General features: G+C 54.9%; 44 protein-coding genes. 32 read left to right on the top strand and 12 right to left on the bottom strand.

All coding sequences use genetic code 11. The features are described from left to right. Nucleotides 1-91: 91 nt before the first annotated feature. The gene (gene rpmB / locus QZ305_RS06680; protein WP_067556841.1) at nucleotides 92-283 is read right to left on the bottom strand and encodes a 50S ribosomal protein L28; all 192 of its coding nucleotides are present in this window, start codon (nucleotides 281-283) and stop codon (nucleotides 92-94) included. A 124-nt stretch (nucleotides 284-407) separates the two neighbouring features. On the opposite strand from rpmB, the gene mraY reads away from it, so the two are divergent. The 4 genes from mraY (at nucleotide 408) to QZ305_RS06660 (ending at nucleotide 4,067) form a co-directional block, all read left to right on the top strand. Continuing rightward, on the top strand, nucleotides 408-1,391 hold the full coding sequence (gene mraY / locus QZ305_RS06675) for a phospho-N-acetylmuramoyl-pentapeptide-transferase (protein WP_294730964.1): 984 nt from the start codon (nucleotides 408-410) through the stop codon (nucleotides 1,389-1,391). A gap of 10 nt (nucleotides 1,392-1,401) precedes the next feature. Continuing rightward, complete coding sequence (gene murD / locus QZ305_RS06670) at nucleotides 1,402-2,706, top strand: UDP-N-acetylmuramoyl-L-alanine--D-glutamate ligase (protein WP_294730965.1); 1,305 nt, start codon at nucleotides 1,402-1,404, stop codon at nucleotides 2,704-2,706. Further along, the gene (locus QZ305_RS06665) at nucleotides 2,694-3,422 is read left to right on the top strand and encodes an undecaprenyl-diphosphate phosphatase (RefSeq protein ID WP_294730963.1); all 729 of its coding nucleotides are present in this window, start codon (nucleotides 2,694-2,696) and stop codon (nucleotides 3,420-3,422) included. The genes murD and QZ305_RS06665 overlap by 13 nt, the downstream gene beginning before the upstream one ends. Before the next feature lie 123 nt (nucleotides 3,423-3,545). Continuing rightward, nucleotides 3,546-4,067 (top strand): DUF1643 domain-containing protein, encoded by a 522-nt coding sequence (locus tag QZ305_RS06660; protein ID WP_294730962.1) that lies wholly within the window; start codon nucleotides 3,546-3,548, stop codon nucleotides 4,065-4,067. Between the two features lie 54 nt (nucleotides 4,068-4,121). On the opposite strand, the gene trpS is transcribed toward QZ305_RS06660, so the two are convergent. Continuing rightward, nucleotides 4,122-5,105: a tryptophan--tRNA ligase gene (gene trpS / locus QZ305_RS06655; RefSeq protein WP_294730961.1), complete on the bottom strand. Its 984-nt coding sequence runs from the start codon at nucleotides 5,103-5,105 to the stop codon at nucleotides 4,122-4,124. A gap of 171 nt (nucleotides 5,106-5,276) precedes the next feature. Here trpS and QZ305_RS06650 point away from each other — a divergent pair, with 171 nt between their 5' ends. The 4 genes from QZ305_RS06650 to QZ305_RS06635 all read left to right on the top strand — a co-directional run bounded on the left by QZ305_RS06650 (nucleotide 5,277) and on the right by QZ305_RS06635 (nucleotide 10,087). Beyond that, nucleotides 5,277-5,732, top strand: a complete 456-nt coding sequence (locus tag QZ305_RS06650; protein ID WP_294730960.1) for a Spx/MgsR family RNA polymerase-binding regulatory protein — start codon at nucleotides 5,277-5,279, stop codon at nucleotides 5,730-5,732. A gap of 208 nt (nucleotides 5,733-5,940) precedes the next feature. Further along, entirely contained in the window at nucleotides 5,941-8,574 is a 2,634-nt protein-coding gene (gene ppdK / locus QZ305_RS06645) for a pyruvate, phosphate dikinase (protein WP_294730959.1), read from the top strand. 74 nt (nucleotides 8,575-8,648) lie between these two features. Further along, complete coding sequence (locus tag QZ305_RS06640) at nucleotides 8,649-9,530, top strand: LysR family transcriptional regulator (protein WP_294730958.1); 882 nt, start codon at nucleotides 8,649-8,651, stop codon at nucleotides 9,528-9,530. After that, a complete protein-coding gene (locus QZ305_RS06635; protein ID WP_294730957.1) occupies nucleotides 9,527-10,087 on the top strand; it encodes a manganese efflux pump in 561 nt (186 codons plus the stop codon). Before QZ305_RS06640 ends, QZ305_RS06635 begins: the two co-directional genes overlap by 4 nt. A gap of 145 nt (nucleotides 10,088-10,232) precedes the next feature. Here QZ305_RS06635 and QZ305_RS06630 read toward each other — a convergent pair whose 3' ends face one another. From QZ305_RS06630 to QZ305_RS06615, 4 genes are all read right to left on the bottom strand, one after another. After that, a complete protein-coding gene (locus QZ305_RS06630) occupies nucleotides 10,233-11,681 on the bottom strand; it encodes a glutamate synthase subunit beta (RefSeq protein ID WP_294730956.1) in 1,449 nt (482 codons plus the stop codon). Next, nucleotides 11,681-16,195 (bottom strand): glutamate synthase large subunit, encoded by a 4,515-nt coding sequence (gene gltB / locus QZ305_RS06625; protein WP_294730955.1) that lies wholly within the window; start codon nucleotides 16,193-16,195, stop codon nucleotides 11,681-11,683. The genes QZ305_RS06630 and gltB overlap by 1 nt, the downstream gene beginning before the upstream one ends. 73 nt (nucleotides 16,196-16,268) lie before the next feature. Continuing rightward, on the bottom strand, nucleotides 16,269-17,849 hold the full coding sequence (gene asnB, locus QZ305_RS06620; RefSeq protein WP_294730954.1) for an asparagine synthase B: 1,581 nt from the start codon (nucleotides 17,847-17,849) through the stop codon (nucleotides 16,269-16,271). A gap of 64 nt (nucleotides 17,850-17,913) precedes the next feature. Next, a complete protein-coding gene (locus tag QZ305_RS06615; protein ID WP_294730953.1) occupies nucleotides 17,914-20,007 on the bottom strand; it encodes a glutamine synthetase III in 2,094 nt (697 codons plus the stop codon). A gap of 340 nt (nucleotides 20,008-20,347) precedes the next feature. On the opposite strand from QZ305_RS06615, the gene QZ305_RS06610 reads away from it, so the two are divergent. Genes QZ305_RS06610 through QZ305_RS06595 form a run of 4 tightly spaced genes read left to right on the top strand, consistent with a single transcriptional unit; the run spans nucleotide 20,348 to nucleotide 23,991 of the window. Further along, entirely contained in the window at nucleotides 20,348-21,568 is a 1,221-nt protein-coding gene (locus QZ305_RS06610; protein WP_294730952.1) for a glutamine synthetase family protein, read from the top strand. Further along, a complete protein-coding gene (locus QZ305_RS06605; RefSeq protein ID WP_294730951.1) occupies nucleotides 21,565-22,143 on the top strand; it encodes an ANTAR domain-containing response regulator in 579 nt (192 codons plus the stop codon). The genes QZ305_RS06610 and QZ305_RS06605 overlap by 4 nt, the downstream gene beginning before the upstream one ends. A gap of 46 nt (nucleotides 22,144-22,189) precedes the next feature. After that, nucleotides 22,190-22,675: a Cys-tRNA(Pro) deacylase gene (ybaK, locus tag QZ305_RS06600; RefSeq protein ID WP_294730950.1), complete on the top strand. Its 486-nt coding sequence runs from the start codon at nucleotides 22,190-22,192 to the stop codon at nucleotides 22,673-22,675. Nucleotides 22,676-22,677: 2 nt separating this feature from the next. Next, nucleotides 22,678-23,991 carry an alpha-amylase family glycosyl hydrolase gene (locus tag QZ305_RS06595; protein ID WP_294730949.1) on the top strand — a complete coding sequence of 438 codons (1,314 nt, stop codon included), beginning with the start codon at nucleotides 22,678-22,680 and terminating at the stop codon, nucleotides 23,989-23,991. Between the two features lie 120 nt (nucleotides 23,992-24,111). Here QZ305_RS06595 and QZ305_RS06590 read toward each other — a convergent pair whose 3' ends face one another. Next, nucleotides 24,112-24,873: a hypothetical protein gene (locus QZ305_RS06590; protein WP_294730948.1), complete on the bottom strand. Its 762-nt coding sequence runs from the start codon at nucleotides 24,871-24,873 to the stop codon at nucleotides 24,112-24,114. 137 nt (nucleotides 24,874-25,010) lie between these two features. Here QZ305_RS06590 and QZ305_RS06585 point away from each other — a divergent pair, with 137 nt between their 5' ends. Further along, complete coding sequence (locus QZ305_RS06585; protein ID WP_294730947.1) at nucleotides 25,011-25,646, top strand: hypothetical protein; 636 nt, start codon at nucleotides 25,011-25,013, stop codon at nucleotides 25,644-25,646. 94 nt (nucleotides 25,647-25,740) lie between these two features. Further along, complete coding sequence (locus QZ305_RS06580; RefSeq protein ID WP_294730946.1) at nucleotides 25,741-26,055, top strand: hypothetical protein; 315 nt, start codon at nucleotides 25,741-25,743, stop codon at nucleotides 26,053-26,055. Nucleotides 26,056-26,202: 147 nt separating this feature from the next. Here the strand turns inward: QZ305_RS06580 and QZ305_RS06575 are convergent, their stop codons facing one another. From QZ305_RS06575 to QZ305_RS06565, 3 genes are all read right to left on the bottom strand, one after another. Continuing rightward, nucleotides 26,203-26,685 (bottom strand): hypothetical protein, encoded by a 483-nt coding sequence (locus tag QZ305_RS06575; RefSeq protein ID WP_294730945.1) that lies wholly within the window; start codon nucleotides 26,683-26,685, stop codon nucleotides 26,203-26,205. 141 nt (nucleotides 26,686-26,826) lie between these two features. Next, nucleotides 26,827-27,288, bottom strand: coding sequence for a hypothetical protein (locus QZ305_RS06570; protein ID WP_294730944.1), 462 nt, complete (start codon nucleotides 27,286-27,288; stop codon nucleotides 26,827-26,829). 95 nt (nucleotides 27,289-27,383) lie between these two features. Next, entirely contained in the window at nucleotides 27,384-29,006 is a 1,623-nt protein-coding gene (locus tag QZ305_RS06565; protein ID WP_294730943.1) for a CTP synthase, read from the bottom strand. 278 nt (nucleotides 29,007-29,284) lie between these two features. Here QZ305_RS06565 and QZ305_RS06560 point away from each other — a divergent pair, with 278 nt between their 5' ends. The 16 genes from QZ305_RS06560 to QZ305_RS06485 all read left to right on the top strand — a co-directional run bounded on the left by QZ305_RS06560 (nucleotide 29,285) and on the right by QZ305_RS06485 (nucleotide 44,627). Then, nucleotides 29,285-30,484: an AI-2E family transporter gene (locus tag QZ305_RS06560; RefSeq protein WP_294730942.1), complete on the top strand. Its 1,200-nt coding sequence runs from the start codon at nucleotides 29,285-29,287 to the stop codon at nucleotides 30,482-30,484. Next, entirely contained in the window at nucleotides 30,477-31,448 is a 972-nt protein-coding gene (locus QZ305_RS06555; protein WP_294730941.1) for a YafY family protein, read from the top strand. The genes QZ305_RS06560 and QZ305_RS06555 overlap by 8 nt, the downstream gene beginning before the upstream one ends. Before the next feature lie 26 nt (nucleotides 31,449-31,474). After that, nucleotides 31,475-32,902: a DUF2779 domain-containing protein gene (locus QZ305_RS06550; RefSeq protein ID WP_294730940.1), complete on the top strand. Its 1,428-nt coding sequence runs from the start codon at nucleotides 31,475-31,477 to the stop codon at nucleotides 32,900-32,902. 3 nt (nucleotides 32,903-32,905) lie between these two features. Beyond that, nucleotides 32,906-33,883: a zinc dependent phospholipase C family protein gene (locus QZ305_RS06545; RefSeq protein WP_294730939.1), complete on the top strand. Its 978-nt coding sequence runs from the start codon at nucleotides 32,906-32,908 to the stop codon at nucleotides 33,881-33,883. A gap of 63 nt (nucleotides 33,884-33,946) precedes the next feature. Further along, complete coding sequence (locus QZ305_RS06540) at nucleotides 33,947-34,783, top strand: sulfide/dihydroorotate dehydrogenase-like FAD/NAD-binding protein (RefSeq protein ID WP_294730938.1); 837 nt, start codon at nucleotides 33,947-33,949, stop codon at nucleotides 34,781-34,783. A 2-nt stretch (nucleotides 34,784-34,785) separates the two neighbouring features. Further along, nucleotides 34,786-36,174 (top strand): NADPH-dependent glutamate synthase, encoded by a 1,389-nt coding sequence (gltA, locus tag QZ305_RS06535; protein ID WP_294730937.1) that lies wholly within the window; start codon nucleotides 34,786-34,788, stop codon nucleotides 36,172-36,174. Nucleotides 36,175-36,541: 367 nt separating this feature from the next. Further along, the gene (efp, locus tag QZ305_RS06530) at nucleotides 36,542-37,102 is read left to right on the top strand and encodes an elongation factor P (protein ID WP_067556728.1); all 561 of its coding nucleotides are present in this window, start codon (nucleotides 36,542-36,544) and stop codon (nucleotides 37,100-37,102) included. Between the two features lie 150 nt (nucleotides 37,103-37,252). Then, nucleotides 37,253-38,161 carry a hypothetical protein gene (locus QZ305_RS06525; protein WP_294730936.1) on the top strand — a complete coding sequence of 303 codons (909 nt, stop codon included), beginning with the start codon at nucleotides 37,253-37,255 and terminating at the stop codon, nucleotides 38,159-38,161. Beyond that, entirely contained in the window at nucleotides 38,161-38,820 is a 660-nt protein-coding gene (gene cmk / locus QZ305_RS06520; protein WP_294730935.1) for a (d)CMP kinase, read from the top strand. Before QZ305_RS06525 ends, cmk begins: the two co-directional genes overlap by 1 nt. Nucleotides 38,821-38,829: 9 nt before the next feature. Then, nucleotides 38,830-40,137: a ribosome biogenesis GTPase Der gene (gene der / locus QZ305_RS06515; RefSeq protein ID WP_294730934.1), complete on the top strand. Its 1,308-nt coding sequence runs from the start codon at nucleotides 38,830-38,832 to the stop codon at nucleotides 40,135-40,137. Between the two features lie 28 nt (nucleotides 40,138-40,165). Continuing rightward, nucleotides 40,166-41,170, top strand: a complete 1,005-nt coding sequence (locus QZ305_RS06510; RefSeq protein WP_294730933.1) for an NAD(P)H-dependent glycerol-3-phosphate dehydrogenase — start codon at nucleotides 40,166-40,168, stop codon at nucleotides 41,168-41,170. Further along, a complete protein-coding gene (locus QZ305_RS06505; protein ID WP_294730932.1) occupies nucleotides 41,163-41,471 on the top strand; it encodes an HU family DNA-binding protein in 309 nt (102 codons plus the stop codon). The genes QZ305_RS06510 and QZ305_RS06505 overlap by 8 nt, the downstream gene beginning before the upstream one ends. Further along, complete coding sequence (gene msrA, locus QZ305_RS06500; RefSeq protein WP_294730931.1) at nucleotides 41,468-42,007, top strand: peptide-methionine (S)-S-oxide reductase MsrA; 540 nt, start codon at nucleotides 41,468-41,470, stop codon at nucleotides 42,005-42,007. Before QZ305_RS06505 ends, msrA begins: the two co-directional genes overlap by 4 nt. Beyond that, nucleotides 42,004-42,801, top strand: a complete 798-nt coding sequence (locus QZ305_RS06495) for a M15 family metallopeptidase (RefSeq protein WP_294730930.1) — start codon at nucleotides 42,004-42,006, stop codon at nucleotides 42,799-42,801. Before msrA ends, QZ305_RS06495 begins: the two co-directional genes overlap by 4 nt. Before the next feature lie 96 nt (nucleotides 42,802-42,897). Further along, a complete protein-coding gene (locus tag QZ305_RS06490) occupies nucleotides 42,898-44,130 on the top strand; it encodes an alkyl sulfatase dimerization domain-containing protein (protein WP_294730929.1) in 1,233 nt (410 codons plus the stop codon). A 248-nt stretch (nucleotides 44,131-44,378) separates the two neighbouring features. Beyond that, nucleotides 44,379-44,627, top strand: a complete 249-nt coding sequence (locus QZ305_RS06485) for a hypothetical protein (RefSeq protein ID WP_294730928.1) — start codon at nucleotides 44,379-44,381, stop codon at nucleotides 44,625-44,627. Between the two features lie 2 nt (nucleotides 44,628-44,629). Here the strand turns inward: QZ305_RS06485 and epsC are convergent, their stop codons facing one another. Next, nucleotides 44,630-45,310 (bottom strand): serine O-acetyltransferase EpsC, encoded by a 681-nt coding sequence (epsC, locus tag QZ305_RS06480; protein ID WP_294730927.1) that lies wholly within the window; start codon nucleotides 45,308-45,310, stop codon nucleotides 44,630-44,632. Between the two features lie 170 nt (nucleotides 45,311-45,480). Between epsC and QZ305_RS06475 the strand changes: the two genes are divergently transcribed. Both QZ305_RS06475 and QZ305_RS06470 read left to right on the top strand, forming a co-directional pair. Continuing rightward, complete coding sequence (locus tag QZ305_RS06475; RefSeq protein WP_294730926.1) at nucleotides 45,481-45,825, top strand: single-stranded DNA-binding protein; 345 nt, start codon at nucleotides 45,481-45,483, stop codon at nucleotides 45,823-45,825. Further along, nucleotides 45,818-46,858: a tyrosine-type recombinase/integrase gene (locus QZ305_RS06470; protein WP_294730925.1), complete on the top strand. Its 1,041-nt coding sequence runs from the start codon at nucleotides 45,818-45,820 to the stop codon at nucleotides 46,856-46,858. The genes QZ305_RS06475 and QZ305_RS06470 overlap by 8 nt, the downstream gene beginning before the upstream one ends. A gap of 258 nt (nucleotides 46,859-47,116) precedes the next feature. On the opposite strand, the gene QZ305_RS06465 is transcribed toward QZ305_RS06470, so the two are convergent. Continuing rightward, on the bottom strand, nucleotides 47,117-47,578 hold the full coding sequence (locus tag QZ305_RS06465) for a hypothetical protein (protein WP_294730924.1): 462 nt from the start codon (nucleotides 47,576-47,578) through the stop codon (nucleotides 47,117-47,119). Nucleotides 47,579-47,758: the final 180 nt, after the last annotated feature.

Below are 47,758 nucleotides of genomic sequence, written 5' to 3'. Positions count from 1 at the left end.
TCATCCAAGTGTACAGGATGTGAGAGTCGGAACCTCACCAAAGTTTAGAGCGCCATAAAAAAAAGGACCGTGGGTCCCTTCCATATGGCAATCAGGCAGCGTTCTGTTTCTTCAGAGTTCTCAGAGCGCGTGCGCTGATGCGAACCTGCTGCGGCTTGCCGTCAACCATGATGGTAGCCTTCTGAAGGTTCACGTTCCATTTCCGGCGGCTCGCACGCATAGAGTGAGACCGTTTGTTTCCGGATAAAGGACCCTTGCCTGATACTTGGCATTTTCTCGACATCTGCTGTCCCTCCCTTGCCTGAGTCTTTACGCAATCGCTCATTTATCTTATCACCCTGAGTTCCGAATATCAAGCCGATTGTGATTTGAAACATGGTATAATAGGCGCGAAATGGAGTGATAACATGGTTTATTCCGCCTGGATGACTGCCATCCTTGCCGGTGTGATCTGTCTGGTGATCATGCTCATGATCATGCCCGGACTGATCCGGTACCTGCATAAAATCAAATTCGGCCAGACAGAACGGGAAGAAGGGCTGGAGTCTCATAAAAAGAAGAACGGAACCCCCACCATGGGCGGACTTGCCTTCATACTGGTTCCCACCATTATTTATATAGCCGGTTCGTTCATTCTGCCGGATATGAGATTCAGTCAGAACATTCTGATTATCCTGCTGGCTTACGTCGGTTATGGCCTGATCGGTTTCCTGGATGATTATATCATTGTGGTCAAAAAGGACAACGAGGGCCTGAAACCCGGCGCCAAGTTTCTGCTGCAGGCAGTGCTGGCCATCATTTTCTTCATGATCTACCGTTCAGGTTCAAGCACGGAGATATGGATCCCGCTGGCTGATATCTATATCGATCTGGGCTGGGCATATTTCCTTCTGGTGGTCCTGATGTTCACTGCTGAAACCAACGCGGTCAATCTCACCGATGGAATCGACGGTTTGTGTGCCGGACTGATGGTCATCGCCCTGGTGCCCTTTGCGGTGTTTGCCTCCGTGCAGCATCAGTATCCTGTGCTGGTTCTGATCATCATGGTCATCGCTTCGCTGATCGGCTATCTGCGCTTCAATCTGCATCCGGCAAAAATCTTCATGGGGGACACCGGTTCCCTGGCCCTGGGGGGATTCATTGCTGCAGTGGCCATGGTCCTGAAACAGGAACTCCTTCTGGTCATCATCGGGTTTGTGTTTGTCGCGGAGGTTCTCTCGGTCATCATCCAGGTCACACACTTCAAACGCACCGGAAAGCGGATCTTCCGCATGGCACCGCTGCATCATCATTTTGAAAAAGGCGGCATGACAGAAACCGCTGTTGTCCACCGGTTCTGGGCTGCTGGAATCCTTCTGGCAGCGCTGGGGCTGCTGCTGTATTTCCTGTAGGAGGAGGTCAATCATGGAAACTGTACTTGTGATCGGGGCTGCCCGCAGCGGCACCGCAGCTGCCAGACTGCTGAAACAGCAGGGATATGATGTGATCCTGACCGACTCGGGGCCTGTTCAGGACCGGACAGGTCTGGAGGGAATTCAGGTTGTGGACAATGGACATCCGGACTGGCTTTTTGAGAAAACCTATGCCTTTGCCGTCAAGAATCCGGGGATTCCATACCGGGTGCCTGTCATCCGCCGGCTGCAGGAAATGGGCGTGCCGGTCTACACGGAAATCGAAACCGCCTACCGGGCAGCTGACGGACTGCGGTACGCGGCCATTACAGGCACCGATGGCAAAACAACAGTCACCACACTGCTGTATGAAATGCTGCGGCGCAAAAATCCCGCTGCCAGATACGCCGGCAACATCGGTGTTCCATTGTCGGAAGTGGTGCTGGAAACAGCGGGAGAGGAAGCGGACATCGCTCTGGAACTCTCCAATTTCCAGCTTCTGGGAACGGAAACCTTTCGGCCGGAAGTGAGCGTGGTCACCAATCTTGCCCCGGACCATCTGGACTACATGGATTCCCTGGACAGTTACTATGCATCAAAAATGAAGATTTATGCGAACTGCCGGGAAGGGGACTGGTTCATCCGGAATACAGATGATCCGGAAATCATGAAATATGCCGTCAGCATTCCCTGCCGCATCGTGGATTTCTCCCTGACACATCCGGCAGATCTCTGCCGCCATGACGGAAGTGCCTGGCTGTTCGGCGAGGAACTGTTCCGGGAAGAGGATCTGAAAATTGTGGGAGATTTCAATCTGGGCAATGCGATGATGGCGGCAGCCATGGCGTTCAAGCTGGGTGTGAGTCTTGAGGACATCCGGGATGTGATCTGTACATTCCCGGGCGTGGAACACCGCATCGAGTTTGTGGCTGAACACAACGGCATCCGGATCTACAATGATACAAAAGCCACCAACACCCACGCTGCCTGTGCGGCACTGTCCGCTTTTGATGACAATGTCATCCTTCTGGCCGGCGGCAAAGACAAGCACATATCCTTTGAGGATCTGAGGCAGTACGATCCGATTGTCCGGCATTGTTTCTCCTTCGGACAGACCCGGGACAAATTCAAAGACATCTTCAGCCATCAGACTTCGGTGGAGACCATGGAGCAGGCTCTGGAAGAGGCCCTGCGCATTGCCAGGCCCGGTGATACAATTCTGCTTTCACCTGCCTGTTCCAGTTTTGATCAGTTTTCCAATTACGAGGAGCGGGGAAGAATCTTCAAGGAACTCGTCCGCCAGTGCCTGCAGTGACGCTGCAGCTGGCAGCTGCCCTGCTGCTTTCCATGCTGACCTTCTGGATGCCGGTGGGCGCCAGGATTCACATTGAACTGATTCAGGCCATGATCCGCAGTCCCTGGTATCTTCCGCTGACAGGCGCGGCACAGCTGGGCATGGCTCTGTCCTGCCTGCTTCTGTTCCGGAAACACCTGATGGCCAACCGGGTCCGGATCGTTCCGGCTGTGCTGCTGATCCTGCTGACAGGGCTGATCCTGCCGCAGGGGGAAGTGCCTCCTTTCATCAGCGGACTGCTCACCATCACCATCGGGATTCTGTTTCTCATCCAGTCCCTCATGAAACCGGAAGCCCTTGCCGGTCATGGTCTTGCTTCCGTGATCCTGTGGCTGGCGGTAACCTGCTGCGGTGTGATTCCCGGGACCGGGGTGTTGTCCATGGCCATTCTGGCAGGACTTGTCACAGGTCTGGAGTATGAACCGGCTTTTGGTCTGGCCTGCATGACATCCATGTGGACGCTGGGAGCCGGCGGACTGGCACACCTGGTCTCTCTGCCTGCTGTTACCTGGCAAAGCATCCTGCTGTGTCTGGTGACAGCGGCTGTGGCCTTTGTTCTGGGACCGGTCGTGATCCGGGGTATGAAAACATGGTTTTCCAGGCATACACTGCTGGTATTCGGGATATGGCGGATCTGTTTCGGTGCTGTTTTCCTTCTGGTGTTCTGTGTAATGTAGCCGGCTGCATCCGGAAACAGGACAGATACAGTCCATACCTGGACCGGGGACTCTGCTGTCTCCGGTCCTTTTCGTCGTCCGGCGATGAGTCAGCGGCTATACTGGAACTGAAACGGAGGCAGCATGACGTATCTGTATCAGAACACACCTGACAACCGGGCCCGTTTCGTCCTGGGAACAGAAGGAACGAAACCGCTGATTGTCATGAGCATCAATCCCTCGGTGGGATCTCCCACTGTCAAAAGCCCCACTGTGACCACAGTCCGGCACATTGCAGAGGATTACGGGTATGATTCCTGGATCATACTCTGTCTGTATCCTCAACGGGCAACCCATCTGGATGAACTGGACCAGGTTCCGGATCCGGAACTGGTTGCCGAAAACATGAAAGTCATAGACTCTGTCCTCAGCCGGTACCCGGAGACAAGAATCTGGGCAGCCTGGGGCACGCACTACAAAGACCGGTTCTACTTTCCGCAGATGCTGCAGCAGGTTCTGACCATTGCCGGCAGATACCACGACAGCTGGATGCATTACGGCCCGCTGGATGAAGGTGGCATTCCGCAGTACTGTCTGTATCTGGACAAGGGAGAAGGATGGTATCCCTTCAACGCTGAACAGTTTCTGGAAAACACTCCTGTCTGATGGCGCGCAAAAAATCCCGGGAACAGTTTCTGCTGTTTCCGGGTTTTCTGCTGTCTAAATGGTGAAACCGACTTTTCTGTAGACTTTGCTGATCTTTTTGTCGGCAATCCGTCTGGCTTTTTCTGCACCGTCTGCCAGAACTTTGTCTACGATTTTTTCATCCAGGATTTTCCGGTACCGGGCCTGCAGCTCTGTCAGGAAACTGTACACCGTATCTCCCACTTCCTGTTTCAGATCGCCGTAGCCTTTTCCTTCGTACCTGGTCACGATGTCCTCTACCGGTTCTCCGGAAAGAACGGACTGAATCGTCAGCAGATTGGAGACACCCGGCTGATTTTCCGGATCATACCGGACAACGCCCAGGGAATCGGTCACCGCACTGCGGATCTTGTTTCGGGCCTGCGCCGGATCATCCAGCAGATCAATGGTGCCTTTTGGATTGGACTCGGATTTCGACATCTTCTTTGTGGGATCCGTCAGCGAGAATACCTTCTGTCCCACTGTCTGAGAAAGAGGTTCCGGAATTTTGAAGGTATCGCTGTACCGGTGGTTGAAACGCTCTGCCAGGTTTCTGGTCAGTTCCACATGCTGCTTCTGGTCGACGCCCACAGGTACATAATCCGGATCATAGAGAAGGATATCCCCCGCCATCAGGGCCGGGTAGGTGAACAGGCCGGCTGTCACGCCTTTTTCTCCCTTGGCGGTTTTGTCCTTGTACTGTGTCATTCTCTGCATCTCGCCCATATAGGCCATGCAGGTCATGACCCAGCCGAGTTTTGCATGGGCATCCACATCACTCTGCAGAAACAGCGTGACCTTTTCCGGATCCAGTCCGCAGGCAAGATACAGTGCGATCAGATCCTTTGTGTTCTTCCGCAGGTCCTTTGCCTCGATGGGGATCGTGATGGCATGTTCGTTGGCGATGAAAATGAACAGTTCATATTCATCCTGATATTTTGTAAACTGAGAAATCGCACCGATGTAGTTGCCCAGATGCAGGCGGCCGGTCGGTTTGATTCCGCTGAGCATTCGTTTCATAAAAAACCTCCGTCTGGACTATTCTATCACAGAGAAAGGCCCGGAATTTCCCGGGCACATCAGTTGACATTTCAAATTCGTTATAACTGTAGTTGAAATTTCAACTTATTCGAAATTTCTGTTTCCATTTCCGACAAGGATGGTATAATTTGGGTGACAGGAGGTACGTATATGGTCATCATCTACACATCTCCTGGGTGCGCGAGCTGCCGTAAGGCGAAACAGTGGCTCAAAGATAACCACATTGAATTTGTCGAGAAGAATATTTTTTCAAGTGTTTTAAAAGAAAGTGAAATCAAGTATTTGTTATCGAGATGTGAGAACGGCACCGAAGATATCATTTCTGTTCGGTCGAAAGCTTTTCATTCTTTAAAGAAAGGGATTGATGATTATTCGACGAAGGAACTGGTTACTTTGATTCAGAAGAATCCGTCCATTTTGAAACGGCCCATCCTTCTGAGTGAAAACAGTCTTGTTGTCGGCTATGACGATGACGAGATCACCACTATGACGCCTGTGGCCATGCGGAAATCTGCCGAAGAGACCGCATACCCGGGAACGATCACGGACATTCCGTCCAGCAGAGAAGACAGCAGCCAGCCTTCTCTTCAATTCCATTCTTTCTGAACGCTGCGGGGCTTTGAGCTCCGCCGTTTTTTTCTGTCTTCATTGTACTATCATTGCCGCCAGGTCCATTCTGTCAGGCACCTGGGAACCTCCTGATTGTGACAGTTTTGTCATTGGGAACAAAGGTAGGCATAGTGCTTGCAATGTGCTATAATCTCAGAGATGTAACCGATTACATGGTTGCGAAGAAAGTTCAGGAGGAAACTTGATGGACAAGAAATATGTGTATCTGTTCAATGAAGGCAACGCCGACATGCGGGAGCTGCTTGGCGGGAAAGGTGCGAACCTGGCTGAAATGAGCAGTCTGGGCATGCCTGTGCCCAATGGCTTTACCATTACCACGGAAGCCTGCAACAAATACTACGAAGACGGGGAAACAATCAGCGACGATATCCGGTCGCAGATCTACGAGTACCTGGAAATGCTGGAAAAGGAAACCGGCAAGAAATTCGGGGACAGGGAAAACCCGCTGCTGGTATCCGTGCGCTCCGGCGCCCGTGCCTCCATGCCCGGCATGATGGACACCATTCTGAATCTGGGCATCAACGATGTGGTGGCTGCGACCATCGCAGAGAAAACCGGCAACGAGCGGTTTGCCTATGACAGCTACCGCCGCTTCATTCAGATGTTCGCGGATGTGGTTAAGGGACTGTCCAAAAAACGCTTTGAAGAAATCATCGATGAAGTGAAAGCCGAAAAAGGCAAGAAGGACGACCTGGAGCTGGATGCCGAAGACATGAAGGAGCTGGTTGCCCGGTTCAAGGACTTCTACCGTTCCGAACTTGGGGAAGATTTCCCGACAGATCCGCGTACACAGATGATGGAAGCCATCGAAGCGGTATTCCGTTCCTGGAACAACGAGCGGGCCATCTACTACCGCCGCCAGAATGACATTCCTTCCGACTGGGGTACAGCGGTCAACGTTCAGATGATGGTCTTCGGCAACATGGGAGAAGACTGCGGAACCGGCGTGGCCTTTACCCGCAACCCGGCCACCGGTGAAAACAAACTGTATGGCGAATTCCTGATGAATGCTCAGGGAGAAGACGTTGTGGCAGGCGTGCGCACACCACAGAAAATCGATCAGCTGAAGGAAGTGTCTCCCACAGCCTACGACCAGTTTGTGGACATCTGCTCCAGACTGGAAAACCATTATAAAAACATGCAGGACATGGAGTTCACCATTGAAAACGGCAAACTCTTCATGCTCCAGACCCGAAACGGAAAGCGTACCGCACAGGCTGCCCTGAAGGTTGCCTGCGACATGGTGGATGAAGGCCTGATCAACACAGATGAAGCCATCATGATGGTGGAACCCCAGCAGCTGGATTCTCTGCTGCACCCCATGTTTGATGCAGCCCAGCTGAAAGCCGCCACTCCCATCACCACGGCTCTGCCGGCCTCTCCTGGTGCAGCTACCGGTACCGTGGTCTTCTCTGCAGAAGAAGCCATCGAAGAAGCCGCCAAAGGCAAACAGGTGATTCTTGTCCGTCTGGAAACATCTCCGGAAGATATCCAGGGCATGGCAGCCGCACAGGGCATTCTGACAGTCCGGGGCGGCATGACCAGCCACGCAGCTGTTGTAGCCCGTGGCATGGGTGCCTGCTGTGTATCCGGTGCCGGAGACATCACCATCGATGAGGAAGCCGGCACCTTCACCGTGAACGGCAAAACCTTCGGCAGGGAAGACTGGATTTCCCTGGACGGCTCCACCGGCAACGTGTATGGAGAACGAATCAAAACCGTACCGGCAGAAATCACCGGTGACTTTGAACGGTTCATGGAATGGGCAGATGCCAGACGCCGCCTGAAAATCAGGACCAATGCGGATACCCCCCGGGATGCAGCACAGGCTGTTGACTTCGGTGCAGAGGGCATCGGTCTGGTCCGTACAGAACACATGTTCTTTGACGGAGACAAGATCAAAGCCATCCGTGAGATGATTGTGGCCAAAACAGACGAGCAGATGGAAGCGGCGCTGGCCAAGCTGGAACCCCTGCAGCAGGAAGACTTCGAGGGCATCTATGAAGCCATGGAAGGCCGTCCTGTGACCATCCGTTATCTGGATCCCCCTCTGCACGAATTCGTACCTCACACACCGGAGGAAATCGCTGAACTGGCAGCCGAAATGAACATTCCCGCAGAGGAACTGCAGGCTGTTGTAGATTCCCTGCACGAAGTGAACCCGATGATGGGTCACCGCGGATCCCGTCTGGATGTCTCCAACCCCGGCATCGCCAGAATGCAGACAGAAGCCGTGATCCGGGCAGCCATCAACGTGAACAGAAAGCACCCCGACTGGAATGTGGTTCCCGAAATCATGCTGCCGCTGATCGGCGACCTGAAGGAACTGAAATATGTCAAGAAACTGGTAACAGATACTGCTGACCGGATTCTGGAAGAGGAAGGTGTGGACATGGACTACCGCGTAGGAACCATGGTGGAAGTGCCCAGAGCCGCTCTGAAAGCCGGTGAACTGGCCGAGGAAGCCGAGTTCTTCTCCTTCGGTACCAATGACCTGACACAGCTGACCTTCGGCTTCTCCCGTGATGATGCCGGCAAGTTCCTGCCGCAGTACTACAGCGCCAAAATCTACGAAAACGATCCCTTCGCACGCCTTGACCAGACAGGTGTAGGCGAACTGGTTTCCATCGCAGCCGAACGCGGCAGAAAGACCCGTCCGGAAATCAAACTGGGCATCTGCGGCGAGCACGGCGGTGATCCTGCTTCCATCGAATTTGTGGATGGCCTTGGACTCAACTATGTATCCTGCTCTCCCTATCGTGTGCCCATTGCACGACTGGCTGCAGCCCAGGCAACCATCAAAAACGAAAAGAAATAAGAAACAGGCCGGTTTTCCGGCCTTTTCATGCTTTACACCCTTACAAATCATACTTTCTATGCTTTAATACCCCTATGGAACTGAGAATTTTACGCTATTTCCTGGCTGTAGCCAGCGAGGAAAACATATCCCGGGCTGCCCGTATGCTGCACATCACGCAGCCGACACTCTCCAGGCAGCTGCATGATCTGGAAACCGAGCTTGGTGTACAGCTGTTTGAACGGGGCTCCCGCCACATCACTCTGACCCCCCAGGGGCTGCTGTTCCGGCGTCGGGCCAGAGAAATCATCGAGCTGTCAGACAAAGCCAGACAGGAACTGATCTGCGGCTGCGATGAAATCAAGGGGACAGTGGTGATCGGTGCGGGAGAGCTGCAGAGTGTCCGGAAGCTGGGTCTCTACATCAAAGAATTCAGGGACATGCATCCGCAGGTGTCCTTTGAACTCATCACCTCCACAGCGGATCAGATCCGCTCTCAGCTGGATCAGGGACTGCTGGATCTGGAGCTGATGGTGGAACCACTGCCGGGTCAGAATTATGAAATGATTCGTTTTCTTGAAACGGAATCCTATGCAGCCGTCATGCCGGCAGATCATCCCCTGACCAGACAAATCTGCATCCGGCCTGAAGACCTGGCTGGTGTGCCGCTTATTCTGCCTGGCAGGGAAGAGGTCCGCAAAACCATCATTTCCTGGATGCAGGGCTACTATGAAGATTCTCAGACTGTCCTGATTTCCAATCTGGCTTTCAATGGCATTCAGATGGTCACAGCAGGGCTTGGCGTGTTTGTGGGCATTCCGGGTGTGGGACTGGATCTGCTGTCCGGAGAACTGGAAACCCGCAGTCTGCAGCCGGCTCTGTCCAGCTTTTCGGATATCGTCTGGAAGCCGGATGTCCCCCTGAGCACAGCGGCTGAGGCTTTCATCCGCTTCCTGAAGGAGAAGGGAGACTTATGACCGGTCTTGTCATCACCAGCATTCTGCTGGGAACCGGGCTAGCCATGGATGCCTTTTCCGTTTCCCTGGCGGATGGCCTGAATGAACCACGGATGAAGTCAGCCAGGATGTGCTTCATTTCCGGTCTTTTCGGCTTTTTCCAGTTTGCCATGCCCCTGGCTGGCTGGTTCTGTGTGCATTCCATCGCCCAGCTGTTTGCGGGATTCAAGCCGTTCATTCCCTGGATTTCCCTGATCCTGCTTCTGTGGATCGGCATTGACATGATCCGGGAAGCCGGCAACAGACAGAAACCCGCTGTATCCTTTGCGGCACTGGTGCTGCAGGGAATTGCCACCAGCATTGACGCCCTGTCTGTGGGCTTCACAATTTCCCGTTACCAGTGGCACGAAGCGCTGATCTCCTGCCTGATCATTGGCATTGTTACCTGGATCATATGTCTGGCAGGGCTCTGGATTGGCAAGCGCTTCGGTATGCGGTTTGCCAGACAGGCAGGACTTGCCGGGGGAACGATCCTGATCCTGATCGGCCTGGAAATCTTCATCAAAAGCTTTTTCTGAATCCTGCCGGAATCTGCACGCACCCGGTATCGGACAATACCAGATACGCAAAAAAAAAACAGCCGTTTCCTTTTCCAGGTCACGGCTGTTTTCGCATGCTGACACCAGCCCGGGCTGAATCGGCGGTTCTCTGTCAGCATTCAAATCATTCTATATTGGTGTAGCCCATGAGATATTCGTCAATCTGTCTGGCAGCCCTGGTGCCTTCCCGGATAGCCCACACCACCAGAGACTGTCCCCGGCGGCAGTCGCCTGCGGCGAAAACCTGCGGATCCTGTGTCTGATAGTTCTTCGTCACGATCACGTTCCGGCTGGTGGTTTCCAGGTCGAAGCTGTCTTTCAGACTGGGTTCAATGCCTGTAAAACCGGCAGCAATCAGCAGCAGGTCACAGGGAATCACCTGTTCAGACCCTTCCAGAATCTGCATTTTTCCATCCTGAAATGCCACTTTGGCAATCCGGACAGCCTGCAGCTGGCCGTCCTGTCCAATGGCTTCCGTCACCGTTGTTTCAAACAGCCGGGGATCCCGCCCGAACTGGGCAATGGCTTCCTGCTGGCCGTAATCGGTTTTGGAGACATTGGGCCACTGAGGCCAGGGATTGTCCGCCTGGCGTTCTTCCGGCAGGCGGGGCATCATCTCGATGGCTGTGACAGAACGGACTCCCTGCCGCACGGCTGTGCCGATACAGTCATTCCCAGTATCCCCGCCGCCAACTACAACCACATCCCGGTTCCAGGCATCGATCCAGGGGGTGCCATCCAGCACCTGTCTGGTGGCCCGTTCCAGATAGTCCACCGCGAAGTGGATTCCAGACAGCTCCCTGCCGGGAATCTGCAGGTCTCGTGCCTGCCGGGAGCCGCAGCTGAGCAGAATGGCATCATATTCCTGTTTCAGTTCTTCCCGGGAGACATCCACCCCGGCTTCCACATTGAACACAAACCGGATACCCTCGGCTTCCATCTTCCGGATCCGCCGCTCAACGACGGATTTGTCCAGCTTCATGTTCGGAATGCCGTACATCAGCAGACCGCCAGCCCGGTCCTTGCGTTCAAACACCGTCACGGAATGCCCCCGCTGATTCAGAATCTGCGCGGCTGCCAGGCCAGCGGGACCGGCGCCGATCACTGCCACAGACTTGCCGGAGCGTACAGGCGGGATCTGCGGCTGCATCCAGCCGTTCTCCCAGGCTGTCTCGATGATGAACAGCTCATTATCATGAATCGTCACCGGCTGACCATCCACTCCGTTCAGACAGGCTTTCTCACACAGGGCAGGGCAGACCCGGCCGGTGAATTCCGGAAAGGGGTTGGTTTTCAGAAGCCGGCTCAGGGCATGGTGATCATGGCGGCTGCAGATCTCATCATTCCATTCGGGAATGAGATTGTGCAGCGGACAGCCTGTCACCCGGCCTTTCAGTTCAATGGCAGACTGACAGAAGGGCACGCCGCAGTTCATGCATCTGGCAGCCTGCTCGCGGCGGGTCTGTTCATCCAGCGCCATTTTGAATTCCTGGAAGTCCAGGATGCGCTCCTGGCTGGGACGCCAGGGATTGTCCTTGCGCTGGTATTCGAGAAATCCGTTTGGTTTGCCCATCAGTGTTTCTCCTTTCCGTTTCCGGCATGGATCGCGTCAAAGGCCATCAGCTCCGCTTCTTCCGGTGAATAGCCCTTGTCTTCGTATTCCTTCATGACCGTTTTGATTTTCTTGTAGTCATTGGGGATGATCTTCTTGAAATTCTTCAGATTTCCTTCGAAATCTGCCAGGATCCCGGCAGCCAGTTCACTGCCAGTGGCCTGGACATGCTGTGTCAGCAGCCGCTGCAGCAGTTCCCGGTCCGTCTTGGATTCCACTTCTTCCATGGAAACAAGCTCCTGGTTCAGCCGTCTGTAGAGTGTGTGTGACCGGTCGAGAACAAAGGCGATGCCACCGGACATACCTGCTGCAAAATTTTTGCCGGTTTTGCCCAGAATCACCACAGTGCCGCCGGTCATGTACTCCAGACCATGATCGCCGCAGCCTTCTGCCACAGCCTCTGCACCGGAGTTGCGGACACAGAACCGTTCGCCGGCCTTGCCCCGGATAAACGCCTGTCCCGATGTGGCACCATACAGAGCCACATTGCCAATGATGACATTGTCTTCCGGCACCAGTGTGCTTTCCGCCTCCGGTGCCACGATCAGCCGTCCGCCGGAGAGTCCCTTGCCGAAATAGTCGTTGGCATCTCCGGACAGCCGGAGTGTCAGCCCTCTGGGAATGAAAGCGCCGAAGGACTGTCCGGCACCGCCCAGGCAGTTCACCACGAAGGTATCATCCTTCAGTGACTGCCGGTACTTTCTGGTGATTTCCGAGCCCAGGATCGTTCCCACCGTCCGGTCGGTGCTGGTCACCTGTACCGTGGCTTCGTGGAAGACCGGTTTTTTCTTCATATACGGTTTGAATTCCGGCAGCAGCACATCCACATCCACCGTGGAATCCAGTTCGAAATCAAACGCATCCGACTCCAGCGCATGCTGCCAGCAGGGCTGACCGATGATCTTGTCCAGCTGCAGCCCGTGGTCATCTCCGGCACGCACCTGCAGGCACTCGCTGTGACCGACCATTTCCTCCACTGTCCGGAAACCAAGCTGCGCCATGATCTCCCGGAGATTCTCTGCCATGAACAGCATGAAGTTCATGACGTATTCCGGCTTGCCACGGAACCGTTTGCGCAGTTCCTGGTTCTGGGTGGCGATGCCAAAGGGACATGTATCCAGATTGCACACCCGCATCATCCGGCAGCCCATCGTTACCAGCGGTGCGGTGGCAAACCCGAATTCTTCAGCACCCAGCAGTGCGGCAATTGCGATATCCCGTCCGCTCATGAGTTTTCCATCGGTTTCCAGAATCACCCGCGACCGCAGGCCATTTTCCGCCAGGGTGTGGTGTGTTTCCGCCAGTCCCAGTTCCCAGGGCAGTCCGGCGTTGTGAATGGAACTCTGGGGAGCCGCACCGGTTCCGCCATCATGTCCGGAAATCAGAATGACTTTGGCACCGGCTTTGGCCACACCGCTGGCAATGGTGCCCACACCGTTTTCGGAAACAAGCTTCACGGAAATCCGTGCCTGCCGGTTGGCGTTCTTCAGATCATAGATCAGCTGTGCCAGATCTTCAATGGAGTAGATATCGTGGTGGGGCGGGGGAGAGATCAGGGTCACTCCCGGTGTGGAATATCTCGTTTTTGCGATCCAGGGATACACCTTTTTCCCCGGCAGGTGACCACCTTCACCGGGCTTGGCGCCCTGGGCCATCTTGATCTGGATCTCTCTGGCGGACACCAGATATTCACTGGTGACACCGAAGCGGCCGGAAGCCACCTGCTTGATGGCGGAATTGCGCTCGGTTCCATAGCGCTCGGGCATTTCACCGCCTTCACCGGAGTTGGATTTGCCGCCCAGCCGGTTCATGGCAATGGCCATGCATTCATGGGCTTCCTGAGAGATTGAGCCATAGGACATGGCGCCGGTCTTGAACCGCTTCACGATTTCGGAAGCCGGTTCCACCTCGGCCAGATCCACAGGTTCCCGGTCGGAAACAAACTCCAAACGGGAACGGAGGTTGTGGGGTCTTGCAGGATCGTTGACCCGCTTCGTGTATTCCTGGAAGAGATCATAATCTCCCTTCTGCGTGGCTTCCTGCAGCAGGACGATGGTTTTCGGATCGTAGAGATGATCTTCCTTGCCCTCGCCGTTGCGCAGTTTGTGAATGCCCACAGAATCCAGAGATGTATCCAGCCCAAGCCCCAGGGGATCAAAGGCATGATCATGATGGCAGGTGAGATCCTCTTCGATTTCCTCCAGACCGATGCCGCCGATCCGGCTGACAGTGTTGGTGAAATACTGGTCGATCACATCCTGCCGGATGCCCGCCGCTTCAAAGATCTGCGCCCCCTGGTAGGACTGCAGCGTGCTGATGCCCATCTTGGCGGCGATCTTCACGATTCCGTGCAGGATGGCATCGTTGTAATCCGCAATGGCCTTGGAAGGTTCCTTGTCCAGGATATCCAGATCAATGAGCTCTTCGATGCATTCATGTGCCAGATAGGGATAGACCGCCGTGGCACCAAAGCCCAGCAGGCAGGCAAATTCGTGCACTGTTCTGGGTTCTCCCGACTCCACAATGATGGAAACATCCGTCTTCTTCTTTGTCCGCACCAGATGCTGTTCCAGAGCGGAAACCGCCAGCAGGGAAGGGATTGCCATGCGGGACTCGTCAATGCCTCTGTCAGACAGGATCAGCACATTGGCTCCGTTGCGGTAAGCCCGGTCGCACTGCAGATACAGCTGATCAATGGCATCCTTCAGGGGCATCCCCCGGTAGAACAGCAGAGAAATGGTTTCCGCATGGAATCCGGGGCGCTCCAGACATCGGATCTTGTCCATGTCCCGGCCATCCAGAATCGGATTGCTTACCTCCAGCACCGTGCAGTTGGAGCCGGTTTCCTGCAGCAGATTGCCATCGGAGCCGATGTAGACCGTGGTATCCGTCACCACGCTCTCCCGCAGAGAGTCAATGGGCGGATTGGTGACCTGGGCAAAGAGCTGCTTGAAGTAGCGAAACAGGGAAGGGTGAAGCCGGGAGAGCACCGCCAGGGGCACATCCGTTCCCATGGAGGCTGTGGGCTCCGCTCCGGTCCTGGCCATGGGCAGAATCTGATCCTGCATGTCTTCCTGGGTATATCCGAACACTTTGTACAGCTTGTCCCGCTGCTCCTGGGTATGCATCCGGGGCTTGCGGTCCGGTGCCGGCAGATCCTGCAGATGCACCAGATTCAGGTTCAGCCACTCGCCATAAGGATTGCGCCCGGCATATTCCGACTTGAGTTCCTCATCCGGCACAATGCGCTGCTGCTTTGTGTCAATGACCAGCATCTTTCCAGGCTCCAGCCGGGACTTCTTGACGATTTTCGCCGGATCCAGGTCCAGCACACCCACCTCGGAGGAGAGAATGAACGTACCGTCCTCCATGATGTAGTAGCGGGCCGGACGCAGTCCGTTGCGGTCCAGCACCGCGCCGGCAATGTCTCCATCGGAAAACAGGATTGCTGCGGGACCATCCCAGGGTTCCATCATCGTGGCGTAGTAATGATAGAAATCCTTCCGGGATTCTTCCATCTGCACCTGTTTCCAGGGCTCCGGAATGGTGATCATCACGGCTTTGGCCAGATCCATGCCGTTCATCATCAGAAATTCCAGGGTGTTGTCCAGCATGGCGGAATCCGATCCGTCAATGGAGATCACCGGCAGGATCTTGGAATACTCTTCTTCCATCAGCGGGGAGTTCATGCTCTCTTCCCGGGCCAGCATGCGGTTGGCGTTGCCCCGGATCGTGTTGATCTCGCCATTGTGGCAGATGATCCGGTTGGGATGAGCCCGCTGCCAGGAAGGGGTGGTGTTGGTGGAAAACCGGCTGTGCACCAGTGCAATGGCCGAGGCATAGTCTTCATCCTGCAGATCCGGATAGAACCGCCGCAGCTGATCCACCAGGAACATTCCCTTGTAGACAATGGTCCGGCTGGACAGAGACACCACGTAAGTGCCCGGGCAGCTCTTCTCGAACTCCCGCCGGATCACGTACAGCTTTCTGTCGAATTCCGATCCAGCAGCCAGGCCGTCGGGCTTTGCCACAAATCCCTGCCAGATCGCCGGCATGCAGGTTCTGGCAGCCTGTCCCAGGATTTCCGGCTGCATGGGCACCTGCCGCCAGCCAAGGAACCGGCAGCCTTCCTTGGCGCAGATCGTTTCAAACAGCTTCATCGCCTGATTGCGCTGCAGTTCATCCTGCGGGAAAAAGAACTGGCCGATGCCATATTCTTTTTCTCCGCCCAGTTCAATGCCCTGCCGGCGGCAGGCTTTTTCGAAGAAAGGGTGGCTGATCTGCACCAGGATCCCGACACCGTCTCCCACCTCGCCGGTGGCATCCTTGCCCGCCCGGTGTTCCAGCTTTTCCACGATGTGCAGTGCCTGATCCACCACCTGGTGGGTTGCCTGACCGTCTATGCGCACCACAGCACCGATTCCGCAGGCGTCTTTTTCCATATTGCTGAAATTCAGTCTGTTGTCATTTGTCATGCCTGTTGCTCTCCTGTCTAGTCTTCTGTATTCCTGAAAGCTCTGCGAGCTTCTGTGTCTGTTCTGCTGTCCGCTACTGACCGCTTGCTCCGTAGTTGGACAGGTACCGGGCGCTGGGGTCGTTGACCTGGCAGCCTTCCCAGTCCCGGTTGGGCATCCAGAAATCCGTCACCATCTGCGACTGTCCGGGATAGTATTTCTCGAAGATCTCCCGGTACAGCAGCGATTCCTTCGTGAAGGGACGGGCGTGGGTGTATTTCTGCCGCCGCTGTTCGAATTCTTCATCCGTGTAGGTTTCCTCTGCCAGCTGGTGGAGATCATCCGCCATGGAATGACCCACCGCATCGGAGAAAGCGGCTTTTTCCCGCATGAGCAGATCCTGCGGCAGATACTCCGTACCCATGAAAGCCCTGCGCAGCAGATACTTGCCCTTTCCGTAGACATTCATCTTGATTGCCGGATCCAGGTGCATCACATAGTCTGCAAAATCCAGATCTCCGAAGGGAACCCGGGCCTCCATGGAGTGAACCGAGATGCACCGGTCCGCCCGGAGCACATCGTACATGTGCAGTTCACGCACCCGCTTGCAGGCTTCCTGCTGGAAGGCTTCTGCATCCGGAGCAAAGTCCGTGTATTTGTAGCCGAAGAGTTCGTCACTGATCTCACCGGTGAGCAGCACCCGCACATCCGTGGTTTCCCGGATCGCCCTGCAGATCAGATACATGCCAATAGACGCGCGGATGGTGGTGATGTCATAGGTGGCCAGCGTGCGGATCACCGGGTCCAGGGCCTCCAGAACATCCTGTTTTGTCATGATGATTTCCCGGTGATCGCTGCCAATCCAGTCAGCCGCCTGTCTGGCGTATTTCAGGTCGATGGCATCCGTATCCATGCCGATCGCAAAAGTCCGGATCGGTTTGTCCGACAGCTTCTGTCCAATGGCGCAGACCAGAGACGAATCCAGGCCCCCGGACAGCAGATAGCCTAGGGGTGCATCCGCATCCAGCCGTTTTCTCACGCCTTCCACCAGTCTGTCCCGGATTCCCGCCGCGGCGGCATCCACATCATCCGGGAGGTAGTCGCTGACTGCTGTCAGATCCCGGTAACAGTGGAATTCGCCATCTGCATAATAATGACCCGGAGGGAAGGGCATGATCCGGTCCGTCAGCCCGGTGAGGTTTTTGGGCTCGCTGGCAAACACCGGCTGACCATCTGCTGCATAGCCGTAATACAGCGGGCGGATGCCGAAGGGATCCCGGGCAGCGAGGATGTCCCCGCCGGCTGTCAGAAGAATGCAGGCATACTCCGCATCCAGCATTCCGAACATATCCGTTCCGTACTCTTCAAACAGCGGCAGCAGAATCTCGCAGTCGGAATCCGACTGGAAGACATAGCCTTTTTCCTGCAGCTGATTCTTCAAGGAGCGGAACCCGTAGATCTCTCCGTTGCACACCGCCAGCGCGCCATTCAGGGCGAAGGGCTGCATCCCCTCGGGGGTAAGCCCCATGATGGCCAGCCGCTGGAAACCCAGGATGCCGGCATTGTGCTTCATGATCCGCATGTCATCCGGTCCGCGGGATGTGGTGGCTTCCAGGGCCTTTGTCAGGTCCTGTTCCGAGATGAAAGAACTCCGGGTTCCGATTACTGTACACATATGATTTGATTCCTCCTTGAAAAATCAGCCGACAGCCGGAAAGCTGTCGGTCGATTCATGATCATCAGATGATGCCGAAAAGCAGTTTGCCGTAGGTCGGGAACGGCCATGCGGTATCCGATACAATGGTCTCCAGCTTGTCGCAGGGTGCCCGCAGGGCATCCATGGCCGGAATCAGTGCGTCACGCACATAGAAAGCCTTGTCTTCGAATCCCTCCAGGGCGTGCATCTCGGCAATGGACGCATCCAGAGCCTGCAGTGCATGGGTGGCTTCCGTCAGGAGCAGGCTGGCTGTTTCCAGAGTGGACAGCTCGTAGTCCACGGGAATGCTCTGGGAAACGGCTGTTTTTGCCAGGATCGTATCCGAGAGCTCGCCGGTAAAGGCGGATACAGCCGGCAGGATTTCCTTTTTGGCCATGTCCGACATGGTCTGGGCTTCGATGTTCAGCGTTTTGACGTATTCGTCCATCATGATTTCGTATCTGGACAGCGTTTCGTCCCGGCTCAGCACATGCTGACGTTCCAGGAGTTCCACGTTCTTGTCCAGAATGGAATAGGGAAGAGCATCCGGGGTGGTCTTCAGGTTCAGCAGACCCCGGGATTCGGCTTCCTCGATCCAGGCGTCATCATAGCCGTTGCCGTTGAAGATGATCCGCTTGTGGTCGTGGATCGTGTTTTTCACCAGATCGTGCACCGCTTCGTACAGATCCTCTTCACCTTCCAGCGCATCCGCAAATTCCTGCAGCACATCCGCCACAGCGGCATTGAGCATGATGTTGGGGCTGGAAACCGACAGGTTGGAGCCGGGCATCCGGAATTCGAACTTGTTGCCGGTGAAGGCGAAGGGACTTGTCCGGTTGCGGTCTGTGGAGTCCTTGGGGAACTTCGGGAGAACACTGGCACCGATCTTCATGAATTCCTTGTCATGACCGCCGTAGGGGGACTCGGATTCCAGTGCATCGATGACTTCCGCCAGTTCCTCGCCCAGGAAAATGGAGATGATGGCTGGAGGTGCCTCGTTGGCTCCCAGCCGGTGATCGTTGCCTGCGGTCGCCACAGAGAGCCGGAGCAGATCCTGGTGCTCGTCCACGGCTTTGATCACAGCCGCCAGGAACAGCAGGAACTGGGCGTTTTCAAAAGGTGTGTCACCGGGTTCCAGCAGGTTCACGCCGGTGTCTGTGGACAGTGACCAGTTGTTGTGCTTGCCGGAGCCATTGATGCCTTCAAAGGGCTTTTCGTGCAGCAGTGCCACCAGACCGTGTTTCTTGGCCACACGCTGAATGATTTCCATGGTCAGCTGGTTGTGGTCCACAGCCATGTTCGTGGTGGTGAACACCGGTGCCAGTTCAAACTGTGCCGGTGCCACTTCGTTGTGCTCGGTCTTGGCCAGGATGCCCAGCTTCCAGAGCTCCCGGTTCAGATCGTTCATGAACGCCTGCACCCGGCTTTTGATCGTGCCGAAGTAGTGGTCTTCCATTTCCTGACCCTTGGGTGTGGGAGCACCGAAGAGCGTTCGTCCTGTATACTGCAGGTCCTTGCGCTGGCTGTAGTATTCCTTGTCGATCAGGAAGTATTCCTGCTCCGGTCCCACCGTGGTGTTGACTGTTTTGACATCTTCATTGCCAAACAGCTTCAGGATCCGCATCGCCTGCTTGTTGATGGCCTCCATGGAGCGCAGCAGCGGGGTTTTCTTGTCCAGCGCATGGCCGGAGTAGGAGCAGAATGCGGTGGGAATGCACAGCACGCCGTTTTTGATGAAGGCCGGGCTGGTGGGGTCCCAGGCTGTATAGCCCCGGGCTTCAAATGTCGCCCGCAGACCGCCGGAGGGGAAGCTGGAGGCATCCGGTTCGCCTTTGATCAGTTCCTTTCCGGAGAAAGACATGATGATCTTTCCGTTTCCGTCGGGGTTGATGAATCCGTCATGCTTTTCCGCCGTAACGCCGGTCATGGGCTGGAACCAGTGGGTGTAGTGCGTGGCACCCTTTTCCAGCGCCCAGCTCTTCATGGCATGTGCTACCGCGTTGGCGATCTTGATGTTCAGGGGTTTGCCTTCCTGCGTTGTTTTCTGGAGTTCACGGAATGTGTCCTTGGGCAGACGTTCCCGCATGGTTTCTTCGTCAAAGACGTTCTGGCCAAAGAGTTCGGTTACCTGATCCATACTATTTCTCCTTCTTGTCTGTAAAAAAAACGGCAATGGGACACTCCTCCCTTGAGGGGAGAAACGACGCCTTTGCCGCTTTCACAACTCTGATTATACCGGGGATGAAAATGATGTCAACAGGAATGTAAGAAAATTTCAGGCTCCGGTTTCGTGCTTTCATCCGGAATCCGGTTTCGTTCCCGACGCCGGTCAGATTCACAGCCGCATGCATTCCTTTTCAATGGCAGCCCCGGCATTCATCGGCAGAAAAACATGCAGCAGCCAGAGAGGCGTGAAATCTGTGCCGGCGGGCTGTGGTACTATTACATAGTCGAAAATAAGAAAGAGAGATTTGCCTATGTATACTGTGGACGATGTGATGAAATTCGCGGAGCAGGAGGATGTGCGGTTTATCCGCCTGACTTTCTTCGATATATACGGTCACCAGAAAAACATTTCCATTCTGCCGGATCAGCTGGAACGGGCGTTTGCCCGGGGAATCGCCATCGATGCATTCGCGGTGGGAGGCTTTGAAAACGAGCGGCACGGTGATCTGTACCTGAAACCGGATCCTTCCACTTTCACAATTCTGCCCTGGCGCAGTGTGGACGGATCGGTGGTGCTGATGATCTGTTCTCTGGTGTATCCGGATGGCACGCCTTTTGAGAAGGATATGCGGGCCAGACTGAAGCAGGCGGTGCAGGATGCCGCCGGGATGGGGATCAGTCTGCGGATGTCCACGGAATTCGAATTCTATCTCTTCCGGGATGATGAAAAGGGAAGGCCCACCTGTGAGCCGCTGGACACCGGCGGTTATCTGGATGTGTCTCCGCTGGATCACGGGGAGAACATACGGCGGGAGATCTGCTTCACCCTGGCTGAAATGGGAATGCAGCCGCAGGCCAGTTATCATCAGTGCGGTCCGGGGCAGAATGAAGTGGATTTCCACGCGTCATCTCCGGTGCGGGCGGCGGATGAGGCCAGTCTGTTCAAATGGGTGGTGCGTACGGTGGCCAGCACCAATGGTCTCCGGGCGGATTTCTCTCCGCGGCCGCTGCCGGAGGAACCGGGGAACGGTCTGCATGTGAACATACAGGTGGAATCCGAGGACTTTCTGAATCCCATTGATGAAAACGCCGTGTTCTGTTCCTTCATGGCCGGTGTTCTGGCTCATATCCGGGAACTGTGTCTGTTCACCAATCCGACCCCGGCTTCCTACCTGCGGCTGGGCCGGCGCAAAGCTCCGGCGTGCATCAGCTGGAGCAATGTGAACCGGAGTCTGCTGGTGCGGGTGCCCAGCGATCATGTCAATCGCATGGAACTCCGGAATCCCGACTGCACCACCAGCCCCTATCTGGTGTTCATGCTGCTGATCCAGGCGGGACTGGATGGCGTCCGCAACAGCATGACGCTGCCCGATCCCTGCGATATGGATCTGTCAGGGCTGCAGGACAGATGTCTGGCCAGTCTTCCGGCGTCCATGGAGGAAAGCATTGAAGTGGCACTGGGCAGCGGTCTGGTAAAGCTCCATGTGCCGGCTTCTGTGACGGCTGCCTACGCCGCCCGGGAGCAGGAATGAAACCGCTGGTTCTGGCGGCGTCTGCGGGAAAAGACCAGGATAGTCTTCTCCGGGAACTGTTTCCTGTGTCCCGCTATGAGCCCTGTGTCCTGGTGTCCTCCGCTGCCTCTGCCAGACAGCTGCTGGCCAGCCGGAACTTTTCCCTGGTGGTGATCTTCACTCCGCTGGCGGATGAATACGGAATCCGGACAGCGGCACAGATCGCATCTTCCTTCGACATGGATGTCCTGCTGTTTGTCCCGGCGGACAAGTTCGATCAGGCGGCGTACACTGTCAGAGAGACTTCTGTATTTGTGCTGAGTCTGCCGGTGAACCGTCAGACTGCCTGGCAGGCTGTGTCGGTGGTGGAGAAAGCCAGAACGCAGATCCGGCAGATCCAGCGGCAGCTGATCCGCAGCTGGGACAAATACAAAGAGCTTCAGGTGGTCTCCCGGTGCAAGCTGCTGCTGATGGAGAATTACCGCTGGTCAGAGGAGAAGGCGCACCGCTATATCGAGAAAACCGCCATGGATCATTCCACATCCAAGGTGATGGTCGCCAGGATCCTGCTGGACAAGATGCAGGCAAGGGCCTGAGAACCGGAAGGACCGGACTGGTCCCGACCGCTGCAAAGGAGGTAACATGCACAAATCCAAAACCAATGCCATGCGGATGCTGGATGCAGCCGGCATTCCCTATGAAGCCATAGAATACGAACATTCGCCTCACGATCCGGTGGACGGCGTTTCCGTTGCCCGAAGCCTGCAGGAAGATCCGGCAGCGGTGTTCAAGACACTGGTCACCAGATCCGGCAGCAGCCACTTTGTGTTTCTGGTGCCTGTGGACCGGGAGCTGGATCTGAAACAGTGCGCCCGGGCTGCGGGAGTGAAAAGTCTGGAGATGCTCCCGCTGAAGGATCTGACCAAGGTCACCGGCTATGTCCGGGGCGGCTGTTCGCCGGTGGGCATGAAAAAGAGATTCGCCACCTTTGCGGATGCCTCCCTGACCGGTCACGACCAGGTGCATGTATCCGGGGGACAGATCGGTCTCCAGCTTAAAATCAGACCTGCCGACCTGATTCAGGCGGCAGATATCAAACTGGCAGAGATTGCCAGACAGGGGGAATGACAATGTGGTTTGATGAATCCGTCGTATATCAGATTTACCCGCTGGGCGCCTTCGGGGCTCCCTTTGAAAACGATCATGTGCCGGCGCACAGGATTCTGAAAGCCGAAAGCTGGCTGCCGCACCTGGAGAAAATCGGCGTCAATGCAGTTCTGTTCAACCCGCTGTTTGAGTCCGTATCCCATGGGTACAACACAACAGACATGCGGAAAGTGGATGACCGCCTGGGTACCGAAGAAGATCTGGCCCGTGTCTGTCAGGCATATCAGACAGCCGGGATCCGGGTGCTCTTTGATGCGGTGTTCAATCATGTGGGCCGGGAATTCTTCGCGTTCCAGGATGTCCTGAAAAACCGGGAAAACAGCCGGTACAAAGACTGGTTCACCATTGATTTCGGCGGTGACACCTCCTTCCATGACGGATTCTGGTACAAGAACTGGGAAGGCTACGACGAACTGGTGAGTCTCAACCTGAAAAACCCGGAAGTCGTGCAGTATCTGCTGGATACAGTGGACTGGTGGCGGCATGCCTTCGGCATCTCGGGGCTGCGGCTGGATGTGGCTTACTGCCTGGATCAGGACTTTCTGCGACAGCTGCACGATCACGTAAAGCAGTATGACGGGGAGCCTTTCTTTCTGCTGGGAGAAACGCTGCACGGGGATTACAACACCTGGGTCAATGATGTCATGCTGGATTCCTGCACGAACTACGAATGCTACAAGGGAATCCACTCCAGCTTCAATTCCCGGAACTTTTTCGAGATCCTGTATTCCTTCAACCGGCAGTTCGGCAAGGAGCCCTGGTGTCTGTATACCGGGAAAAATCTGCTGTCTTTCGTGGACAACCACGATGTCACCCGTATTGCCAGCATTCTGGAGAAAAAGGAACAGCTGCCCCTGGTCTATGGCATGCTGTTTACCATGCCCGGCATTCCTGCCATCTACTACGGCAGCGAAAGCGGTGTGGAAGGGGTGAAATCCGGCAATGACACCGGTATCCGCCCGGAAATTGAACAGCCGGACTGGAATGAGCTGACGGATCTGATTGCCCGTCTGACAGAGATCCGCCGCAGCGAACCGGCACTGGCTTATGGAGACTACACTCAGATCGCCCTGACCAATACAGCCTGTGTCTACCAGCGCAGTCATGAGGGCGACACCATCTGGTATGCGGTGAACATTGATGACAATCCCATGACGATGCAGGTGAACCGGGATGTACAGGCAGAAGATCTGCTGTCTGGGGAAAAGCTGGAGATTCACGGTTCACTGGACCTGCAGCCGGGTCAGATGCGCATTCTGAAACTGCAGGCTGCGTGACAGATCCTGTGCGGACTGCAGGCAGCAGAAACAGAGCAGAAGACATGACAAAAGCCGGAACTGTCCGGCTTTTTGCGTATTCGGTTTTACATGCAGTTTCTCTCCGGTGCCATCCGATCTTCAGAGCAGCCGGGTCACGGTCACACTGGTCCAGGCCGGGATGTCACAGGGAATCATGCAGGTTTTCTCCAGACTGGTCATTTCCCGGTCCCCGCTGTCGTAGACATCTGTCATGGCAAAAACACAGCGGTCTCCATCCATGAACTGGATCAGAACACTTCCGTACATGGAATCTCCGCTGCGGCTGTCCGGAAGGACGGTGTAAGTGACCTGCTCCTGATCATACCCGTCGAGCCGGACGCATTCGCGGCTGTAGATTTTCTTCTGCCACGCTGTCAGCAGATCCTGACTGTCCGGATCATCCGGATCTGTCAGCCAGTCATATTCCTCCAGAGAATCCTCCCACTGATACTCTGTATCCAGGAGCACCTCCAGGGATTCTGCCTCTTCCGGGGTCATATCCCGCAGAATTGCGGATACCGACCAGGTTTCGGTTCCGTAGGGCATCACCGGAATATCGGTCCATTCTTCCATGTCCATGTCATCTTCCGTCCAGCGGCAGCACAGCTGGGCGCCATAGACAGCTGTGTCCGGATCCCGGGTCCGGACGATGGCGGTGACCACAAGCGTTGTATGATCCCGGAACGTCTCCGTATTTACGATTTCCAGTGGTCCGTCGGCAGAGACAGTCTGTTCCGGTGCATAGTCCGTGGCTGCCCTGTGAATACCGGTCACGGTCTGTACAGTCTTGCCGATGCAGAGAATGACAGCCACAGCCAGACCCGCCACAAAAACCTGTTTGGGATGTGTGTATCGTTTCATGATTCCACTATACCAGAAGGCTGTGCCGGCAACTGCGTATTTACAGAAAGTTCAGGTATGCGCCCGGCAATCTGTCTATAATGAAACCGTCAGACAGAGAAGACAACCTGTCTCGGAAAAACGAGGTGCATTGATATATGAAACACAATCCCTGGCGCCAGCGCCTGATGCTGCTGGGCGCTTTCCTGATCTTCTTCGGATTCATCACACTGCCCATCGGCCTGCTGGGACTGGCGTTCGGTGTGTACTGTCTCTGGTATGGTCTGCAGATGCGGCCAGAACAGCAGCCGGGACCCATTCCGTCAGCCCGGCCAAGGCCGCCCTTCCGGCAGCGACCGCAGGCAAAGCCGCCGCTGCCGGAAGACCGGATCGCGGAATACAGGTCCCGGATCAGGGAGCTGGAATCTCTGGAACAGCAGGCAGACAGACGGCTTGCGGGCATGAGCGAGTATCTGAATCAGCTGTTTACCGACAGTCAGATCACCAAGGACCGGTATCTGTCCATCGTCCGCAAGGCGGAAGACATCACGGATGTGAATCTGAAAAAAGCAAGAACCGCCCTGGCCATGTTTGCGGATGGCCCTGTCACACCCCAGCGGCTGGAGATTCTGGACGGCTATGTTGACAGTTCCAGGGAGATGCTTGCCCGGATCGAAGGCGTTGTCACGGAACTGATGCGGGCGGAACAGTCCGATCAGATGCGCACCACCCAGAACATCGAAGAAGCCATGAACGAGCTGAAGGAAACAGTCCGCTATTACGGACAGTCCTGAGTCCCGGGAGCAAAACGAAGCGGACAATTCCGGGTCAGGGAAGTGAATTGTCCTAATTATTACAGTATATTTAAAGGGAAGAAGGGAGATTTCCATGACAGAGATCCGCAGGGAAATCATATTCACTGAGCTTCCCGCTGATGTGCAGACAGCCATTCTGGTCTGGATCAGAGAGAAACTGCGGCCTGTGCCCTGGACAAACCGGCATGTCAGCACCTATGGGCTGCTGGATGCCATTGACCGGGAGACAGGGCTGTCCATTTCCGCCAGACAGCTGAACCAGGCACTGGCTCATGCCGGATACCGGCCGCTGAAATCGGATCCGGGAAGAGACAGAGCACAGCTTTCCTGGAACTGGAACATCGGGATCCGTTCCCCTTATTTCCTGAACCGCCAGAGCCAGGGATGACTGCCGGCGGACTTAGATGGCACCTTTCTGCAAAGGTGTCTTTTTTCTGCATGCAGAATCCGGCAGCCGGCCAGACAGAGGAGGATGGACAAAATCCCATGGAAAAAGGACCCTTCCGGGTCCTTCCTTCCATGACATGGAGATGAATCAGTCGTCTTTTTCGTTTGCCAGGGCGTTCTGAACCGCCTGCAGCATCGGCTGAACGTTGATGTCAACGTTTTTCAGCATTTCCTCATCCGTGACACGGCCGTCTCCATCCGTCTTGATGTTTTCCACGCCGTTTTCCTTGATGTAGTTTTCCAGATAGTCCACCTGCTCCTGATACTCAGTGCCAATGGCGCTGTCCTGGGCTTTGGGATCAGCCATGTCCTTGAGCTGGGTGATGGCATTGCCGTCCTGGTCGATGGTTTCGATGATCACATCGGCAATTTTGTCTCCCTGCTTGATGACAGTGGCTTTTGCGGTCTGTCCGGTATCTCCGTAAGCGGCTTCGCCTTCCAGTTTCGTTTCGGCAGCAGCATCGCCTTCGTCTACAGCTTCGTCAATCTTGTCCACATCCTCCTGGGGTGCAGAAGAACAGCCAGCCAGCAGCAGAAGTGCGGCTGCGGCTGCGGTCAATGTTTTTTTCATGGGAATCAGTGCCTCCTTTACCTTCATTGTAGGCTGCTGCCTGCAAATCACAATTGAAGTGCCTGAACCTGAAGAGCGCAGAAAATGCAGCCGGAAAATAACAAAAAAGCCCGGAAATATCCGGGCAGAATCAGAAATGGCTTACTTCGCTTCTGCTTCCTTGACTGCATCCACCATGTTCTTGATGGAGATTGTGCAGCCGGACTTCAGATCTTCGTTTTCGGCTTTTCCTTCGTCGTTCAGCTTGATGGAGTCAACACCGTTTTCCAGAATGTAGTTTTCCAGGAATTCCACCTGCTCATACCATTCCTTCTCCACTGTGCTGGCTTTCTTCATGCCGTAGTCATCACCGAGATCTTTCTTGGACAGACCTTCTTCGTCGACTTCGTCAATGGATACAGCGGTAACTTTGTCGCCTTCCTTTGTGACTTCGGCTTTGGTCGTTGCACCATCGTGCTCGATTTCAGCTGTGGTTGTCTTTGCGTCTTCTGTTGTGGCTGCATCGGATGCAGCTGCTCCTTCTTCATCAACACCTGTGTTGGCGTTGCCGCAGCCGGCCAGCATAACCAGAGCCAGAGCGCCCAGGAAAAATTTCTTGTTCATGATACGTCGCCTCCCAATATGTAAAGCATTCTTTTGATGCACATCCATTATACGGAAGTTTGAATTGTATCACAGTTACTATGACCAATGGTTTGTCATTTTTCAGTTGAATTTTCTTTTTTCCGGTCCAGGGAAGCCCTGATCAGCCCCTTGAACAGCGGATGTGCCCGGTTGGGCCGGGACAGGAACTCCGGATGATACTGCACGCCAATGTAGAACGGATGATCCTTCAGTTCAATGGCTTCCACCAGCGTCTTGTCGGGACTCGTGCCGCTGATCAGCATGCCGGCGTTTTCAAACTCCGAGCGGTACATGTTGTTGAATTCATACCGGTGCCGGTGGCGTTCATCCACCAGTTCCCGCCCATAGCAGCTGTGCAGGTTCGTGCCGGGGCGGATGGAGCAGGGATAGGCACCCAGCCGCATCGTGCCCCCTTTGCGGATCTCGTTTTTCTGGTCCTCCATGAAATCGATCACGGTGTTTCTGCTGGCAGGATCGAATTCGTAACTGTTGGCATCCTCGTATCCCAGTGCATGACGGGCAAAGCTGATGGCAGCAATCTGCATGCCCAGGCAGATCCCCAGATAGGGAATGCGGTTGGTGCGGGCATAGTCCGCCACCTGAATCATGCCTTCCACGCCACGGCCGCCGAAACCGCCCGGCAGAATGATGCCGTCCACATCCCGGAAGACTTCATCCAGACTGGCATCCTCCAGCTGCTCGCTGTCCACCCAGTCGATCTCCACTTTGGCGCCATTGGCAAAACCTGCATGACTGAGGGCTTCTGCCACAGACAGATAGGCATCATGCAGCTGCACATACTTGCCCACCAGCGCGATCCGCACCGTCTGCGTCGGGTGATGGATGGTATCCACCAGCTGCCGCCACTCCTCCAGATCCGGCTGACGGGGTTCCAGACCCAGCTTGCTGCAGACCAGATCCGCCAGATGCTGATCTTCCAGCATCAGCGGTACCTCATAGAGGGAATCCAGAGTCCTGTTCTGAATCACACAGTCTTTCTGCACATTGCAGAACAGGGAAATCTTGTTCAGGACCGACTGGGGAATTTCCTCGTCGCAGCGGGCAATGATGATGTCCGGGTTGATGCCGTGGGACTGCAGATCCTTCACCGAGTGCTGTGTGGGCTTGGATTTGAATTCGTTGGAGCCTGACAGATAGGGGATATAGGTCACATGCATGAAGACGCAGTTTTCCCGTCCCACTTCCAGCGGGACCTGACGGATGCTTTCCAGGAAAGGAAGACTTTCGATGTCTCCGGTGGTGCCGCCGATTTCCGTGATCACGAAATCCGCCTGTGCATGTCTGCCGGCCTGGATCACGAAGTTCTTGATTTCATCGGTCACATGGGGAATCACCTGCACGGTTTCACCCAGATACTTGCCGTCCCGTTCCTTGTTGATGACATTCCAGTACACCCGGCCGGTGGTCAGATTCGAATACGTATGGAGGTTCTCGTCGATAAAGCGTTCATAGTGTCCCAGATCCAGATCGGCTTCCAGCCCGTCGTCGGTCACAAAGACTTCCCCGTGCTGGTAGGGAGACATGGTACCCGGATCAACGTTGATGTAGGGATCCAGTTTCTGGCTGGTGACTTTATAGCCGCGGCTTTTCAGCAGCCGGCCCAGACTGGCCGCGCTGATGCCTTTGCCCAGACCGGACACTACACCGCCGGTCACAAATATGTATTTTGTCGTCATGCTGTCCTCCTGACAGAACAATTCTAAAGGCCGCAGGCAGTCAAGTCAAAACCGCTGCGGCAAAATGAAAGGCCGCTTTCACGAAAATCCGGTGAAAGGTCTGACAGCTTCTGAAACAGCTGGTGGTGTCAATGACGACAATGGTGCAAACCGGACTGTACAGGACAGATAACCGGTCAAACCATGCATTCATGTTGTACAATATCTCTGTTGCGAGGCGACAGGTTCTGCACCGGTTTCAGGAGCGCATTCGGTGCAGTGACACAGGGAGGGAAAATATGTTCCATTTGGATAAACAGTACAGAAACAGGGAAATCCTGATCCAGCGGCTGATCCTGTTTGCGCTGGGACTGGGCATGGTGATTCTGTATTTCCGGCAGATCCTGGATTTCTTCGGTCACATCATCAGCATCTGCATGCCCTTCATTGTCGGTGGGTTTCTGGGCTACGTTCTCAACGTGCTGGCCACAAACCTGCTCACCTGGGGACAGCGGCTGTTTGGCATGAAGGTGAACCGTTTCACCCGTTTTCTGTGCAACTGTCTGGCGATTCTGACATTGCTTCTGCTGGTTGTCGTCTTCCTCTTTGTGCTGTTTCCAAGAATCGCTGAAAGCTTGCGGTCTTTTATGATCGATCTGCCGGCCAGCCTCAATGCCTTCTGGCTCTGGCTGCTGAAAATCACGGAAAACATGCCCTCGATCCACGACTGGATCAGCCAGCTGGATTTCTCCGTGGACAGTCTCTCCCGCAGCACGGAAGAATTTCTCGTCTGGATCAATGCAGATGCACAGGCGGATCTGATGAGCTCCGTATACAACGCCCTGACCTCTGCCTTTTCCTGGGCCTTCAACTGCATGATGTCGGTGATGTTCGCCATCATTCTCCTGTTCAACAAGCAGCGGGTGGTGCATGAAGGCCGGTCGTTCCTGGAAGCCTATATCCCCGAGCGCTTCCTGTCCAGGTGCATTCACATCCTGAAGCTCATTGACAATACCTTCACCGGCTACATCGGGGGCTCCTGTCTGGAATGTCTCATCCTGGGCACCCTGGTGGGTGTCTTCAGCGCCATCATCGGTCTGCCCTATGCGCTGCTTTCCGGTCTGGTGGTGGGAATCGGAGCCCTGGTTCCCATGTTCGGTGCCCTGACCGCCGCCCTGCTGGTGGCGCTGTTCATGGCTCTTGAGTCCCCCGCAAACGGACTGTACTTCATGATCCTGTTCATCTGCATCCAGCAGGTGGAAGGGAACTTCATTTATCCGCACGTCATGGGAAAAACCGTGGGACTGCCTCCTTTCTACGTCATGATCGCCATTACCATCGGCGCCAATGTGGCAGGGATCCTGGGCATGATCGTTTTCATTCCCATCACCTCGTGCATCTATCAGATCATCCGGGAAGATGCCGCCTGGCGGCTGGCCCGGAAACGGAAACAGGCCGAAGGACAGCAGCCGGAAGCCGGGGAGAATCATCATGTATAAAACCGCCAACACCCTGCGGATGCTGCAGATTCTGTACAGCGGGGGGATCGTCAAGAAAAAGGATCTGGCCAGAGATCTGGAAACCAACGAGCGCAACATCCGGGAATACAAAAAGGAACTGCTCATGGCAGGCTATGACATCGTGGAGCACAAAGGCCGTCATGGCGGATTGGAGCTGTGTGCACAGTCCATCATTCCCGCCGCCAGACTGACACCGGAACAGACAGATGCGTTTCTGGAAGCCCGGGATCTGGTTCATTCCCACGAATCCTTTCCTTCCAGGAAAGCGTTCGATCAGGCAGTGGAAAAGCTGTTTTCCGGCACAGTCCATTTCCAGGAAGCAGATGAAGACGATGCGATTCTGTATCTGACCCGCCGCCGGCAGGATCCGGAGACCAGCTGCACCCTCTATATGGAGCTGTGCCGCCGGGCGATCCGGGAAAAGAAACGGCTGGCCATGCGCTACCGCAGACGGGACGGGGTGCTGCATGATTACCTTCTGGAGCCCTACCGGGTGTTCTACAGCAAAAATGCCTACTATCTCTTTGCGGACAAAGTGGAACCGGGAAAAACCGGCACCGGCAACTGGCGCTGTTTCCGCTTTTCATCCACGAGAATGCAGGATGTCACCATGACGGATACTTCTTTCGCCCCATTCACGGACATCAGTCTCGAGCAGAATCTGGCTTCCTACGGCTTTGTGAAAACGCCCAACACGAAGTACCAGGTCCGGGTGAAAAAAGAAGCCGATCACCTGTTCCGGGAATCGGACTGGGGAGATGACCTGCGGCAGACAGGACAGGAAGGGGACTGGCTGCGGTTCACCTTCCACCGGGATGAGCAGGAAGGCCTGTTCAGTCAGCTGCTGCAGTTCGGCCCCAGTGTGGTGCTGGAAGCCCCGCAGGCTCAGCGGGAGGCCTTTGAACAGAAACTGCGGGATCTCAGTGAGGCATACAGCCTATGATGCTGCACGGAAGCGACCTGGTCCGCATGCAAAAATGTCCCCGCCTGGCCTGGCTGGAATATCATCACCGGCAGGAATCCAGTCTGCCGTTCTACAACATGGAGGACTCCTTTTCCTCCCTGTGGACCAGGGCTTACGGTCTGCAGGACACTCCCCGGGGGCAGCGGGGGGATTCCATGGAGGATTCCTTCCGGATCCTGGACTCTCTTGCCCCCGGAGAGTCTGCCCGCTTCATCCGCATCGTATACCGGGACCTTCGCATCACCATCCCCTGGATCAGAAAACTGGAGGATGGGTGGGAAGCCATCTGGCCGATGTTCACCGCCCGGGAATCGGAAGCCTGGGTCATGAAACTGGCCAGACTGGCAGCAGCAGCCAATGGCATCGACATCCGCCGGCAGGAAGCAGTCTTCCTCAACCGGTCCTATATCCGGCAGGGGTCTCTGGATACCGGCAAACTGTTCCTCAAAAGCGATTGTCTGGAAAACCGGAAGCATCACCTGACTTCATCCATCGAAGACCTGCAGGCCGATCTGGATGTGGATCCGGACCGGCTCATCGATGAAGCCTGCAGCCTGTTTTCCGGTCCCTGTCCCAAAGCTGTCAACAGCCGGCACTGTGCCTTGGGCAAACGCTTCCGGCACTATGAATCCTGCTTCCGCACCGATCTGCGTCCCGGAGATGATACGATTTTTCTGCGGACACTGCCCGGACGCTTCAGCCTGCCCGAGGGTTCCATGGCCGACCTGGATCCTGCCGGACTGGAGAACTATCCCACTGCGTTTGGACAGTATCAGGCAGCCAGACACAATCCCTGGATCGACAGGGAAGGACTGCGGCAGTGGATGCAGGATGCCGTGCATCCCTATTCCTATCTGGATTTTGAATGGGATACCTTCGCTGTCCCTCCCTACAGGGGAATGAAACCCGCGGATGTCCTCTGTTTTCAGTTTTCCCTGCATACCGAAACGGAGGAAGGACTGGACCATGCTTCGTTTTTCGGCTGGGGCGACTGCCGCAGGGCCTTTATTCAGCGGCTTCTGGAAACTGTGCCGAAGGAAGGAACGATTTTTGTCTACAATATGGAAGGAGCCGAAGCCCTGCGTCTCCGGCAGCTGGCCAGACAGTTTCCGGAATATGCCGAACCGCTGCAGCAGATCTGGGAGCGGATGAAGGATCTGTCAAAGCCCTTTGAAAACGGACTGTATTACAATCTCCGGATGAAGGGCCGCTTTTCCCTGAAGCAGGTCGTGACGCTGTTCACGGATGATCCTGTCTACAGCTCCCTGGCCATCCACGATGGACTGCAGGCTGTCAGAGCCTACCGTGAATATGAAACCGCTGATCCCGGGACCAGAGAGCGGATCATGGAGGAACTGGACCGGTACTGTCAAATGGATACATATGCAGAATATCTAGTCCTGAAGGGACTGGAGAAAGTCATGGAGGAATGAATCATGCCCAATCTGATCACACACCAGCTGCTGGCTCAGGAAGCAGCTGACAAAATGCCTGCGGAAATCCGCAGCCTGCTGAAATCCCGTTCGCATCTGATGGGAATCGGGTCCAGCGGACCGGACTTCCTGTTTTTCCAGGGACTGAATCCGGCTTCTTTCTGGAAACCCGCCAGGATCCGTCAGTACGGCGGAAAGCTGCACCACAGTCACGTCAATGATTTCTATCGCTCTGCCATTGACTCCATCCGCATGCAGAAGGATCCGGATATCCGCAGGGACATGGAAGCCTATGTCTGCGGTCATCTCTGCCACTGGGCACTGGACTCCACGGCTCATCCTTATATTTTCGGCCGGACCGGACAGGGAAGCCCGGAAAGCTCCATCAGACATCACACGATGGAGAGTCTGATCGACGCGATCATGCTGAAAATCAAAAAAGGACAGACCATTCAGGATTTTTACTTTCCGGCGATTGCGGACTGCAGCCGTGAAGAAAAACGGGCAGTGGCCAGAGTGTATGTGCCTGCCATCTCCCGGATTTTCCAGGATGATATCCGGCCTCACCTCATTGCAGATTCCCTGGATGACTGGCACAATATGCAGAAACGCTTCTATGATGCCGCCGGCCGGAAAAAGCGCGGACTGCAGATGGCGGAAAAAGCCGTCGGTCAGGAAAATCTGATTTCGGGACTGGTGGTGCCTCCGGAGATTGAAGACAACTGGGATGTCCTGAACCTGCAGCACAAACGGTGGGTGCATCCCTGTGACGGGACAGTCGTCAGCACGGACTCTTTTCTGGACCTGTACGATCAGGCTGTGGAGAAAGCCGTGGAAGCCATGACACTGTTTCTGGAAGCGCTGGCCAATCCTGACAGGGAGGCGGCATTCTTCGGTTTTCTGGATGACCGGGGATATGATACGGGACTGAACAACGATGCCCCTATGGTGAATTTTGATATCATCGATTTTAAATACTGATTTTTGATACCGGTTTCGAAAGAAGCCGGTTTTTTGTTATGATTTATCGGTGAGGTGAGCCAAATGTATAAAATTCTGAAAAAGGAAGCACTCAATCCCACAGTCACCCGGATGGTGATCGATGCCCCGCATGTGGCGAAACGCGCCAAAGCGGGACAGTTTATCATCCTGCGGGTGGACGAGCAGGGTGAACGCATTCCCCTGACCATAGCCGGCGCCGATCCGGAAACCGGGGAAGTCACGATCATTTTCCAGATCGTGGGCAAAACCACCATGCTGCTGAACGCCATGGAAGAAGGCCAGTCCCTTCAGGATTTCGCCGGTCCTCTGGGCCGTCCCAGCGAGATCGAAGGAGAATCCGTCTGCATCATCGGCGGTGGTGTGGGCTGTGCCATCGCGCTGCCTACAGCACAGGCTTTCCATGACGCAGGAAAACAGGTCACTGCCATCACCGGATTCCGGAATCAGGATCTCGTGATCCTGGAGGATGAGTTCCGTCAGGCAAGTGACGATTTCCATCTGATGAGCGATGACGGCACCGCCGGAGAGAAAGGGCTCGTGACGGACAAGCTGGAAGCGCTCATTCAGGCAGGACGGCACTTTGACAAGGTGATCGCCATCGGTCCGATCGTGATGATGAAGTTCGTGACCCGGACCGCCCAGAAACACGGCATTCCGGTGGTTGTCAGCATGAACCCGATCATGATCGACGGCACGGGCATGTGCGGTGGATGCCGGCTGAAAGTCGGTGACGAAATCAAGTTTGCCTGTGTGGACGGACCGGATTTCGATGGAGCACTGGTGGACTTTGACGAAGCCGCCAGCCGCAACCGGGCGTACCTGGATTTCGAGCAGCGTGAGCGGGAAGAAGCCTGCCGGCTTCTGAATCAGGAGGTTTGACCATGCCGAATATGAAACCGGAAAAAACAGCAATGCCTGTGCAGGATCCGGAAATCCGGATCACCAATTTTGACGAAGTGGCACTGGGCTATACGGAAGCCATGGCCCGGGACGAAGCCGAACGGTGTCTGCACTGCCGGCATCAGCCCTGTGTGCAGGGATGTCCGGTGAATGTCAACATCCCTGACTTCATCGAAAAAGTCAAAGCAGGCGACTATGAAGGCGCTTATGAAATCATCTCCCTGACCTCTTCTCTGCCGGCTGTCTGTGGCCGCGTATGTCCCCAGGAATCCCAGTGTGAAAAATACTGCGTCCGGGGCATCAAAATGCAGCCGGTTGGCATCGGCCGGCTGGAACGGTTTGTGGCTGACTGGCACCGGGAAAACAGCGAATCCCATGTTCAGGCTCCGGTTTCCAACGGTCACAAAGTGGCTGTGATTGGTGCTGGTCCTGCCGGTCTGACAGCAGCCGGGGATCTGGCCAGACGGGGATACCAGGTGACGGTATTCGAAGCCCTGCATGTGGCCGGTGGTGTGCTGATGTACGGCATTCCCGAATTCCGTCTGCCCAAGGCCATCGTGCAGAAGGAAATCGAAACCCTGAAGGATCTGGGCGTGGAAATCATCACAAACTTCGTTGTGGGACGCTCGGATACCATTGACGCGCTGATGGATGCCGGCTATGAAGCGGTATTCGTGGGCTCCGGCGCCGGCCTTCCCAACTTCATGGGGCTGCCGGGGGAAAACCTGAAAGGGGTGTATTCCGCCAATGAATTCCTGACGCGGATCAACCTTATGAAGGCATTCCGCGAGGGAAGCCCCACCACGGTTCAGCATCCGAAAAAGACCGTGGTTGTGGGCGGCGGCAACGTGGCCATGGATGCAGCCCGCTGTGCCCGCCGTCTGGGTTCGGAAGTGCACATCGTATACAGACGGAGTCTGGAAGAGCTGCCGGCCCGGAAGGAAGAAGTGGAGCATGCCATGGAAGAGGGAATCATCTTCGATCTGCTCTGCAACCCGGTGGAGGTTCTGGGCAACGACGAAGGCTGGATCACCGCAGTGAAGTGCGTGCGCATGGAACTGGGCGAGCCGGATGCTTCAGGCCGCCGCCGGCCGGTGGTGATTCCGGGTTCGGAATTTGTGATTGATGTGGACTGCATGATCATGGCCATCGGCACGAGCCCAAACCCGCTGATCCGTTCCACCACAGAGGGACTGGAAGTCAACCGGCGGGGATGTCTGATCGTGGATGAGAACGAGCAGACCAGCCGGGAAGGCGTGTATGCCGGCGGCGATGCCGTGACTGGAGCCGCCACTGTGATTTCCGCCATGGGAGCCGGCAAGAAAGCGGCTGCAGCCATGGATGCCTGGATTCAGGGAAGAACAGACTGACAGACAGAAAAACGCCCGGCCGGGCGTTTTTCCATTGCCAGGTTTCCTGCTGGCTGCGCCGCGATGGGGAGTTGCCGAAAAACAATCCTGTTTTTTCCAATGTGTAAGGGTTTACATGCGTCCCGGACTGGTCTACGATGTCTGTGGGTAAAACAATCGGGACATGGCTCAGTTCCGAAACGCTGACCGGCAACATCCTTCCTTACACGGTCAGGCTGATTTATCTGTTATCGATTCCTTTCGATATGAGAAAAAGCGCAGGGCGCTTTTTCTTTTGCGTTCTCCGCCGGACCGGCTTCCATGGTTTGACAAATCCCGGCAGGGTCTTTACATTTATATTGGAAAAAAACGAGGAGTGTAATCAGTTATGATCAGTTCGAACGATTTGAAACCCGGTCAGACCATCAACGTTGACGGTGACATTTATGTGGTTCTGGACATTTCCCAGAACAAAACAGCAAGAAGCGCCATGGTGGTCAAGGCCAAGGTCCGCAACCTGCGCACAGGATCCAATGTGGAACTGTCCTGGGGCGGCGGCGAAAAAGTGGAGCCGGCCATGATCGAGAAAAAGGAAATGCAGTATCTGTATGACACAGATGATGCCATGGTATTCATGGACAACGAAACCTATGAACAGGTGGAAATCCCCATGAGCCGTCTGGAGTGGGAACGCAAGTTTGTCAAAGCCAACGACAATGTGAACATTTCCAGCTACGAAGGTGAAATCATCGGTATCGCACTGCCTGACAAAGCCACTCTGCAGATCGTGGAATGCGAACCTGCTGTCAAGGGTGATACAGCCACCTCCGCTTCCAAGACCGCCAAAATGGAAACCGGTCTGGAAGTCAAGGTGCCTCTGTTCATCGAGGAAGGCGAAATGATCGTCGTCAACACCAGCGACGGCAAGTATTCCGGCCGGGCGAAATAACCCGCCGTCACACATCAGCCCTGTCCAGGGAGCCGGCGCAGGACATTCCAGTCCTGGAGCCTGCAGCCGCCCGGACAGGGCTTTTTTCGCGCACCGGTATCAGGACACAGGTTTTGATTGTATAATGTACTGGTGAATTTAGGAGGAACTATGGCGAAACTTTCAAGAACGCAAAGATATCAGGAACTGAGGGACCATCTGGACGAGGAAACCACACAGGCCCAGGCGGCACCGGTCAAAAGCCCCAGGCTGTCCAGAGTGCAGTCAAGTTCCAACTCGCTGCCGCATGCTGCGAAAGCATATTTTCCCCACGAGGAAACCGAACCCAGGCCCGCTGAACCGGATCTGCCCACCAGTCCGGTGATTGACGAGCTGCTTGGGGAAGTGAAACAATACAACATCGACAATGGCAACCGGTTTACGGATGACACGCAAATCAACATACTGAAACAGCTGGACCGGCCTGAGAGCGAGGATCAGCGCCGCAAGGCCCACGTCCTGCCCATGGAAGAGCCTCAGGAAGATTTCGGCTCCACCATGAAAATGCCAAGAACCTCCACCAGGGAGTCCGTACTGGAGCTGAGCTCTGTGGATGAACAGCCTGCATCCGCCCCGGTTCCTGTTCAGGAGAAACTCACCGAACGCCGCATTGTGCTGACTGCCGGAGACATCCGGGCTGATGAGTTCGAAGAAAACGATCAGCTGGATGTGCTCACCACCGGCCGCCAGGAGACACTGGAAAACACTGTCCGGCAGGAAAAGCTGGATGCGCCGAAAAAGAAGAAGAAAAAGAAAAAAAGCCGTCCGGCACCCGCTGCTTCTTCCGCAAATGCAGCTGCATCCTCTGCACCGAAACCCAAAAAGAACCGGAAAGACACCGGTGACATGCCCAGCGCCAAGATGCGCATCAAAGTGGATGACTATGATGAGGAACTCCCGGCCAGAAAACAGAAGAATTCCAGCCGGACACTGAACATCGTTCTTGGACTGCTGATTGTGGCACTGATTGTCGCCATTGCATTCATGGTGTACTTCGTCCGCAGTCTGGGTGCCCTTTGATGCGGACATTCAACATCGCCATTGATGGGACAAGCGGCGTCGGAAAGAGTTCCGCTGCTGATCTGCTGGCGCAGGCCAACGGCATGATCCATCTGGATACAGGCGCCATGTACCGCTGTGTGGCGCTGGCGATGAAACAGGCCGGGGTGAATCCGGATTGCCCGGAAGAAGTCAGCCGGGTTCTTGACACGGTCCGGATCCGGTTTCTGGGAAAGAGAGTCTATCTCAATGACCAGGAGGTGACGGACGCCATCCGGACCAGCGAAATTTCCAATCTGACTTCCCGGGTGGCAGCTCTGCCTGCAGTCCGGAAAGCCATGACGTCGCTGCAGCAGCAGACAACCGCAGCCGGCGGCTATATTGTGGACGGACGGGACATCGGATCCGTGGTTCTGCCCCAGGCACCGGTGAAAATCTTCCTGAGCGCCCGGCCCGAAGCACGCGCCCGCAGACGATATGATGAATACAGGCAGAAGGGAATCGAAGCCGATTACAGTCAGATTCTGGAAGACATCCAGAAGCGCGACTGGCAGGATTCCCATCGGAGCACGGCACCGCTGGTCAAAGCAGGGGATGCCGTGGAAATCGACACGTCCGATATGACTCTGGATCAGGTGACAGCTGCGATTCAGCGGCTGATCGACGCTGCCGGGAAATGAGGTAATAACATGATACGTGGAGTTGCAGCCATTGTTGGCCGCCCGAATGTAGGAAAGAGCACGCTGTTCAACAGGCTCCTGGGAGAGCGTAAAAGCATTGTGGATGATACGCCGGGTGTGACCCGGGACCGCATCTACGGTGATGTGGAATGGCTGACACAGACTTTCCGCCTGATCGACACCGGCGGCATTCAGCTGGAGGATCAGGATTTCGGCGAAGAAATCAACATGCAGGTGGACATTGCCATTGAAGAGGCAGATGTCATTGTCTTCCTGACCTCGGCCAGGGAAGGTGTCACAGCCGACGACATCGCCATTGCCCGCAAACTGCGAAAATCCGGGAAGCCGGTGATTCTCGCGGTCAACAAGGCGGACAATGAAAAACTGCAGATGGAAGTCTATGATTTCTATCAGCTGGGGCTGGATGATCCCATCACGCTTTCCGCTTCACACGGGATCGGCATCGGCGATCTCCTGGACCGGGTCATGGACAGGATGCCGGTCCGTGAGATCAAGCCCTATGAAGGCGTGACCTCCTTCTGTGTCATTGGCCGGCCGAATGTGGGAAAGAGTTCTCTGGTCAACGCCATTCTGAAGGAAGACCGTTCCATCGTTTCCAATGTGGAAGGCACCACACGTGATGCCATTGATACGCCGTTCTTCTACGATGGACGGGAATATATGATCATCGATACGGCCGGTATCCGAAAGCGGGGAAAAATCTGGGAAAACATTGAAAAGTATTCCATTCTCCGGGCTGTCAGTGCCATTGAACGGGCAGATGTCGCTCTGTTTCTCATTGACGGGGAAAAAGGCATCCGGGCACAGGACAAGCATGTGGCAGGCCTGGCTCATGAAGCCGGAAAAGGGGTCATCATTGTCTACAACAAGTGGGATGCGGTGGAAAAAGATGAAAAGACCATGTCACGGATCACAAAAAAAATCCGGGAAGAGTTCAAGTATCTGGACTATGCGCCAGTGGCCTTTGTATCTGCTCTGACCGGTGCCAAGGTTCAGAACCTCATTCCCCTGATTGACGAAGTACATGAGATGTGCACACTGCGGGTACCCACCAACGTGCTGAACGATGTGATCCTGGATGCGCAGATGATGAATCCGCCCAAACCGCACAACGGCCGGCAGCTGAAGATCTACTATGCTTCGCAGGTATCCGTGGAGCCGCCCACAATCATTCTGTTTGTGAACGATCCGGAACTTCTGCATTTCAGCTATATCCGATATCTGGAAAACAGACTCCGGGAAGCATTCGGTTTTACTGGCACTCCGATCCGCCTCAATGCGCGCAAACGCTCCTGAGCGGATGTTCAGAAAGGAGACTTCAATCATGAAGACTGCAGTCATAGGCAGCGGCAGCTGGGGCACGGCTCTGGCGCAGACCCTGCAGGACAATGGCCAGGATGTCATTGTCTACGGTGTGGATGAAAACGAAATCCGCGACATCAACGAAAACCACAAAAACTCAAAATACTTCGGGGACACGCAGCTGAATCCGCTGCTGAAAGCCACCACCGACATCAGCGCCGTAAAGGATGCAGATGTGGTTGTTCTGGCTGTTCCCTCCATTGCCATTGAGCCGATTGTCCGCCAGGTGGATGCGGTTCTGGAGAAGCCGGCTGTCTTTGTCAATGTGGCCAAGGGCTTTCATCCGGTGACCAATGAACGGCTGTCCGATGTCATCCGGCACAGTGTATCTCCGGACCACCTGTCCAGCGTGGTGAGCCTGATCGGCCCCAGTCACGCTGAAGAAGTGGTGATCCGGCAGCTGACCACCATTGATGCGGTCTCTCAGAACGAAGAGGACGCCAGACTTGTCCAGGAGCTATTCTCCAATGGATATCTGCGGATTTATACCGGCACGGATGAAGTAGGCTCCGAACTCGGAGCTGCAATCAAGAATGTCATGGCAATCGCAAGCGGAATCCTCTCCGGTCTCGGCTATCAGGACAACACCCGTGCGGCCCTGATCACCCGCGGGCTTCAGGAGATGATCCGTTATGGAACGCATTTTGGCGGGAAAGAACAGACATTCATGGGCCTCACCGGTGTGGGCGATCTGATTGTCACCTGTACCAGCCCGCATTCCCGGAACTTCCAGGCCGGATACCAGATCGGCCGGGAAAACGATGTGAAGAATTTCCTGGAGAACAACACAAAAACCGTGGAAGGTGTGCGGACAGCCAAAATCGTGCACCGCGTTGCCAGCCAGGAAGGCATTGACATGCCCATCTGCGAGGAGATTTATCAGATTCTCTACGAAGGAAAGGAACCCAGTCTCTGTGCCAGCGATCTGATGGTGCGCAGACTGAAAAAAGAATTCCCGGATGCCTAAGTACGTCAACCGGGATTCTTTGTCTCAGGCACTCAGTCACGGTCTGGGGCTGTCGTCCAAAGATGCCCAGGATGCGGTGACTCTCGTGTTTGAGGAACTTTCAGACTGTCTGGCCGACAATGGAACAGTGGATATAGCCGGCTTCGGCAAGTTCACGCTGTTTCACCGGAAGGAACGAATGGGAATCAACCCGGCGACTGGGGAACGGATCCCCATTGAAGCCAGCGAACTGCCAAAGTTCCGTCCATCGGCTACTTTGAAAAAGCGCTGCAATCTGCAGCGTCAGGAACGTCAGAGATGAAACAGACCGAATCCATCGTTCTGGCTGGCGGCTGTTTCTGGGGACTGCAGGCGTTTCTGCGACGTCTGCCAGGAGTCGTGGACACAGAATCCGGCTATGCCAACAGCCGTCTGCCAGATCCTTGCTATGAACAGGTCTGTACCGGAACGACCGGAGCGGCAGAAGCTGTGCTGGTGCGGTTTGATCCGTCACAGATCTCGCTGCGACAGCTGCTGGATGCTTTTTTCACGGTCATTGATCCGACCACACTGAACCGGCAGGGAAATGATGTAGGTACCAGTTACCGAAGCGGCATTTTCTATTCAGATCCTGCCATGCTGCCGGTCATTGAACGGACAGTAGCTTCTGTACAGAAACACTGCAGCCGTCCTGTGGTGACGGAAATCCTGCCGCTGCAGAATTTCCGGGCTGCCGAAGACTGGCATCAGGATTATCTGGAACGCAATCCCGGGGGGTATTGTCATATCCCTCTGCAAGTTATGCAGTCATTCCACCTGAAGACACAGGAAGAACTGGAAAGAGAGGACAGAACGTGAAGAAAACCGTTGTCTGGCTGATCATCCTGCTTATGGCTCTGGGGCTTGGAGCCGGCGCCTTTCAGGCCTTTCGGCAGACATCACAGCCTGTTTCCCCGACACTGTCATCATCCACAGACCAGACGGCCAAAGACACAGACAAACCGGCGTACAGCACCCGGGAACAGGTCTATGCCAACAGCCATCCGGACTACTCTGAATCCGAAGTCCGCAGAGATGTCCGGCTGGGACTGGATCAGGCTCTGTATGAAGAAGCGCAGACCGTGACTGATCCTGCTGCAGTGGATGTATTCGTGAACAAACACTGGCGTCTGCCCGAAGGGTATGTCCCTTCAGATCTGGTGGATGTTCAGGGAATCCAGCTGCGCCAGCCGGCAGCGGATGCCTGGAATCGCCTGCAGTCCGATCTGAAAAGTCAGGGAATCCCTGTCACAATTCAGACCGGCTGGATTTCCGGGGAAGACACAGACCGCCTGTACCAGGAGGCAGTGGCAGAATATGGCCAGGAACGGACAGACCTGGTCTTTGCAAAGCCCGGTTTCTTCGATGCCAATACAGGACTGAGTCTTGATTTCGGGCTGGAAGGATCGGAGGACCCCGCTTCAGATCCCCGATACAGTCAGATCATCCAGGAAGCCGTCAGACACGGCTTCATCCTCCGGTATACCGCGGACAACGAGCAGCTGTCCCAGACAGCCGCCCAGCCCCTGCACCTGCGGTATGTGGGAGACCAACTGGCTGCCAGCCTTTCAAAGGATGCTGTTTCCTTTGATGAATATTTTGGTTCCAGATAGCGCTGTTCACAGACAGCGCTATTATTATGCCGCTTCATTGGGTATAATAAACAGGAAAGTACTGGGTTGATTCATGAAGTTTTGGGAGGGAACGACTTGAATGGAGAACAGAAACTGAAAGACTTTGCCACTTCATATCTGGCAAAAAAAGTCTTTGTCATAGACGACGATATCATTCACTTCGCCAATTTCGGCAATTCGAGCTGCACGGCCATCATCGGTGACCACTCCGTGATTCTGATTGATGCAGTCCGCTCATCCCTGTATGCAAAGCAGGTCCGGGAGATCCTTGCCGAATATACAGACAAACCGGTCAGAACCATCATCTACACCACCATTCTCCCTGAAACACAGGGCGGGTCCGCTGTATTTGCGGATACAGTGGAACAGGTGATTGGCTGTACCGAAAATGTGCGGCCGCGCATCGCCCGCACCCGTCTGAACGATGTGAAGGACATGCGCAAGATTTTCACCAAAGGCTACGGTCTGGCGGACAAGCTGATCATACCGGATGGAAACACCCGGCAGGAACTGATTACATCCTTCGAGACTTCCCGGGATGAATGGCTCAAGCCGACGCTGTGGATAGAAAACAACTGCAGCATGGAAATAGATGGGGTGCAGCTTTCACTTCTGCGCACACCCGGAGAAACACCGGAAACAATCACTGTATGGCTCCCGGAGAAAAAAGCCGCAGCTGTGGGGTCGCTGTTTTACGGAACCTTTCCGAATTTCAACATCGTAACCGGTTCCGACTACATGGAGACAGAGATCTGGTGTGACTCTCTGCGGCTTGTCAGAGATCTGGAACCCGAAGTGCTGCTGCCTGCCATGACGGTGCCTGTCACCGGCAGGGAAGAAGTCAGAGAAACTCTGGAGACCTTTGCGGATGCTCTGGAATACATTCTGATCCACACGCTGGATGGCATCAATGATGGTCTGACTCTGGATGAAATCATTGCCTCGGTCACGCTGCCGGATTCTTTTCAGAAATGGTATCTGCAGGAACGGTACGGTCGGGTGGAATGGATGATCCGGGCGATCTGGACCCGCAATATGGGCTGGTTCTCGGGTCTTGCCCCGGAGCTGACGCCGCTTCCGGATGCCTCATTCCACGATGAGCTTATCCAGCTGATCGGGTATGAGAAGCTGACACAGCGGATTGAACAGGCACTGTCTGACGGGGAATACCAGCTGGCGCTGCAACTGTGCGAACTGGATCCCAGACGGTACAGGAACCAGAAAAAACGCTCTCTGTCCAGGCTTGGCAAAGAATCCGACTGCCTGGGAGAACGCTATTTCATGCTGGCACGGGCGGAAGAACTGTAACAGAGACAATCCGTGGATACCCTTTTGGGGTATCCGCTTTTTTTGACTGCCCCTTTCTGCCCGACCGTCTGGCAGCATGGTGAGCAGAGCATGACATCGTACAGATGCTTTTTCATGGGTTTGTGCTGATATTCCGGTTGATTTTCAGTAACTCCATAAATAATAGAGCCTTTATTTTCCGTATTTTTCAAAGACCAGAGTATACTTGTGGTATAGAGTTATTTTGATATGGTTGATGAAAGGTTCCCATGAAGACAAACAGCAAGGACATTTCCACATTTCTCCATCTGGCAAACGCTGCATACTGGCTGGATCATCCGGAAGACCTGATTGAAACACCGGTCCGCAAGAAAAAGACGACTCACCTGACAACGCAGGAAGCCGTCTGTACTGCAGCCAATCCGGAAGCCGTGACGGATTTTTTCCACTACATTCAGCTGGTGGAAGAACTTGGTCAGCTGCTGCGTTTACGCTATTCTGAACACACAGATCAGTAACATCAATGTCTGAGGCGCTCCGGTTCCTGAGAAGAAACGGAGCGTTTTCTGCGTTCCAGACACCGGAGTTTGCGCTCCAGTCTATCTTCGGAGAACCGGATGTGTCTGATCTCATCATCGATTCTGTCACTGAGCCCTTCCAGGGTCAGAACCGGCAGCTTGTGATTTCTGTATCGGACGGGATGTGCAGCAGCCGGCACCATGGTTGTATACGGAGGAACATCCCGGATGATCACTGAACCCGCTCCTATCCGGGCATCGTGGCCAATCGTGATGCGGCCAATGATTTTTGCCCCGGCACCAATCACCACGTTGTTCTGCAGAACCGGATGACGGTTGCCTGTCGTCTTACCCGTAGCACCCAGTGTAACACCCTGATACAGCGTGACATGATCACCGATGATGCATGTTTCACCAATCACAACCCCGCTGCCATGGTCTATGAAAAAGTCGCTGCCGATCTGTGCACCGGGATGAATATCAATACCGGTTTTCTGCTGTGCACGCAGGGAAAGAAATCTGGCCAGTGCATAATGACCTTTCAGATACAGTTTGTGGCTGGTATACCATGTATTCAAGGCTCTGAACCCGGGAAAAAACAGGATCTCCACCGTGCTTTTCAGGGAAGGATCCCGCTGTTTTATGGCTCTGATCTGAGCCAGGGCGAATTGCAGTTTATTCATGATTCCATTATAAATTCCGGGTTTCTCCGGGAACAGACAGTTGCCTCTTTCACCAGACGCCGGAAAAATGAAAGCGGTACAGGGCATGCAGGGCAGAGTTGATGTGCTATCATATGCAGGCAGAGTCTGCCGGATTTTGCATGCTGCTGCAGGGAAAGGATAGCGTACCAATGATTGATCAGTTTACAGCAGCCGGGCTGCTTCACAGAGACCCGGAGTTCAGAACCATGAAAAACGGCAGCCGTTTCCTGTCTGCCGTACTTGTCTGCAGCCGCCAGCTGTCTGCTGACAGACAGAGAAAGACAGGGAATGGCAGCCAGGCAGAACTGGTGGAAATCACTTTTTTTGACCAGCCAAGCATGGATCTGCTTCAGCAGTGCCGAAAAGGCGATTTCATCTCTGCCACCGGGTATATGCGTTCCGTTTACCATCAGCGCCCGGATGGATCCGGTTACTATTTCACTTCGCTCATTGGAACGGGACTGCTTCGGCTGGAGGAAAAACGGCATGGCTGAGGATATTCTGCTGCCGTCCCGGAACAATCCGGACAGCGAACTCTCCGTGGCAGATCACAGTCTGTTCGAACCGCAGATTATAGCCGGCTTGTGCCGCAAATGGCTGATCTACAACGACATTTCCCCGCGTTCCAGAGAAAAGTATACCCAATGGCTGAAAGCCTTTGCCCAGTGGTCCAGAGGGCAGGGAATCACGGAACCTGTCCGGGAGGATATCATCCGCTACCGGGATGAGCTGTCCAGGAACAAGCAGCCTTCCACAGTCAACAATTACATCCGGGCAGTCAAGTCGTTCTACCGTTATCTGGAAGCCGCGGGAATCCGCCCGGATATCACCCGTGGCATCCGCTGTCTGAAACTGGAGGCGGGCTTCCGAAAAGGATACCTGAATGAACAGCAGTGTGCAGATGTCATTGAAACGCAGAAGCTTGAACCCGCACAGGAAGAAAGCGATGCAGCCAGAGAACGGCGTATCCTGACCTCCGCCCGCAATCAGGCGCTGCTCATTCTGATCATGACAACCGGCATGCGGACCATCGAAGTCCGGCGGGCGGATTATGGTGATATTCAGATTCAGGGTGATTCCCGCATTCTGTATGTACAGGGAAAAGGGAAGAACGAGAAGGGGCAGTATGTGAAGATTCCCGATGAAACCTGGAAAGCACTGAGATCCTATCTGGCATTGCGGGGTCCACTGAGTCCCAGAGATCCATTGTTTGCCTCCATATCCAACCGGGACGCCGGCCAGCGGCTGACCACCCGCAGTATCAGCAGAATTTGTAAAAACGCTTTAATAGAAGCAGACTTAAACAGCTCGCGGCTCACGGCTCACAGTCTGCGTCATACAAATGCGACACTGGCTCTGAAAAACGGAGCTTCTGTGGAACAGGTGCAGCAGGTTCTTCGCCATGCAGATATCAATACAACCATGATTTATGTCCATGACATTGACCGGGAGCGAAACGCTGCCGAGGATCTGGTCGCCAGAGCGATTTTCGATGAACTGCCTGAACCAACTGAGAAACAGGCTTGATGATCCGTCCGTCCACCAACAACGGGCGGTTTTTGTCATTGCAGAAAGATGAGCAGATCATATATCCAGATGAGATCGAGGGACTGAACACGACACGGAAGAGCAGAAGTTTGTCTGAATGCAGCAATTCCCCGGAAATACCCGATCCCCTTATTTCAATGTCCGATTCCATGTATTTCCGGACATTGAAACAGGGAAAGAAATACCGTATTTTCCGGTATATTTCGCTGAATTTCCACAGGCCTCCGCCTGTTTCTGTCATCCGTGGACAACCGGACGCTTCTGGATGCAGATGAAAGCCACAGCATTCATCAGATACAGTGCGCAGGTTCCAAACATGGTTGCTGTCATCAGCAGCGCTCCTGTGGATAAGCCTGTGTGTTTCAGATACGTCAGGATGGATGCACCTGGAGCTGTTCCGATATAGCTGAGTGACAGACAGATCAGAACCGGCATCGAGACCAGATCAAGAATGCACCAGACTGCAGCCGCGGGTCTGCGGGCCTGAAACCACGGAACAATAATGCCCAGAATCCAGAGGCTGAAACTGATGATCCCTGTCCAGCTGGCGGGACTGAATCCTGTACTGATCAGCCAGGCATACACTTCAATCACAATGGCCAGGACCATCCACGGCCAGGATATCCATTTCCTTCTGCGGCAGAGAAAAACGAGAATGCAGAAAGCGGCAGCTGCCATGCAGACTGCGTAAAAGGTCATTGGCTGGATCCGATATTTAATCATAGGCCATTCGGTGCCAGAGCGTTGAACCTGTCCGGCTTCCCTTTCAAAGCTATTATATAATTTTATATTTATTTATCCAAGCAGCATTTCCTCTGTTATTCCAATCGAGTAGAGACTAGGTCCCTCTCACACCACCCAGCGTGCCGTTCGGCACTG

The organism is uncultured Faecalibaculum sp. (genome assembly GCF_910588395.1).
In the GTDB taxonomy this organism is placed as follows: domain Bacteria; phylum Bacillota_I; class Bacilli_A; order Erysipelotrichales; family Erysipelotrichaceae; genus Faecalibaculum.
This window is presented reverse-complemented; position numbering and strand designations above follow the sequence as displayed.

Bases quoted from the DNA above. Each gene is read 5' to 3' on its own strand.
- rpmB (WP_067556841.1), bottom strand. From the start codon at position 283: ATGTCGAGAAAATGCCAAGTATCAGGCAAGGGTCCTTTATCCGGAAAC.
- mraY (WP_294730964.1), top strand. From the start codon at position 408: ATGGTTTATTCCGCCTGGATGACTGCCATCCTTGCCGGTGTGATCTGT.
- QZ305_RS06660 (WP_294730962.1), top strand. From the start codon at position 3,546: ATGACGTATCTGTATCAGAACACACCTGACAACCGGGCCCGTTTCGTC.
- trpS (WP_294730961.1), bottom strand. From the start codon at position 5,105: ATGAAACGAATGCTCAGCGGAATCAAACCGACCGGCCGCCTGCATCTG.
- QZ305_RS06650 (WP_294730960.1), top strand. From the start codon at position 5,277: ATGGTCATCATCTACACATCTCCTGGGTGCGCGAGCTGCCGTAAGGCG.
- ppdK (WP_294730959.1), top strand. From the start codon at position 5,941: ATGGACAAGAAATATGTGTATCTGTTCAATGAAGGCAACGCCGACATG.
- QZ305_RS06640 (WP_294730958.1), top strand. From the start codon at position 8,649: ATGGAACTGAGAATTTTACGCTATTTCCTGGCTGTAGCCAGCGAGGAA.
- QZ305_RS06635 (WP_294730957.1), top strand. From the start codon at position 9,527: ATGACCGGTCTTGTCATCACCAGCATTCTGCTGGGAACCGGGCTAGCC.
- QZ305_RS06630 (WP_294730956.1), bottom strand. From the start codon at position 11,681: ATGGGCAAACCAAACGGATTTCTCGAATACCAGCGCAAGGACAATCCC.
- gltB (WP_294730955.1), bottom strand. From the start codon at position 16,195: ATGACAAATGACAACAGACTGAATTTCAGCAATATGGAAAAAGACGCC.
- asnB (WP_294730954.1), bottom strand. From the start codon at position 17,849: ATGTGTACAGTAATCGGAACCCGGAGTTCTTTCATCTCGGAACAGGAC.
- QZ305_RS06615 (WP_294730953.1), bottom strand. From the start codon at position 20,007: ATGGATCAGGTAACCGAACTCTTTGGCCAGAACGTCTTTGACGAAGAA.
- QZ305_RS06610 (WP_294730952.1), top strand. From the start codon at position 20,348: ATGTATACTGTGGACGATGTGATGAAATTCGCGGAGCAGGAGGATGTG.
- QZ305_RS06605 (WP_294730951.1), top strand. From the start codon at position 21,565: ATGAAACCGCTGGTTCTGGCGGCGTCTGCGGGAAAAGACCAGGATAGT.
- ybaK (WP_294730950.1), top strand. From the start codon at position 22,190: ATGCACAAATCCAAAACCAATGCCATGCGGATGCTGGATGCAGCCGGC.
- QZ305_RS06595 (WP_294730949.1), top strand. From the start codon at position 22,678: ATGTGGTTTGATGAATCCGTCGTATATCAGATTTACCCGCTGGGCGCC.
- QZ305_RS06590 (WP_294730948.1), bottom strand. From the start codon at position 24,873: ATGAAACGATACACACATCCCAAACAGGTTTTTGTGGCGGGTCTGGCT.
- QZ305_RS06585 (WP_294730947.1), top strand. From the start codon at position 25,011: ATGAAACACAATCCCTGGCGCCAGCGCCTGATGCTGCTGGGCGCTTTC.
- QZ305_RS06580 (WP_294730946.1), top strand. From the start codon at position 25,741: ATGACAGAGATCCGCAGGGAAATCATATTCACTGAGCTTCCCGCTGAT.
- QZ305_RS06575 (WP_294730945.1), bottom strand. From the start codon at position 26,685: ATGAAAAAAACATTGACCGCAGCCGCAGCCGCACTTCTGCTGCTGGCT.
- QZ305_RS06570 (WP_294730944.1), bottom strand. From the start codon at position 27,288: ATGAACAAGAAATTTTTCCTGGGCGCTCTGGCTCTGGTTATGCTGGCC.
- QZ305_RS06565 (WP_294730943.1), bottom strand. From the start codon at position 29,006: ATGACGACAAAATACATATTTGTGACCGGCGGTGTAGTGTCCGGTCTG.
- QZ305_RS06560 (WP_294730942.1), top strand. From the start codon at position 29,285: ATGTTCCATTTGGATAAACAGTACAGAAACAGGGAAATCCTGATCCAG.
- QZ305_RS06555 (WP_294730941.1), top strand. From the start codon at position 30,477: ATGTATAAAACCGCCAACACCCTGCGGATGCTGCAGATTCTGTACAGC.
- QZ305_RS06550 (WP_294730940.1), top strand. From the start codon at position 31,475: ATGCAAAAATGTCCCCGCCTGGCCTGGCTGGAATATCATCACCGGCAG.
- QZ305_RS06545 (WP_294730939.1), top strand. From the start codon at position 32,906: ATGCCCAATCTGATCACACACCAGCTGCTGGCTCAGGAAGCAGCTGAC.
- QZ305_RS06540 (WP_294730938.1), top strand. From the start codon at position 33,947: ATGTATAAAATTCTGAAAAAGGAAGCACTCAATCCCACAGTCACCCGG.
- gltA (WP_294730937.1), top strand. From the start codon at position 34,786: ATGCCGAATATGAAACCGGAAAAAACAGCAATGCCTGTGCAGGATCCG.
- efp (WP_067556728.1), top strand. From the start codon at position 36,542: ATGATCAGTTCGAACGATTTGAAACCCGGTCAGACCATCAACGTTGAC.
- QZ305_RS06525 (WP_294730936.1), top strand. From the start codon at position 37,253: ATGGCGAAACTTTCAAGAACGCAAAGATATCAGGAACTGAGGGACCAT.
- cmk (WP_294730935.1), top strand. From the start codon at position 38,161: ATGCGGACATTCAACATCGCCATTGATGGGACAAGCGGCGTCGGAAAG.
- der (WP_294730934.1), top strand. From the start codon at position 38,830: ATGATACGTGGAGTTGCAGCCATTGTTGGCCGCCCGAATGTAGGAAAG.
- QZ305_RS06510 (WP_294730933.1), top strand. From the start codon at position 40,166: ATGAAGACTGCAGTCATAGGCAGCGGCAGCTGGGGCACGGCTCTGGCG.
- QZ305_RS06505 (WP_294730932.1), top strand. From the start codon at position 41,163: ATGCCTAAGTACGTCAACCGGGATTCTTTGTCTCAGGCACTCAGTCAC.
- msrA (WP_294730931.1), top strand. From the start codon at position 41,468: ATGAAACAGACCGAATCCATCGTTCTGGCTGGCGGCTGTTTCTGGGGA.
- QZ305_RS06485 (WP_294730928.1), top strand. From the start codon at position 44,379: ATGAAGACAAACAGCAAGGACATTTCCACATTTCTCCATCTGGCAAAC.
- epsC (WP_294730927.1), bottom strand. From the start codon at position 45,310: ATGAATAAACTGCAATTCGCCCTGGCTCAGATCAGAGCCATAAAACAG.
- QZ305_RS06475 (WP_294730926.1), top strand. From the start codon at position 45,481: ATGATTGATCAGTTTACAGCAGCCGGGCTGCTTCACAGAGACCCGGAG.
- QZ305_RS06470 (WP_294730925.1), top strand. From the start codon at position 45,818: ATGGCTGAGGATATTCTGCTGCCGTCCCGGAACAATCCGGACAGCGAA.
- QZ305_RS06465 (WP_294730924.1), bottom strand. From the start codon at position 47,578: ATGACCTTTTACGCAGTCTGCATGGCAGCTGCCGCTTTCTGCATTCTC.